The organism is Ruminiclostridium papyrosolvens C7 (genome assembly GCF_000421965.1).
Lineage (GTDB): Bacteria > Bacillota > Clostridia > Acetivibrionales > DSM-1351 > Ruminiclostridium > Ruminiclostridium papyrosolvens_A.
The window spans coordinates 115,343-173,013 of sequence record NZ_ATAY01000020.1; the positions used below are offsets into that span (position 1 = coordinate 115,343).

Sequence of the window (57,671 nt, forward strand, 5' to 3'; positions counted from 1 at the left end):
TGTGAATTGGTAGAATGGGATGAAAATAAACCTCAGGCATTAGTTATTACACCCACAAGAGAACTTGCTATTCAGGTGAAGGAAGATATATTTAATATAGGTAGATTTAAAAGGCTTAAAGTATCAGCGATTTACGGCAAGTCCCCCTTCTATAATCAGGAAAAGGAGCTCAAACAAAAAACACATGTGGTGGTTGGTACACCGGGACGTATCATAGACCATATCGAAAGAAATACATTTGACACATCAAAAATAAAGTATCTTGTAATAGATGAAGCTGATGAAATGCTCCATATGGGATTTATTGAACAAATAGAGACTATAGTATCAAGTCTGTCAAAGGAACGTGTGACGGTGCTATTATCAGCGACAATGCCAAGAGATATAGAGACTCTATGCAACAAATACATGAAAGAGCCTATACGTGTTGAAATAGAGGAGCAAAATACAACGGCAGAAAGGGTGCATCAGGAGAGATATGACATAGACCAAGTAAATAAGATAAACCTTTTAAGGGATATAACAATAGTTGAAAACCCGGATAGCTGTATAATATTTTGTAATACAAAGCAAAAGGTGGATGAGGTATATAATAAACTTTCACTCCTTAAGTATTCTTGTGAAAAGATTCATGGCGGAATGGAGCAGCGTGACAGATTAAGGGTAATGAATAACTTCAAGCGGGGATATTTCAGATATCTGATAGCTACAGATGTTGCAGCCAGAGGGATAGATATAGACAACATTTCACTGGTAATTAATTATGATATTCCACAAGATGGTGAAACTTATGTACACAGAATAGGAAGAACCGGGCGAATAGGCAGGGATGGCAAAGCTATTACTTTTGTAGCAAAAGATGAAAGTAAGTATCTAAGCGATATAAATCAATACATTGGCAAAGTAATTTTATTAAAAGAAACACCGGATAAAGAAACTGTGAATAATTTAAAGCAGGAATTTTCTGAGAAAATAGTTACTGCGCCTGAAATTAAAGAAACAAAAGGCGTACACCTTAATAAAGAGATTATGAAATTACATATCAATGCAGGCAAGAAGACTAAGATGAGGCCGGTGGATATAGTAGGGACACTCTGCAATATAAAAGGTATGACAGCGGCAGATATAGGTATCATCAATATACTTGATGTTTCAACGTTTGTAGAAATACTAAACAATAAAGGTGAGCTGGTCTATAGGGAACTGCAGAAAACACCTATAAAAGGAAGACTTCGTAAGGTAAGCAAAAAGGTGGATGAATGATAATTAAGTAGAATCAATTAGAAAAATAATAAAAAAAAGTAACCAAAATATTATGTTGGTTACTTTTTTTGTGCGGACGGTAGGACTTGAACCCATATGTTTTTGGCAGTAATGATTGTATTGTCAAATAAACAGAGTAATATGACTATTTGAAAAATTAAGGAATGCTACAATCTTGCTTTCCTCAAACGCCTTCGTTCCCCAACCCAGTATAACACCACAGTTAACGCCAAAATAACCGCAGCGCCCCATATGGCTCTGACTCCGAATTCAAAAGTCAGCAGTCCTCCTAAAAAAGCACCTGAGACAAACGAAATAATAATTACGAAATAACGGATAGCACGAATGCCTGATTCAAGGTCTTTCTGAGCAACAGCAATATATGCTGCCCTGAAAGCTGAACGTAGATTTCCTGTAGACATGGTTGTACAGTACGGGGAATCAACCAGTTTTCTGAATGAGGATATTTGAACTGAAGAAACAAATGAAACTATAACAGTTGCAAAGCTATTGTGAGCTGTATTAGTAATAAACCCTATAAAAATAAGCACAGTCATTTCAAAAAGGAGAATTGCGGGTGTCCAATGCAGTAAAAATAATCTGGGTGAATTATTCTTTATAGCTTCAGCAACAATTACACCAAGAACAAAGGCTACAATAGGGGGGAGATGTGCAAGCGCTTGATTCCATTCTCCTTTTGATGCATAAATACCAAGAAAAACAATGTTTCCGGTTTGTGCATTTGCAAAAACGCCACCTCTGCCTATATAAGTGTATGCATCCAAAAAACCTCCTACAATTGCTAGAAGTATCCCAAATGGAACGGATTCATATGTGGGGTGCTGTGAGTTTAACTTTTCATTATTTCTATTAATTAAGGTAAAGCTCTTATTATTCATATAAAAAATCCTTATATAGCATAGATAAGACTATGGAGTGTTATTAACGATGATTGATAAATAAAGCTTCCTGTAATTGAATAAAATTACATTATCGCATAAAAACAAGAAAGAGAAGATTAAATAATCTTCTCTTTCTTTGGTGCGGACGGTGGGACTTGAACCCACACGGTCTCCCATACGCCCCTCAAACGTACGCGTCTGCCAGTTCCGCCACGACCGCATCTATTAATTTTCTGTGTTCTCGCTGCTGCATTCCGCATCAGCAAGTATGATTATACTAGCTACTATTAAGGTTGTCAATACAATATTCTAAAAAAAATTATTAAAATATATTACCATAACATAATGTAAATAAATTATTTATTTTACGCAAAATGTGTTGAAGTGAAATGCTACGACTGGTACAATACTATTTAATGACACAAATAAAAAGGAGAGTTATACGTGGGTTTATTTAGTGCAAATTACAATAAGCCGGGACCTGGGGTTGATAAAGATGCACCTCCCAAACCGCGATTTTTTATATTTTTTGAGGTATTAAAAAGGAAATTTTGGCATCTTATAAAGATTAATTTTTTGTACGTACTTTGCAATATACCAGCTTTGCTGTTGGCATTGCTTGTTTCCACCGTTTATCTACAGAAAATCAATATAGATAATGTATTAAGCGATTTTTATATCAGGGTGTTTCTTGCAGTCATTATGATTTTTTTGTCAGTGGTAACGATTGGACCCGTACAAGCAGGTTTCACTTATATTATGAGGAATTATTCCAGAGAAGAACATGCATTTATATGGTGGGATTTTAAGGATAATTTCATCAAGAACTTTAAACAAGGTATGATAATAACTGGTATTGATTTTGTTGTCATGTATATTTTGGGTATAGCATTGAATTTCTATCTTAGTCACCAAGGAATACTTTCAACAGCAGCATCAGCCTTTGTATTTCTATCAATAATTGTGTATTGCATTATGCATTTATATTTATACCCAATGTTGGTAACAGTAAAATTAAGTATAAAAAATCTTTACAAGAATGCATTTATATTTTCACTTTTAAAGCTATTGCCAAACATACTGTTTTTAATTTTAAACATTTTGATAGCGTATGCAACTTTCTATAACCCTATCATTGGAATAGTTTTATATTTACTCATTACTCCTAGCTTCATTGGGCTTATGAATAATTTCTTTGTTAATCCTACTATAAAGAAATATGTCGTAGAACCTATGCAACCTACATTAGAAGATGATGAAGACGAAGAGGATTCCGATAATGATAGCGATGAAGGTTTTTATAAAAAAGAACTGCCTGAAGGAAAAGAATAAAATAATAAAATAATTGAAAAAGAACATGATGCGAAATTTTGCATCATGTTCTTTTTTATTTAATTAAAATAAAAACCGATAAAAAGGTAAACATAAATAAATGAAAATGCAATCTTTTTGAAAATAAATAGTTAAAAGAGAGAATATATGTTTAAGGAAATAGTGATATTAGTTGCTGCTTTTATATTAATGATTATAACGTTAATAGTCTTTGTCCCCAAAGACAAAATAAGGCATGCTCAGGTTATATTCTTTTTTAAACAGTTTATTACTTGGATTTTTGGACTAATAACGGTTGAAATGAGACTTATAGAGTATCCTGTAAGATTATTTTCCTATGCAACCAGAACAAGTTTTTCATTTGAATATTTAATATACCCGTCAATCTGTGTTATTTTCAATTTACATTACCCAAAAGACAGCAGTAAGAAAAAGCAGTTTTTATACTTTTCTTATTACTGTACAGGAATGACAATTTTTGAGGCATTATGTGAGACATACACTGACCTGATTGAATATATCCACTGGACTTGGTACTGTTCATGGATTACATTATATTTAACACTTTATCTTTCCAGAAAGTACTACCTTTGGTTTTTTAAAAGCAAAACACCTTGACTTTTTGAAGGAAATATTGCATAATAGCTAAGTCAATTAAATATTTTTTGAAATGAAAACGACACATGTGGTGCTTTGCACGTAAATCTGATTACGGTACAAAGTGTTGCAATGTGTTTTTTTATTGTCAAAATTTATAATAATCAGGAAAGGGAGTTTTTATGCCAACAACAAAGTTTCAAAGAGTAGTTTTTGCATTTTTAACCGTTATAATCACGGTTCACTTATTCGTATTTTATAATCTTGCCATCGAGATGGGGGGAATGTCTAATCAGGTATTTATAGCATCTCGAAAAGTAGTTGGAATTGAGTTTTTGTTTGCTTTTTTACTCGAAATATTTATTGTCGGACCACTTGCGGAAAAAATGGCTTTTCGGATTATAAATCCGAGAGATGAAAAACCATATATTATAACAACTGCTATAATATGTTCAACGGTAGTACTTATGTGTCCAATGATGAGTTTTATAGCTACAATCTTATATAACGGAATAAGTACAGAGTTTCTTGCTCAGTGGATGCAGAAAATTGTATTTAATTTCCCGTTTGCACTGTTAACTCAGTTGTTTTTCATACAGCCTTTTGTTAGATTCCTTTTTGGTGCAATATTTAGAGGAAAGGCAAAGAATGAAATAGAGGCTGATGTAGAATCTTCCGAATTAAATTTGGAATCAAATTAACAAGAAATTAACGATTTCAAAATACTAAATTAATACGATGGATGTAAAATAATTACAAACCTTATTCATAGGGTACATCCTTTTAACAGCTCCGTGCATAACGGAGCTTAATTATTATTAATTTAGAAAGACAACAGGAGGGTTGCTGTATGGCTTGGAGTACATGTCCTAAATGTAATAATCATAATTTTGAGGTCGTTGAAAAATCTTTGGCAGGAACCAAATTAAATTTGTCATTTGTTCAGTGCCTGGTATGTGGTACTGTTGTTGGAGTAACAGATAGTAATAATTTTGATAACCGGCTTAATGAGTTGGAAAACAAGTTGAGTAGCTTATCCGCTAAAATGAGTAGTTTAAGAAGCTAAAGTACGGTCAAGAGGGGTCTTGTCAGTCCTACATATGGATGACAGACCCCTTTAATACTATATTTTCCGTATTTCCCCTGCATTGATTTTAAATGTAAGTAATGGTAAAATAAAGACAAGTTAATTTATCTATAATCTAACCTATAACATTTCCGTAATACACGTCAAAGAGCGCTTAAAAAATCACTGTTAACATTTACAAAGATTTATGGATTACAAAATTAGTAATATATTTTAGATTGATAGTACTAAAATATCAAAAATAATTTTTGGGAGGATTTTGTATGAAAAGGAAAATCTACTTATTATTAGTATTAATGCTAATTCTCAGTGCATTTAGCTTTAGTACTATTCAAGCAGCTACGGTTTACGGGGACGTTGACTCCAGTGGTACTGTGGACTCTCTGGACTTTGCAGCAATGAAATCGCATTTGCTTGGGATTAAAAGCATTACAAACATTACGGCTGCGGATGTAGACGGTGATGGCAGTATTACAGCTCTTGACATTGCTTTATTCAAAAAATATCTGTTGGGACAGATATCCAAATTTCCGGTTGATTCAGTAGCTCAGCCGAAATTCCACTGCTTCTTATTGTTAGGTCAGTCAAATATGGAGGGATATCCCAAGGCACTGGATTCTGATAAAGTAGAAGATCCACGGGTACTTGTATTAGGATATGATAATAACCCTGCTCTCGGAAGAGTTACAGATCAATGGGACATAGCATGTCCGCCGCTGCATTCTACTTATCAAGGTGCAATTGGACCTGGTGACTGGTTTGCAAAAACTATTGTACAAAAAATACCTGCCGGTGATACGATAGGCTTGATACCTTGTGCTATTAACGGCGAGAGGATCGAGACTTTTCTAAAGTCAGGCGGAAGTAAATATAATTGGATTGTTAACCGTGCAAAACTCGCCCAGCAAAAGGGAGGAGTAATTGAAGGTATTCTTTTCCATCAGGGTGAATCGAACAATGGGGACACTACTTGGCCAGGTAAAGTAAATACATTGGTAGAAGACCTCAAAAAAGATCTTAATCTGGGCGATATTCCTTTTATTGCTGGAGAATTGCTTTACAGCGGCAGCTGTGCAGGACATAATACATTGGTAAATAAACTGCCTTCTATTGTAAAGAATTGTTCTGTAGTATCTGCAAGCGGATTGGTGGTTGATCCTTCGGATACACAGTGGAAGCTTCATTTTGGTCATGATTCACAAGTAACACTGGGTAAGAGATATGCTGAAAAGATGATTCAAGCCCTCGGCTGGTAATTTTTTTATAGTGGTAAATTTGTAAAGGTTTATTTAGTACTATCAATCTGAATAAAATATTTTTATTATCAAGTGGTTGGTTGACTGTAAATATTGGTAATTGATATAATGAATTGGCTTGTAGACTTGGATTATATTTATAATATAAAAGGAGATGGTACATAGTTGTTAAAGGTAATAAACAGAATTATTTCGTTTATTATATCTTTCACATTAATGCTTATGTTGATACCTAATAATTACACTACCTCAGCCGCACCAATGGACAGACAACTGGCAGTCGATGCACTGGCATACGGGGACTGCAATAATGACCGAAATATAGATGCTCTGGATTTAGCATTGTTAAAGCAAAATATAATGAATCAGGGTGACAAATATTATAACAATATGGACTTAAACCAGGATAATGCAATAGATGCAATTGATTATTCAATAATGAAACAGTACTTATTAGGAAAGGTTAGCAATTTACCTTACGACCCATCACAACCGGCAACTAAATGGGTTGGTACATGGACAGCAGCACAGCAATTGACTGAACCTGCCAATATGCCTCCAAGTCCGGGATTAACTAATAATACACTTCGTCAGATAGTACATGTATCAATCGGTGGGAATCAATTGAGAATGAAATTTTCCAATCAATACGGGAGTACACCTGTTACCATGAACTCTGTTCATTTAGCCGTTTCAACAGGTGGAAGCTCAATTCAGGACGGTACTGACAAGGCAGTGACTTTCGAAGGAAAGGAAACAGTAACAATTCCAGCCGGAAAAACCGTTACTTCAGATATTGTTAATTTTATTTTACCTAAGCTTGAAAACATTGCCGTTACCATATACTTCGGCAGTATACCTTCAGAATTAACAGGCCATCCGGGCTCCAGGACAATATCTTATATTCAGACCGGAAATAGTGTTAATAGTTTGAGTATGCCTCGGGCAGTTACTACCGAACACTGGTATATTATAGCCGGAATAGATGTACTTACCGATGACTCATGTAAAGGAATAGTTGCTTTGGGCGATTCTATTACTGACGGCAGGGGCTCCACCACAAACGCAAACAACAGGTGGACAGATAACCTTTCACGTCGTTTACGAGACAATCCTTCTACGTCAAATATTTCGGTACTTAACCAGGGAATAGGTGGAAATACTGTGCTTTCAGGAGGTTTGGGGCCAACTGCACTTTCCAGATTCCAGCGTGATGTACTGGAACAAAGCGGCGTGCGATATCTCATAGTATTTGAAGGGGTTAACGATATAGGGCCAAGTTCTTCTATATCAGTAGCAACAAACCTAATAAATGCATACAAAGAATTCATAAGCAAGGCGCATTCTAAAAATATTCTTGTATATGGAGCTACAATTACACCCTTTGGTGGCTCACAATATGATAGCAATACACATGAACAGGCAAGACAGACAGTAAATAGCTGGATAAGAACAAGCGGTCAATTTGATGCAGTAATAGATTTGGATGCTGCAGTTAAAAATCCAAACGATCCAACCAAGCTGCTAAGCCCATATGACAGCGGAGACCATTTGCATCTTAGTCCGGCTGGATATGAAAAAATAGCAGAGGCTATAGACATTAACCTTTTTACAAAATAACTTCTTTGTATTTCAGAAATGAAAAATACTCCTCTGTGGTTAAATGCTAATTATTTACAATAATAACAAACATATGTATATTATTAGTATATAGACTTATTATTAAGGAGGGGGAAAATGATTAGAAAAATAACGGTTTTATTTATGATTATGCTTACGGTTCTTATATTAAGCACCTCTGTGGCTTTCGCTGATATTAGCATAATCAATAACGGAACAAATTTTGGAGGAGTACAGGCACATGGCGGGAGTATCATCAAGGTTGGTGATACATATTATTGGTATGGGGAAAACCGTGACACAAATAACCTGTTTGTATCAGTCAAGGTTTACTCATCTACCGATCTGGTGAACTGGGTAGACAGAGGAAATGCCTTATCCAGGACATCTGCCACAGAGCTTAACTCCTGCAATATTGAAAGACCGAAAGTTATGTACAATGCATCGACCAATCAATATGTAATGTGGATGCATTACGAAAACGGCAGGGACTATTCATTAGCAAGGGCAGCTGTAGCATACAGTACAAGCCCTATAGGGCCGTTTACTTATCTCGGAAGCTTCAGACCCAATAATAATATGTCAAGAGATTGTACTACCTTTGTGGACACGGACGGTACAGGCTATTTTATCTCTGCAGCAAACGAAAATGCTGATTTAATAGTATACAGGCTTACTTCTGATTATAAATCAATAGCCTCACAAGTGGTAACTCTTTGGCCGGGACAAAAAAGAGAAGCTCCATGCATGTTTAAACGTGACAATACATATTATCTGATAACATCCGGATGTACGGGGTGGAGCCCAAACCAGCAGAAATACGCTACTTCCACATCAATATCCTCAGGATGGACGGGCTTAACAAATATTGGAGATGCAACCTGCTATGACTCTCAGGGGGCGTGTGTTTTTCCGGTAGGACAGAATTTTGTTTACCTCACCGACAGATGGGCCGGTGCGTGGGGAGGAAAAGTCAGTGATTCGTCATACCTCATGATGCCATTACTATTTAATGGAACATCAGTATCTTTGAACTACACCGATACGGTAAAGGTTGCAGCAGAATTTGGTGCAATTGCTAATGATTATCGAAAGTATACTTTTGAAGGAGTGCTGACAAACGCTGACCCTTATCAGTGGAATGTAAGTCAACCTACGTCAACTGATATACAGGTACTTTCGGTAGACGGAGATAAGGCTCTTCAAATGTCAGATAGCACAACATCAGGCTATTGTTACGCCTACAAAGATTTTCCTGCCAAAAATGGTGTAGTTACGTTTAATGTGAGCTTTAAATATGCCAATACCGGAAGATGGGATAGAATCAGATTTTACAATGGAACCAACATAGGAATAGATATTATAAATTTTGAAGAAGGACTTGGTTGGATTACCGGAACTTCTACAAGAAATGTAATACAAATGATTTCTGCAAACACGTGGTATAATTTAAAAATTGTTGCCGATACCTCTACGCAGAAATTTGATGCATACATTAATGATATTCTCATAAAATCAGGTTGCACATTTACAGGTTCCGTTCCCCAGTTTGACAGAATTGCGTTGGACACCGGAAACAGTTTTACAAATACCGCCGTATATGATGATATAATCATTAATTAAAATAACCTTAAAACGAACTGATTGTTGTACTATTAAAAATACAGCAGTCAGTTCTTTTAATTTAAACTAATATTTGTTTTTTCACACAATATCTCTACTATAATGTTTGCATACAAATCACCCTCGCTTTTCTTGAGCCTTGTAAGCAAATCTTTTATAAACATGTCATCTTTGGAAAGTCTTGCTTTCATATTGTTTTTAATCGTTTCTAGCCCCTCAGCAGCAGAGCCGTAATCTTTAAAGACTCTTTCTTCTACTAAGTCAGAATAGACATAGGTGTTAAGGGAATCTCCCTTTAACCTGATCCAGATTCCGTTGCCGTTACTTTCTATAAATTTTCCCTCACAAATAAGCCCGTCTTTTATATCAATATAGAAAAGCTTCTCGTTTTGAGTAAATATATTATTCATAAAAACCGTCCTTTGAATATTATTTGTATAAATATATATTATTCTAATTTATATAAAAACTTTCTCATATTTTGAGTATATTTGCAAAAATTACTTCGGATACCTTTTTTGAAATATTCTTATACTAACTACAACTAAAAAGAGATTAAGGTGAAGAATATGAGTAAAAAGAAAGGTTTTATAAAGACTCTGTTTTCTTATATAACCTATAAAGAAAAAAAACCTGTAAAACAATTTTATATTCCTGAGACAGATAATGAAGATACTAAAACCGAGCAAGAAAAAAATAATACCGTGAAAAGTCAAAAAAACAGAAGAATAAAGAGGCCTGTTCCTGTTTCAGAATCAAGTAAGGAAAATAAACCTGAATATGAAAAGGCTGACGATGAGAAAATATCTATAAGCATTGAAGAAAATATAAAGTATATAAAGCATAAATTCAATTCCCCTGCTAATAAGGATATTGTTATAAGGGAGTTGACGGTTGCAAAAAAGTACAAAGCATTTATTGCATATATTGACGGAATGGTTGACAGGATAACCATAAACAACTTTATTTTAAGGGCGCTAATGGTAAACGACGTCAAAATCGATGAAGATTCCGATGATAAATGTATGCTGGACTTTATATTGTCCAACATATTGCAGACCAATCAGGCAAAAAAGGTAGATAATCCTGATGAATTTATGTACGAAATTCTCTCGGGAAATACACTTTTATATGTTGATGGGTGTGACTTTTACATTTCCAATGAAACAAAGGGCTTTGACAAAAGGGGAGTAGAAAAACCTCTTATTGAGGGAGTAGTTCTTGGATCCCAGGAAGCATTCAATGAAAATCTGAGAACAAATGTAACACTTATCAGAAAATTGATAAAAAATAATAACCTTACAACTGAATTTATAAAGGTTGGAAATGTAAACAAACAGTTATGTGCTGTAATGTCAATAAAAGGGTTAACCAACCCTGCAATAGTTGAAGAAGTAAAACGAAGATTAAAGAATATTAAAAGCGATATGGTACTTGGTGACGGAATTTTAGAACAGTTTATAGAGGATAATCCGTATTCAATTGTCCCAACCATATTAAGTACAGAAAGGCCTGACAGAGCCGCATCACACATACTGGAAGGAAAGGTTGCAATACTTGTTGAAGGGGCGCCCTTTGCAAAAATTGTTCCTGTAACTCTTCCAGCTTTAATGCATAGCCCCGAAGATTCATATATGCGTTGGCCATATGGCACTTTAATAAGGATAATCAGGTTTATAGCAGCGTTTATTGCTACACTGCTGCCGGGTCTTTATGTTGCCATTACTAATTTCCATCAGGAAATGATACCTACAGAGCTTCTTATTGCCATAGCAAAGGCAAAAGAGAACGTACCGTTTCCAACAATAGTTGAAGTAGTATTAATGGAATTGTCCTTTGAACTCATAAGGGAGGCCGGAATAAGAATTCCGGGTATAATCGGTAACACACTGGGTATTATCGGTGCGTTGATTCTGGGACAGGCAGCTGTTCAAGCAAATATTGTAAGTCCTGTTTTGATAATTGTTGTTTCCGTAACGGGACTAGGCAACTTTGCAATACCCAATTACAGTCTGGCTTTAGCAGCAAGAGTATCCCGTTTCTGCTTTATTATTTTGGGAGCGTTACTTGGATTTTATGGAATAAGCATTGGAATTGCTTTGTTTGCTATACTGATTACCAATATCAAATCATTTGGAGTGCCGTTTTTTGCCCCTATTGCCCCCAAAACAAAAGAAAGTAGTGACTTATTCTTTAAAAAACCTACCTGGCAGCAAATGTACAGACCAGATTATGTAAATGCTTTAAAACAGAAAAGACAAGCCAAAATATCCAGACAATGGACAGAGGAAGAACCAAAATACAGCTATGAAAGGGATGAAGAGGATGATTAAGGAAGGAAAATTCGGGACAGCAGAAGCGACTTACCTGATTACACTTGTTATTGCATCAAAAACCTTTTATACCAGTATACGTGTTATGATAAAGAACACAGGAACAGCTGCATGGTATATGACCCTTGTATCATGTCTGGTAAGTATAATATTTTTTCTTCTGATATCATTGGTTATGAAGAGATTTCCAGGTAAAAACCTGGTTGATATATTCCAACTTGTTACAGGTAGATTTTTTGGAAAGATATTAACTCTTGTATTCTCAGCATATTATGTATACTATGCAGGCTCTAGTCTCAGAGAATTTCTGGAAATGATAAAGGCATATAATCTGCCATATACGCCGCCAAGCTTAATAATATTTGCTTTCATGGCTGTTGTTATAATTTTGGCGTATATTGGGTTGGAAAGTATAGCCAGGTTGGCATCAGTTAGTTTTTATCCCATATTTATAGGAATAGCCTTAATTCTCTTTCTTGCTTATCCATATTATAATGTAAGAGCTATATTTCCAATCGGTGGCTATGGTATTGAAGAAACAATAAAATCAGGTTTTTTCAGAAGCTCGGCATATGATGAAGTAATCATATTGGCATTTATAATAAACTCCATTGACGGGGTTAAGACATTTAAGAAAGTCGGAATTTATAGTATTCTTATCTCCGGTGTTGCGGTCGTATTTACATGTTTATGCAATATTATGGCGTTTGACTATACGATGGCTAGCGAAAATGTATCAGATCTTTTCCAGTTGGCCAGAGTTATATATTTCAGCAGATTCTTCCAAAGAATTGAATCAATATTTCTTTTTATCTGGATTATTGCATCCCTGATAACTGTTGGACTGGCATTCTACATCGCTATTAGTATTTTTTGCAAAGCATTTAAGATCAGTAATCACAGACCTTTGATATTACAATTTGCTTTCTTAACATTTATGGTGACCCTGTTACCAGAAGGTCTTATAGAACTTGCAAAAATAAATATTGTAGTTATGCGTGAATATAGCATGATAATAATATATGGAATACCTATACTGGTTTTAATAATCTCCGTAATATTTGGCAAGAGGGGGGATAGGCAATGCTTAAAGTCAGTAAAATAATTGTTTTATTAATTACATTTGTATATATCTTAACAGGTTGTACAACAGACAGTAAAAATATTGATGATCAGGCATATGCAATAATGGTCGGAATTGACAAGGGAGTAGAGAATAAAATAAGGCTTACTGTTCAGTTTCCCACATATAAAGGAGGGGGAAATGGTAGTTCTTCAGGTGCCGGAGGCGGGGGCGGAGGAAGTGAAGAAAAAGAATCCGGTCAGATAGGCGGTACGGTCGTTACATCTATAGAATGCTCAACAGTGCTGGAAGGTATAAATTTACTCAGTACTTCAACTACCAGACATATATCCCTTTTCCATTGTAAGGCTATTATTTTCTCGGAGCAATTAGCATATGAGGGAATAAACTTTTATTTGTCCGATTTTGCGAGATTCAGAGAAACCAGACGTATTGCAACCATAGGTGTATGCAGGGGAAAAGCGGAAGATTATATCATGGAGAATAAAACCCTGATAGGTGAAAACATTTCTAAATCAATAGAACTTTCATTTGCACAGTCAAAAAATTCAGGACTATTCCCCTTGGTGGGTTTTACAAATTTTTACAAAAGTACTATATCGCCATACTCCCAGGCATATTCAGTTTATATGGGAATAAACAATTTTAAGAAATTAGAAAATGAAAATAAAGGTCAAAATCCTCCTCTTAAGACCGATGAGCAATATTATCCAGGCGAGGTTCCGAAGAAAGGAAACAAAAAACAGGAAATGATTGGGACGGCTGTATTTAACGGTGACAAGCTAACCGGCACTCTAAATGCAGATGAAACCCGTTATTTTCTGATGATAGTGAACGAGTTTAAACATGGAATTTTAACTGTGGAGGATAAAAAGCATCCCGGAATGGCTATCCCCTTTGATTTACGTCCGGGAAGAAAGTCTGACATAAAGGTACGGTTTGACAAAAGCACACCTGTAATTGATATAAATCTTAATATTGAAGCTGACATTGTTGGCATACAAAGCGGGATGCACTATGAAAGCCTAGATAAAATTAAGGAATTAAATGGATTATTAAAGGGCTGTATAGAAGACGAAGTAAGAAAAACCGTAGAAAAGGTTCAGAAGCAAATGGGAACTGATATTTTCGGCTTTGGTTATTATGCTGCGAGCAAATTCTTAACAATAGACGATTTTGAAAAATATAACTGGGTATCACATTTTATAGATGCAAAGATAAATGTAAGTGTTTATACCAATGTGAGAAGAACCGGGCTTATGGCTGAAAGTATGCCCGTAAGATACCGTACTAAAACTGCAAAATAGGAGAAAGAGATATGATATATATACTGATGTTTTTAATGCTTTTAAGCGGATATTATACATTTACTTTCGGAATCAGCCAGATAAAACGAAAAAACAGGCTGGGCGGCTTCACTACTATCGTAGTTGCCGTACTTGGTACAATAGTCCCGATGGTTATTTTGTATATGAAGAATAAATAAAGATATACAGCTGTACAATGGAGGTAATATGAGAAATAACAGAAAATGGATGAGCTCAAAAGTTGCCATTACAAGGAATGCCAGTGAGCCAATTGCTATAAAAGAAGCAATTGAACTTCTTGAATTCTTACCAGCAATTGGTAAAGAGGACGTTGTTGTTATAACGCCGAACTGGGTAAATAATAAAAAAAGTCCTGATTCGGGGGTAGTTGTAGGTCCTGACAGTTTAAGACAAATTATATCCATGGTAAAGCAGAGACAACCAAAAAGAATTGTAGTTGCAACCGGTACGGCAGACGGGGAGACGGCTGATGTAATGAATAATGTGGGGTTTGGAAAGGTAATAAGAGATGAAGGAGTAGAATTTATTGACCTTAACCACGGACCTTTTATATGGATAAACCTCAACCATTCAGTTGTGCCGTCCACTAATATAAACAAGCTTTTGGAAGAGGTTACTGTACTCATCTCTTTTACACAGCTAAAACAACATGAAGAAGCAACAATATCAGCTGCAATTAAAAACATAGCATTGGGTTGGCCTCCGGCAGACGAGCATGGTCATCCAAAGAAAAACTGTGGAATCCATAATGAGCTTCATGGCTTCATATCGGCAATGTCGGAGAAAATACCTATTGATTTGTCAATAGTAAGTGCAAGTCCGGCAATGATTGGAACAGGTCCTACAAAAGGTATTGCCAGACATACAGGACTGGTGGTTGCAGGGTGCGACCCGGTAGCAACAGATACTGTGGCAGCACGGCTTATGGGTTTTAAGCCTCAGGCAATACGATATTTATTCGAATGCAGCAATAAAAAAATAGGCGAAAGTGATATTGAGAAAATTACTATCCAGGGAATACCGTTGGTAGAGGCAGAAAACATATTCAGTCAGGCCGCATACGGAGATGGCCTCTCGGTAGACAAAGCATAGGAGATTAAAGGAGATAACGTATGAAAAGTATAATACCCAATATATCAGTAGATAATTGCCAAGAAGCTATGGAATTCTACAAAAATGCTTTTGACGCTGAACTTAAAAATGTTAAGATTGCGGATAAAGAGGAAATGTTCAAAGGACATGAAGGTAAGGTAATGCATTCAGAGCTTCATATTGGAGAAAATTGTATTATATATCTTACAGATATTTTCGGTGACAAATCACAAGGTACTCATATTCAGATGATACTTGGAATGGATTCAAAGGAGGAAATAGAGAGGGTATATGCAGACCTGGTTAAGGAAGGAAAAGCAGAATATGAACTTCAGAAGACCTTTTGGGGAGCGTACCACGCTGTAGTAAGGGATAAGTACGGAATAACATGGGGATTGGATTATAATGAAAATAACTAACTAATTAAATTAACAAATAAAAATACCCGAAAAATCTACGGAAAGCGAATTTTTCGGGTATTTTTTATAATAGACAGTTCAAAATTATTTAAATTCTTTTGCAAGAGCTTCAAACGCCGGCAGAGAGTTTTTAATTGTTTCAAGACTTACGCAGTATGCAAGTCGGAAGTAGCCCGGTGCTCCAAACCCTGAACCCGGTACTATAAGCAGGTTGTATTCTACAGCACGGTTTTTAAACTCAATATCGTCAGGAATTAATGCTTTCGGGAACAGATAAAAGGCTCCGTCAGGCTTAACACATTCATAACCGAATTCAGTAAGACTGTTATACAATAAATCTCTTCTCTCTTTGTAAACATTTATGTCAACTGATGAATTGATTGATTTTGCAATAACCTTCTGAAACAGAGCGGGGGCGTTAACAAAGCCTAGTACTCTGTTACAGTAAATAAACCCGTTCATAAGGGTAGCTACGTCGTCCGCTTCAGGATTTGTAGCGATATATCCCATACGTTCACCGGGAAGTGATAATGATTTACTGAAACAGTCAATCATTATCGCATTTTTATAAATTGTTAAAATATTAGGAATCTCCACATCATAAGCAAGTTTCCTATATGGTTCGTCGGATATAAGATAAATAGTATTTCCGTACTCCTTGCTCTTATCCTCTAAAACTTTAGCAATACTGTCTAAAGTATCCCTTCCATAAACAACACCTGTAGGATTGTTAGGTGTATTTATAATAATTGCCTTGGTATTTGGAGTTATTTTTGCTCTCAAAAGCTCCGGGTCAGGAAGGAATGTTTTGAAATCAGTATTAATGATTACCGTTTTTCCTCCGTGGTTATCGATATAAGAGGTATACTCTACGAAAAACGGTGCAAATACTATTACCTCTTCATCTGGGTTAAGCAGTGTTTTAAGAACGACATTTAAAGCACCCCCTGCACCAACAGTCATAACAATATTGTTAAAACTTAAATTCAGTCCGGTTTCGCTGTTTATTTTCTTAGCAATAGTTTCCCTTACCTCAGGATATCCTGCATTGTTCATGTAGGCATGTATTTTAAGCTCACCGGAGCCTGCAAGTTCTTTAAGGGCAGCTTTAACCTCAGCAGGGGGCTCCGGATCAGGATTACCCAGCGAAAAGTCATAAACTTTGTCAGCTCCATATATTTTTCTTAATTTTTCACCTTCCTCAAACATCGCTCTTATCATTGATGAATTTGCCAGATTATGGCTTATTTTTTTTGATATCATTTAAAATGAGTCCCCCAATCCTACTTACTAAGAATATTTTTATTAATTATTTTCATTACCATTTCTTCTTCAGGTGTAACATTAATAGTTTTAAAATTCTCATATATAACCATTCCCGGTTTTGCACCGGAAGGTTTTTTTACGTTTCTAACAGTGGTATAGTCTACAGGAACATTGTAAGACATTTTTGCACTGCTGTGATATGCTGCAAGGGTTGCTGCTTCCAACAATGTAGAATCCGGGACAGTGTTGCGTTCAGTTCTGATAATAACGTGTGAACCGGGTATGTTCTTGGTATGAAGCCATAAATCATTGGAAGCTGCTGTCTTTAACGTAAGCAAGTCGTTCTGCTTATTATTTTTACCCACTAAAATTTGAAATCCGTCGCTTGATACAAATTCCAGAGGGGAAGACGGCTTATCCTGCTTTTTTTTGGTATTCTTCAATGACTTTCTAATGTATCCCTGATCAATTAACTCCTGCCTTACTTCATCAATTTCCTGTCTTGAACTGCAGTTTTCAAGCATAGCAAGAACGCTTTGAAGGTAATTAAGCTCTGACAAGGTTTCTTCAAGCTGTTTGGTTACATTCAAATGAGTACTCTTTGCCTTTGAATATTGCTTGAAATATTTTTGAGCGTTATCCTGAGCAGATTTATACTCATTTAGAGGAATATCAACATATTCTTCATTTTCGCTGTAATAATTCAGTACTCTCACTGATTTTGCACCTTCAGGGATGCAGTAAATATTTGCAGTAATCAACTCGCCGTATAGTTGAAGTTTATCTCTGTCTGATACTTCTCTAAGCTTTTCATTAAACATTGAGGCCTTTTTCTGGCATCGTTCAATACCGTTTTTGAGAACCTTTAAAACATCCCCCATTTTCTGGCCAAGACGCTCATTGGTATCACGCAGCATGTAGTATTGGTCGAGAGCTGTCGACAAAAGGTCGTAGCTTTTGTAGAAAACCTCCTTTGAAGGCTCAAAACAATAAAAGTCAATGGGCCTCGACAAGCTTTTATCTTCATAAACAATACAGGGCGAGAAATTATTGCTTTTAATTTTGTCAATATAATTTGTAAGTGCAACCTTAATTTTTTCTTTATCAGAGTCATTCAACTCATTTAAAGGAGTTTTTGGTAGAACTCCTGCAGCAGCACATATGTCGCGACAGGTATAAGGACTAAATCCCTTAATAGTATTTAAAATCAAACCTTCAGGATGCTTGGAACCTTCAATGTTTTCTTCATTGAATATTTTATCAACTTCCAAATTCTCAGGAAGCTCCTTGTTCTGAGCAGGAGGCAGGATGTAAATTCTGGCAGGCATGACTTCTCTGACACTGCTTATATCGCTGTCAACATGCTTAACGGAATCTATTATTTTATTTTCGCTATTAAGTAGGATAATATTACTATACTTGCCCATGATTTCTACAACAAGCTTCTTTACTGTAAGGTCTCCAAGCTCATTGACAGATTCTATATTTAATGTAATGACACGCTCATAATCATGGAAGCTTATGTCCAAAAGCCTTCCGCCTGCAACATGTTTTCTCATAAGCATACAAAAAACAGGTGGAGCAGCAGGATTTTCCTTTTGTAATGTTGTCAAATGAAGTCTTGGATTACTTGCATTTGCACTTGCAACAAGTCTGTAATTCTGACCTTTTGAACGTACCAACAAAACTATCTCATCATTCTCAGGCTGGAATACCTTGTCTATCCGACCTCCTGAAAGTAAATCATTTAGTTCACTGACTATACATTTTGTTACTATTCCATCAAATGGCATTTTTAAAGCTCCTGACATGCATATTTTAAACAAACGCAATTTGTAAAAAATAAAGCTGCAATAATTGCAACTTATTTTCCAAATTATATTTAGTATACCATTTTAGAAGCTAACAGACTAGCTCTGTTTTTGATCAGCCGAATCCACCGGCAGGCAGAAACTCTGCTTGTCAGTGCTTAGAACCATACTGGTTTCAATTTTGTTTACCCCCGGAAATGAAAGAAGAGTATCTATAAGAAAGTCCCGGCAATCAGCTAGGTTGTGGGCAGCAATTTTAATAAGGTAATCCCAGCTGCCTGTAATATTATAGCACTCAAGTATCTGAGGTGTTTCATTGATTTTTGACAGGAAAGCATTAGTTATATCTCTGGTATGAGGTGAAAGGGTTACAAAGGTAAATGCTATTACTTCATATCCCAACTTTTTTTCATCCATAACTGCTGCAAACTTTTTAATAACACCTATTTCCTTTAGTCTCTTGGTACGGCTGAGACATGCAGAAGGAGAGAGTCCAACCTTTTCGGCAAGGTCTTTGTTTGAAATTACGGGGTCTGCCTGTATTATTTCAAGTATTTGTTTATCTAATTCGTCAAAAGTAAATTGCATAATAACACCTCATTTAAATATTGGCTGGTACAAAATAATATGGATAATACTGCAATTAAAATACTAAGCAGTATTATCCATGCTAAATATATATAATTAGTAATCTTCCAGGGCTTGTTTTATGTCCTCTATTATATCTTCGACATTTTCAATACCTACGGAAAAACGGATAAGACCCGGATCGATTCCAGCCTGCACAAGCTGTTCATCACTCAATTGCCTGTGTGTGGAACTGGCTGGGTGCAGTACCGCTGTTCTGCAATCAGCCACGTGAACTACTATAGCGGCAAGCTTTAACTTATCCATAAACTTAACTGCACCCTCTCTGCCGCCTTTAATTCTGAAGGACACGACTCCGCTGCAACCCTTTGGAAGATATTTTTCTGCAAGTGAGTGATATGGGTCGCTCGCCAGAGTAGGATAGCTTACAGATATTATTTTATCGCTTGTTGAAAGATATTCTGCAACTTTTTCAGCGTTCTCACAGTGACGCTCTATTCTCAAGTGAAGGGTTTCAAGTCCAAGATTCAGTAAAAATGCATTATTAGCAGACATGTAGCAGCCATAATCCCTGATAAGCTGTACTCTTGCTTTGGTTATGTATGCAGCTTTACCGCAGTCCCTTGTATAAACCATACCATGGTAGGTATCATCAGGTTCGGTTAAACCGGGGAACTTGCCATTATCCCAGTTAAAGTTGCCTGAATCAACTATAACTCCGCCAACGCTTACGGCATGTCCATCCATGTATTTGGTAGTAGAATGGATTACTATATCCGCACCATATTCTATAGGCCTTAACAGGATTGGTGTTGCAAAGGTATTGTCGATTATAAGTGGAACATTGTTTTTGTGTGCTATTTTAGCAAACTTTTCAATATCTAGTACACTGATTTTAGGATTAGCAATTGATTCACCGAACAGAGCTTTTGTATTAGACTGAAAAGCCTTTTGAATTTCCTCTTCCGAGCTGTCCTGATCAATAAAAGTTACACTAATACCGTGCTTTTTCAAGCTGGCACCGAAAAGATTTATTGTGCCTCCGTAAATTGTGCTTGAGCATACAAAATGATCTCCCGCTTCGCATATGTTAAGAATTGATATCAGGGAGGCTGCTTGCCCTGATGAGGTACAGAGAGCTCCGATACCGCCTTCCAATGCGGCAATCTTGTTTTCAACGCATTCAACGGTAGGATTGCTGATTCTGGAATACATGTGCCCGGGAACAGATAAGTCAAAAAGCTTGGCAACATGTTCAGTTGAGTCATATTTGTAGGTTGTACTCTGGTAAATAGGAAGTACACGGGGTTGGCCGTTTTCGGGTTTATAGCCTTCCTGAAGGCATTTGGTTTCAATTTTCCATGACATATAATCACCTCATATAAAATTAGACGAATTATCTCTAAAACGAATATTATTTTCTTATAACAAAAGAATATAAAATAGAATACATATTTGTCAAGATAGGTGTGAATATAATTTAATAAAAAAGAAAAAAGGGCTGTTGCAAAACAGAAAGTTTTTGTTTTAGCAAGAGTTTCTAGCGGCTAATCTTAGGATATTTTACCGTCGCTCACATTCATCATCCATGATGCAATTTTCCGGTAAAATATCCTTATCGTCGATAAACAACTGCAAATATCTTTAACCAAGCTTCCCTTGATACAAGTTATACTCTTACAGGATAAAAATTAATTTTGCGACAACCCCTTAAAAATAACAGACTATCTGAATTTTTCAATATCATCCTCAGACATTTTACTATCATCATAAGAATTCTCTCTGGTGTTACTTTGAAATCTTATTGGAATACTATTTATAATTCGCTCAAAAACGGTTAAAAGAGAGTCATCGTCTATTTTTCTGTTTCTCATTGTTTATACCTCCGTCTGCCAGATTCTGGCTATATAATGATGTGAATACCTTTAATATTATTTTGCTAGAAAAACAGCAAAGATATGCTTCCAATAAAAAACTGACACAGTTCAAAAACTATGTCAGTCTACAGATTTTGTAAATTATAAAAAATTTGTTTTATTTAAGCTGAAACTTCTTCGGATATTTTAACAAAATCATCAGAATCAGAAGAAATACTTCCAAATTTCAGCTTTGATACTACAAGATTCAATATAAGGAATCCTGTCATTATAGCAACCAAAACAATAAGGTTCTGTGCCAGGAATCCATCATTAATACCTGAAATTACTTCTCTCAATGCATTAACTGAATATGTCATTGGCATAAACGGATTAAGCACATTGAAGAATCGTGGAACAAGTTCCATAGGGAAGGTTCCTCCGCAGGAAGTAAGCTGTAATATCAAAAGCAGAATTGCAATGAACTTGCCCACGTCCCTTAATTGTACCAGTAAAAATCTCATTATAGATGTAAATGACAATGAAATTATGATACTTGTCAGTACAAAAAGTCCCATATTAGCAACTTCCAAGTGCAAACCTTTTAAAATAACAATGTCTAAAACAAGAGCCTGCGCAATGCCTATGAAAGTATATGCAAAAAATCTCATATAGCCTTTAGATTCGGAAGAGAACCTGCGGAACCTTACTTCCTCATCCAGATAAATTGCAAAGAACATGAGCAATGCACCAACCCAAAGGGACAGTGATACAAAATAAGGTGTAAAGGCTGTACCATAGTCAGGTATACCATAAACCTTCTTTTCCGTAATTTTAACAGGATCTGCTGCATATTCCTTCAAACCGTCTGTACCGTTTAATTTACCGTCAGCTTTTAGAAGTGAAGAGGACACGCCGCTGCTTGCTTCTGTTACTCCATCCTTCAACTTGCCTAAACCGTCCTGAATCTTTGTTTCACCGTCAAGTAATACTCCGGAATTCTTGGATAATTCCTCGCTACCGGCTGCCAGTGCTGAAATACCGCTTGAAAGTTTTGCAACTCCTTCATTGACTGATGAAGCACCGGAAGCAAGTTCCTTGGATTTATCAGATACAGTTTTGATACCTTTGTTTATCAAAGGATATGATTTATTCAATTCATTTGAGCCTGCAGCAAGTTTGTCTACAGCTTGAGTTATAGAACCTAATTGTGTAGCTAGCTGGGAAACTCCACCTGCAACTTTACCTGATCCCTCAGCAAGTTGTTTTCCAGAAGAAGATAATTGTTCTCCGCCGGCTTTGAGCTGTTCAGGAACAGACTTTGAGGCTTCCAGGGTTGCGATTACAGCCTTGAAATTCGGGTCTGTCATGGCTTCCGGATGGCTTGCCACATACTTCTGAATAGAGGTTGCCAATACAGATTGAGCCTGAGAAACCTTGTTTACAGATTCGATATATTTATCAACACCTGATGTATAGGACTGTACTCCGCTGTTTAAGTCTGAGCTTCCTTTAGCCAGTTGAGATATCTGGGGAGTAGCACTGGTAATGCCTGAATTCAACTGATTTAATCCTGAATTCAGATTTGACAGGCCTGACATAAAAGCGTTGGAACCGCTTACCAAACCGGTTATTTTATCGGAACCGCCTGATAGACTCTTGTAGAACAGTTCCGCACCGTCACTAAGCTGTTTTGAACCTTTTGCCAGAGTAGTAGAACCAGTATTGGCTTCTGCGAGTCCGTTATTCAGCTTATTAACACCGTCATTAAATTTTTTCTGACCATCTACAATTTTGCCATTGCTATCGTAGAGTAGTTCAGCACCGTCTTTTATCTCATTTAAGCCATTATCAAGTTCTTTTAGACTATTAGGAAGGTCCTTTATCTGATCTAAAAGGGTTCCGACGATTTCTTCAGAAACGGACTTAGATACTTTATCCTTAAACTCTAATGTAACCCTGCTCAGGACCTGACTTGCAAGATAATTTCTTTTTTCATTAACGGTATATGTTAAATTACCTTGAGCCTTGTCACTATCGGCTGCTGAAGAAATATTTTTGGAGAAATCACCAGGTATATTAATCATTGCGTAATACCTTCTGTTCTCTACACCGTCCTTTGCATCAGATTCCGACGTAACAACCCATTTAAGATTTTTATCGGTTTTTAGATTGTCTGTAATTTCTTTTCCCAGATTTCTGTTTTCGCCGCCGATAGTTGCTCCGTTATCTTGATTTACCACGGCTACAGGGAGTTTGTCAAGTTTGCTGTATGGATCCCAAAAAGCATCAAGATAGAAGAAACTGTAGACCAATGGAATTAATATAACTGCAACGACCACGGCAAATTTCTTGTACTTTTTCAATGTTTGCATTATTTTTACCTCCTTTTTTCTCTGGATAGAAGTTTGTTTTATTTTACTTCACCACCTCGAATATTGTAAATTTAAATAATTTGAAATTCAAAGTATTTCGACAAAAAAAACTACTTACTTTTTAAAGCAAAAAATATCATCAAAGTGTGAATTAAGTGATGAAAGTATATTAATCAGGGCTTTTCTGTCGTCCTCACTAAGGATACCGTATATTTTTTCAGCAAGTATATTCCTAATAATAATAATAGATTCAAAAACGTCTTTCCCAGTTTCAGAAAGAGAAATAAAAACCTGCCTTCGGTCCTCTTTGTCACGCCTTCTTATGACATAACCCTTTTTAATAAGTCTGTCAACAGTTACAGTAGGAGTGCCAAAAGTGACGCCCAAAGTATTTGCAATCTCTGACATCTTCTTATCTTCCTCACCGTGACCTATAACAACTATTGTATTGATTTCGATAACAGTAAGATCATCAAGTGTTTTACTAAAAAATTTCTTACTCTCAAGTTTATTGTACTTATCAAAAAGCTTTCTAAATAGTTCATCCACAATAAGTAAACTATTTTCTGTTTCTGAGTTCATGGTTCGTAATCCTCACTTAATTTGAATTTCAAACTATTTTATTTTAATATACTACTGGACGATTAAAAAGTAAACTATTTTTAGCAAAAAAATCAATGATAACTTACAAAATCTAGGATATGTATTTACTTGAGTACAAAATAATGGTAAAATAAGTATATATTTTACCAAAGAAAAGAAGTGGGGTACATAATGCAAACAAATATTTATACACTTAACAAAGAAGTCGAGTGTCTTAAGCAGCAGCTTTATGATTTGTTGGATAATGAACCATGGGCGAAACACGACATTCTTAGAATCAGTAAAAGATTAGACGACTTAATTTTGCAATTTTACAGTTTAAATTAGCAACTGCGATTAATTTCAATACATTCATGAATTACACATTCAATTAATGACCTTCTTTCAATTTGATTTATATGCTTAAGGTTACTTTGGATATAGCTGATTTTAAGTTCGGTATTGCTCTTAAAATCAGCTATATCTATAAGATTTTTTTTAAACACTTCCAGTAACAGTTTAAGAGTTAAAAAAGAACATTCAAATAATTGCTCGTTAAATACCTTACACATTTTTTGTTCCTCTCTGTCTTTTGTAAAATGTTAATATTGCTTATATAATAAAAATAAAGCTATTTATATTATGTGTCAAATATTTCCTAATATATGCTGTTCTTTATACTGAATTATTTGGTATAATTCATTGTATCAATACCTTTTGTTTAGTAAGGATACGGTAATATGTTAAAGATAGATATATTGTTGGATGATTTGCATTTGAAAAATATTAGTTACGGAAGTATTAAAAATATATATTCAATCTACGAAAATACAGATGGCTTTAAATATGCAACCGGTGTTTATAGTTTTATAAGCTATGATGTATTTTCCAGTCAGCTTTTTAAGTTTATATCTCAGAATAATGTATTCTTTTTGGATATTTTTCTTGAAAAAAAGGATTCTTTTATTATCGACAAATCTATAGGTCTGGTCAAAGGCTCTTTGTCTGTTGAGGAAAATATACTCTGGATAAATTCAATTGCTATTGATTTGCCATACCAATCCAAAGGCTATGGTAAAAAAGTCATTAATATTCTCGAGAATTATTTTAAAAATTTATACAATGTGAATACTGTTTGTCTTTCGGTAAGCAAAAATAATACATCTGGTATAAAATTCTGGGAAAAATGCGGTTATACCGAATATGAATTTGATACGTTTTATGATTTACACAGAATAACTGAACATGCTCTGATCATGTGGAAAAAAGTGTAAAAATCATTAATATTACAAAAATATTACCAAAAAATTGCTGTTTTATTACTAAAAGTTTGACAAACTGTAATAAATTAAATATAATAATAACGAAATTAATAAGCTGAATCCTCGAAAGAGGTACGGAGGAACCAAGATTTGGGGTTAATCCATTCTTTATTATTTAATGAATGGTAGGGAGGTCCTATTGCCCGAGCCCGTCAGCTAACTTCGGAAGCGCTACTATAGGAGGGGCCAATGACAGGTAAGATTACCAAGGTACTTGTCGGTTGTATTTTCGCCTTTTCACTTGTGTTAGTATGCTCTGCTGCTATGGCTGCTTCGCAGTCAGCCCAGATTCAGGGTACTGGCGTCAATGTAAGAAAAGACCCTAATACTTCAGCAAGTGTCATCACTAAACTTTCCAATAAGAGAGTTTCAGTGCTTGATAAGTCTAGCGGTTGGTACAAGATTTCTTTTGATGGAAAGACCGGTTGGGTAAGCGATGACTACATAAAGGTTATAACCACAAAAGGAAGTATTAATGCTAATGGTGTCAATTTCAGAGAAAGTGCCAGTACAAGCAGCAAGGTAATTAGTTCGCTTAAAAAAGGAACAGATGTACAAATACTGGATACACTTACTGAATGGCACAAGATTAAAGTAGGTTCAAAGGTTGGATACGTTTCAAAGAAGTTTGTTTCTTCAGCGGCGAATTCAACAAAAACTTCCCGTTCTACGGAAGCTGCAACATTTGTCAGCGATGAGGATGATTCTCTGGTTGGCAGGGTAATTGCATATGCAAAGAAGTTTATTGGTGTAAGGTATGTTTATGGTGGGAAAAGTCCAAGCGGCTTTGATTGCTCTGGCTATGTCGGCTACGTATATAAGAACTTTGGCGTTAGCCTCAACAGCTCAGCATCAAGCATGTACTCAAATGGCACAAGGGTTTCTAAGACAGCTTTAAGGGCTGGCGACTTGTTGTTCTTTGATGCATCTTCAAGAAAATCAGCTGGTGCTATAGACCATGTAGGTATTTACTTAGGTAACAACCAGTTTATTCATGCATCAACTTCCAATGGAAAAGTGCTTATTCAGAGTTTATCTGAATATCGGGGAACTTACATTGGTGCAAAAAGAGTAATTTAAATCTTATCATAGACCACGAAACGTCTTTTATAAGACGTTTTTGTGGTCTATGTCAACTTTTAATTCTTAACTTTCTTTTTTATCTTTGAAAATTAATAATTTCTAATTTACTATAATTTAATATGGAGGTTGTTTTGAATATCAAAAGACCGCTCTGTCTTTTTGCTGTGTCCTTTATTTTAGGGATACTACTTATAAACAGTATTGGATTGAATCCTTTTCTTATAATCTCTTCAATGATACTGTTAGCTATAATCTGTCTTCTTAAAAAACTCGGCAATTTAAAGACTATAATTTTTATCTCGCTTTCTTTTTTTATAGCAGGCGGAATGCTTTTCTATAATGCAGAATATCGCTATACCGGAAGCTTTAATCAATATTACGGTAATCCTGTAGAAGTAAAGGGTTTTATTGATAGTGAAGTACAGAATTCAGAAGACGGCAAGTCAAATTTTGTTCTGAAAACGGAATCTGTAATTTATAAAAATAAGACCTTCAAGGTTACAAACAAGATACTGGTTTATGTAAACAACATTAACACAAAAATAGGCTACAGAACAAAAATAAGTTTTACAGGTATTGTTGAAAAGCCAAAGCCTGCAACCAACCCGGGAGGATTTGATTATAGAAGATATCTGGCATCTATAGGCATTTCCGGACGAATATATTTAAATGGTGCATCAGATATTCAGGTTTCAGGTCAAAAGGGCGGAGGCTACTTATATAGAACAGGATATGCAATAAAAAATAGAGTTATTGACATAATCAGTTATTCTCTGGATAAGAATCAGGCAGGACTTCTGGAAGGTATGCTCATCGGATATAAGGACGGCTTGGATGAAAATGCCTTTACAGCATTCAGCAAAGCCGGACTTACCCACATCATGGTAGCCTCAGGAATGAATGTCGCATTTATAATTCTGCCATTTACTTTTATTTTCAAAAAGTTGAGATTGAGCAGTTTTAAAGCAAATATAATTACTATTTTTATACTTGTATTATTTGTATTTGTTACAGGCTTTTCAGCTTCGGTAGTCAGGGCGGTTATTATGGGAATAATAATACTGGCAGGCAGAATCATAATGCGGGAACCCGAAATATATACAAGTATTTCAGCCTCGGCACTTATTTTATTAATAATTAATCCCTATACACTTTTTGACATAGGATTCCAGCTTTCATTCGGTGCAACACTGTCACTTGTCATGTTTTATACGCAAATTAAATCCTTTACAGAGTGCAAATATATCCCCGATTTAATTTCAGATACACTTGCAGCAACACTTGCAGCCCAGTTAGGGGTTATACCTGTCACATTATATTATTTTAATAATTTTGCAACATTTTCTATTATTTCTAATATCCTCGTTGTACCGTTGGTTGAATTTGTAACAATAATAGGTTTTATTATGGTTTTTACAGGTTTACTTAATATATACCTAACGGTTATTATCGGATATATCAACAACACATTTCTGTCCTTCATATTATTTGTTACAGAAGTAACTTCCAAAATACCATTTTCGTTGTTAAAATTACCTACCCCAACACTTGGAATGGTTTTTGTTTACTACTTATTTATAATTTATATATTTAAAGGCAGAAATTATTTTAAGGCTAAAAAATACACAAAACACCTGAAAAGAGCAATTACTATCTTGATATTTATTGTATTCGGGGTCAGGGCATTATTACCTAAGCCTATGGAAATAACATTTTTGGATGTGGGGCAAGGTGACAGCACATTTATAAGAACAGCTCAAGGTACAAAAATACTCATTGACGGAGGAGGACGGGAAGCAAACTCGAAATCAGAGTTTGATATAGGTGAGTCAGTTATGGTACCATATATTCTTGACAGGGGTACGAAAAAAGTTGATATTGTCATTGCATCCCACGGACACTCTGACCATACTGAGGGACTTGAAGCAGTGCTCAGTGAGTTGTCTGTTGGGACAGTAATAGTGCCTGAAACTGATGGACGGGGATTAGAGAAAATAAACAATATCTGCAAAGAAAAAAATATTTCAGTAATTAAGTGTAAGCAAGGGGATAGAATAAACCTTGATAAAGAAACGGTATTTGAAGTATTAAACCCGCTCCCTTATAAAACAGACAGTCTTGCCCAAGAGGACTTGAATGAAAGCTCATTAGTGTTAAAATTAGTTTATAAGAATGTAAAAGTTTTGTTTACAGGGGACAGCGGAATCCCGTCAGAGGAGAGAATATTAAAACAAGGTCTGGATTTAAATGCGGACATAATTAAAGTAGGGCATCACGGTTCTCCCGGTTCGTCAAGCAATGATTACATAAAGGCGGTTAAGCCGCAATATGGGGTTGTTTCGGTAGGAAGAAACAATTTTGGGCATCCAAGCCAATTTGTTATTGATACACTTGAAGAGAATGGAGCAAAACTTTTTAGGACAGACGAAAAAGGAGCAGTTATTGCAACCAGCTATGGAAACGAGTTTAACATTAGAACAATGATACCTTAAAAATATAATAAAAAGAGGAAGAATATGAGTTTTGATATATTAAAAAAAGAATTAAAGGAAAGTAAACTGCAAAATATATACCTCTTTTATGGTCAGGAAGATTATCTTATAAAGTATTATATGAATGCTATAGCCAACCTGATTGTTGACGAAGAAACAAAGGATTTAAATTATGTATATCTGGAAGGTAAAAAAGATACCGAAACTCTTATAGCAAACTGTGAGACTATGCCTGTTTTCAGTGAAAAAAAGCTTGTTGTTGCAAGAAATTCAGGCTTTTTCAAGTCAAAAAAAGGTGGGAGTGAGGGTTTCGACAAGAAATCAGAAAACAATAAACTTACAGACTACATTGAAAATATGCCTCCCTATACATGCCTTGTTTTTGTGGAACAGGAAGTAGACAAGAGAATTAAGCTGGTAAATACTATAAAGAAAAAGGGTCTTGTTGTAGAGTTTGATTATCAAAAGCCTGCTGACCTTGTAAAATGGGTCGTAAAGGTCTTTAAAAGCCATAAAAAAACCATAGATACTATTGCAGCATCGTATATAGTTGAGAACAGCGAATATTCCATGGTGGAACTGTTGAACGAAATAGACAAAATAGTAAATTTTACAGGCGAAAAACAGCATATTTCCATTGAAGATGTTCAGTCGGTATGTACAAAAACCATAAAAAGCAGAATCTTTGATCTTACTGATGCAGTTGCTGAAGGTAATATTTCCAAAGCATTAATGCTATTGAATGATATGGCTTCGTTAAAGGAGCCAATGCAAAAAATAATGTACATGATTGTAAGACAAATAAGAATGGTTTACAGAATGAAATTACTCAAACAACAGGGCATGAGAGAGGATGCGGCAGCAAAGCAAATGGGATTAACACCTTTTGTTGCCTCAAAAGTTCTCGGATTAAGCAGGAATATGGAAATAGGTATTTTGGAAAAGGCCATGTATTATAGCCTTGAACTGGATGAGTCCATAAAAACGGGGAAAATGGCTGATAGAACGGCGATTGAGCTTCTCATAGCTTCAATGAAGTAATACTAAAATATGGGGGTCAGGTGGATTTGCAAAAGTGGATACTAAGGAATCCTAAGTTTGATTTTAAGAAAATGTCAAAGGAATTGGGAATCAGCGAACTTCTTTGCAGGATAATAGTAAACAGAGGTATAAAGGATTTAGATAATGCCAGAAAATTTATAAAGGCTGATTTGCAAGGTTTAAACGATCCCAGACTAATGAAGGATATGGTAAAGGGCGTTTCAATTGTTAAAGAAAAAATAAAGCTCAATAAGAAAATACGCATAATCGGCGACTACGATGTTGATGGGGTTGTAAGTACTTATATATTGTATAAAGCTTTGGCAAGGTGCGGGGCAGCTGTGGACTATGCCATTCCTCACAGGATACTGGACGGATACGGTATAAGTAACAGCTTGGTTGAAAATGCTTTAAATGACGGAATTGACACGATTATTACTTGTGATAACGGTATTGCTGCAAAAGAGCAGATACAATTTGCAAAAGAATCCGGGATGACAGTAATAGTTACAGACCATCATGATGTACCTGACATTATTCCTGAAGCCGATGCCATTATAGATATGAAGCAGGCAGATTGCCAGTATCCCTTTAAACTGCTTTGCGGGGCAGGAGTGGCGTTTAAATTTACACAGGTGCTATATGGGGAATTGTATATCCCCCGAGAGGAGGAATCCGAGTTTTATGAGTTTGTTGCAATTGCAACCGTTTGTGATGTAGTTGATTTGACAGAAGAAAACAGAATCCTTGTAAGACAGGGTCTTAGTGCAATATCCGATACAAAAAATATAGGACTTAATGCACTTCTGCAAAAGACCGGAATATTAGGAAAGAGTATCGGTGTATATCATCTTGGTTTTATAATAGGTCCATGTATTAATGCATCAGGAAGATTGGATTGGGCTATGAAGGGACTGAAATTACTCCTTACTGACGGCCAGCAGGAAGCAGAGGACTTGGCAACTGAATTATACGAACTGAATAATGAACGAAAATCCATGACTGTAAAAGGTGTGGAGGAGACTATAGAGACAATAGAAAACAGTGATTTGAAAGGCGACAGGGTTTTGGTAGTATATAAGCCGGACATTCATGAAAGTATTGCTGGTATTATTGCGGGAAAGGTAAGAGAAAGATATAATGTTCCCACATTTATACTTACAAGGGGTGAGAATTGTGTAAAAGGCTCGGGCCGTTCTATAGAAGAATATAATATGTTTGAGGAACTTTTAAAATGCAAGGAATTGTTTACCAAATTTGGAGGCCATCCAATGGCGGCCGGATTCAGTCTGGAAGCTGACAAAGTTGATATTTTAAGAGAAAGGGTAAACAGGATTACTACACTTACAGATGATGACCTTATCCCCAAAATATATATTGACGCACATATACCGCTTTCTGCAATAAATTTAAGGACGGCAGAAGAATTAAACTATTTGGAGCCATATGGAAAGGGAAACACTAAACCTCTGTTTGCTGAAAAAAATATATCAATAAAGCGAGCCGGAGTATTCGGAAATGAAAGAAAAGTTCTGAAGCTTAGATTACAGGGAGGAAACAGTTTTTCCGACTGCATTTACTTCGGGAATATTGATGAGTTTGATGCATATGTTGCTGAAAGGTTTGGTAATGCAGAGCTGCAAAATATGTATGCAGGACGCGCCAATAAAATAAAGTTGGATATGATTTTCAACATTGATATCAATGAGTATAATGGATATAGAAATGTACAAATTGTTTTACAATATTACAGGTAACAGCTTATATAACAATAATTAATAAATGATTTTGAGAAAAAATACAAAATTGTTGTATTTTTTTTTGCCCAAATATATATAGTTACAAAATTATTATACCAAAGTCAAAAGAATTTATATTGAGATGGAAACAGTTTACATTTTATAATGAGTTAAAATGAGATTTACTAATCGATCTTTTTATCTTGCTCCTATTCTTTACACCTGCCTATTAAAAAAATTCCTTGTTCGGGTCGTGGTATTAGTTATATTAAGGTAAAGTGCCTTTTTGGTTCGAAAAAGTTAATTTATGAATTTAAGAAGGGAGGTTAAAAATTAGAAATCGAATCATTTAAACACTTCTCCAAATTTTCGATAATTTGATGTCAAATAAATCCTGTAATAATTCATCTTTATGTTAGACAGGCGATATAGGAGTTTATTTTATTGCTTCAATTTTTAAATCCTAATTTAAAAATTTTTAAGGAGGCTTATTTTATGTTTAAGAGTGTTAAGAAACTGTCAATTCTTCTTGTGGTTTGTATACTTGTATCAATTTCAGGTATTAATACCGTATTTGCCGACTATCCGATTTTTTACCAGCGCTACACGGCTGATCCGACTGGTATAGAAGCCAACGGCAGGCTTTATCTTTACTGTTCACACGATGTATACAATCCCAATAATCCGGGCTACATCATGAATGATATAACCTGTATATCTACAGACGATTTAAAGAACTGGACTGACCACGGAGAGGTTTTTAAAGCATCCGGCTGGGCTTCATTGTCGTGGGCTCCGACAGTTGTAGCTAGAAATAACAAATTCTATATGTACTACGGAAATGGTGGCGGCGGCGGAATAGGAGTTGCAGTAAGCGACAGTCCTGCCGGACCTTTTAAGGATGCACTGGGAAAAGCAATTGTAAACGGAAGCACTCCCGGTGTAAATCCTCCTAATGGATTCTGGTGCTTTGATCCGGCCGCTTTTGTGGATGATGACGGACAGGCTTATTTATATTTCGGCGGAAACGGCGAGGGGAATACAAGGGTAATCAAGCTTAACAGCGATATGATAAGTGTAAACGGTTCTGCATCAAAGATTGTGGCACCGATTTTCTTTGAGGCGTCATTGCTTCACAAGTACAATGGAAAGTATTACTTCTCATATTCTACCGATTTTTCAAAGGGAGCCGCTACTATAGATTATATGATGAGTGACAACCCGATGACAGGGTTCCAATACAAAGGAACTGTACTGCCGAATCCTCCTTCCAATGAAGGAAATAATAACCACCATTCGATATTCTCATTTAAAAATAATTGGTACATAGCTTATCACAACAGAGCGGTTGCTATAGCTAATGGTGCTTCCAGCGGTGATGCAAGAACATACCAGAGAAGTGTGTGTATTGATAAATTAACCTACAACGCAGACGGAACTATGCAGAAGGTTAACATTACAACTGACGGTCTTACCCAACTGAAGTATGTAAATCCTTATGTTACTAATGAAGCTGAAACCATAGCGCAGGAGAGCGGTATAAATACTGAGGATTGCAGCGCGGGTGGCCGTGATGTCTGCAATATTGAGAATGGAGACTGGGTAAAGGTGAGAGGCGTTGATTTTGGTTCCACCGGTGCAACGTCATTCGATGCCAGTGTAGCATCAGCAACCAGTGGAGGTAATATAGAAATTCGTCTTGACAGTGCTGATGGAAAACTTGTTGGGACTTGTAACATCTCAGGAACCGGAGGCTGGCAGACTTGGGCAACAAAATCCTGTACAGTCAGCGGTGCAACAGGGGTACATGACCTATATCTGAAATTTACCGGAGGAAGTGGGTATTTATTTAATGTAAATACTTGGAAGTTTAATACTCAGGCAAATAAAATTGTATATGGAGATTTGGACGGAAGCGGAGACATAAATGCAATTGACTTTTCACTTATGAAGCAGTTCATTCTTGGAACAATAACAAAATTTCCTTCTTCCGATGGACTCACTGCTGCGGACTTGGACGGTAATGGAGCAATAGATGCACTTGATTATGTACTTCTTAAAGAGTATCTGTTAGGAAAGAGAACGCAATTCCCGGTTGGAGCCTAAAAGGCTACATTGTGTTTATGTGGAAAGGAGAAAAAGATGAAAAGTAAAAAGTTATTAGCCTTGATTCTATGTGTGGTAATGGTATGTACCTCCTTTATTTCTACCGTTGTTGTTAACGCAAATGCTCCTCAGGGCTGGAGGAACCTTCAGGATTTTTATGTATTTAAGGATAAGATAAGCGGATGGTCAGGGAGCGGTGCCGGAGAATTGGAAACAGTAAACGGGAACTTGCCGATTGATACCCAAGTCACCTATCAAGATTTACCTTCTTTACGATTGAATCTTCAAACACAGCTTTCCTCGTATTGGATGTCAGTCATACTTACATTGGCAGAATGGAACTGTCATGATGTATCACAATATGTTCCGAATGGGTATCTGGAATTTAATGTAAAGGGTAAAAAAGGAGGAGAGCAGTTCGTAATTGGAGCAGTTGACCATGTAAGCGAGCGTGCATCGGGTGTTGAGCAGAAAATAACAAAACCTATAACGGATTACTGCACTGTCACAACTGAGTGGCAACACGTAAAAATACCCTTGAAAGATATATTGAATCCGTCACTCGGTATGGACCCATACAATGCAAAGGCTATAGTTCTGGACAAAGTAAACCTTGATCCATTCTGTGTTTGGATCAACCAACTGATGTTGACTTCTCCAGATAAAGAAAAAGCGTATCCGTCTATTAAATTGAATCAGGTGGGATTTCGTGAATCTGCCGAGAAATATGCCTATGTTTCAGGGTTCGAAGATGAGTTTACGGCTACAGTAGGAACTCCATTCCAAGTGAAAAGAGTTTCTGACGATACTGTTGCATATAATGGTCAACTGGTTCTTTTGAAGGATTATGACCAGGATTCCGGTGAAAGGGTGTTTAAAGCTGTGTTTACCGACCTTAAACTACCGGGCGAATATTACATTACAGTTAATACACCAGGTATAGAAAAATCACTTAAGTTTAAGATTGGAAATGATGTTTACAAATCTCTATTGACGGATGTAGCAAGATATTTTTATTATCAGCGTTCAGGAATAGACCTTACGGATAAATACTGTCCCGATTATCCCAGAAAAGACAGAACACCGCAGGATACGACTGCTGTCTTTGACTCCGACTCAGGAAAGACAAGAGATGTATCTAAAGGATGGTTTGATGCGGGTGATCTTGGAAAGTATGTAAGTACGGGATCAGCGACATTAATAAACCTTTTTTGGGCTTACGATATGTTCCCGGAGCTATATCAGGATAATCAGTTTAATATTCCTGAAAGCGGAAATGGTGTACCGGATATACTTGATGAGTCAAGATGGGAATTGGAATGGATTCTAAAAATGCAAGATACTTCAAGCGGAGGTTTCTATGCAAGAGTCCAATCCGACGATGATGGCAATATAACAAAAAGGATAATAAAGGATAAAGAGGGTGACACCACTAATATAAGGCCGACAGAAGATACTGCATGTGCAGCTGCTGCCTTAGCTCACGCTTCCATTGTATATGCAAAATATGATCCGACGTTTGCCCTTACCTGTCTGAATGCAGCAAAGAGTGCGTGGACGTATCTTGAGCAAAACCCCAATAATATTAAATCTCCAAACGGACCTTATAATACTGACAACGATATAAGCAGCAGGCTTTTAGCAGCAGCATCCTTGTATCGGGCTACAGGTGAAGCAAGATATGACAATTACTTTGTGGCAAACTATTCAAAAGGAAAGGATACATATGAGAATACGTCGGGAGATTGGGTAGGTAACTGGAATTTTGCATTTTTTTCTTATATGAAAGCGGCAAGCCGAAACAGTGATGCGGAAAAGTGGTTCAATACCGAGTTTGGGATTTGGGTAAACAACAAAATAGAACGGTACAAAAACAGTGCCTGGGGTAACGCAATAACAAACGCAAACTATTACTGGGGCAGTAACAATCAGATAATGGGTATGTGTATGGAAGCTGTTATTGGCTCAAAACTTCTCGGGACTAATAATGATACCATTAATAATATGGCACTTTCTTCATTTAACTGGATTCTTGGTGCGAATCCTATGAGAAAGAGCTTCGTATCAGGTTATGGGGACGATTGTATTAAAACCATATTCTCTACATTCAATAGTGATGGAAGACCGGGGATAGCCAAGGGCTTTATGCCGTTAGGCCCCAACAGGTATCAAGGGGTCGGTCTTTCAAACTTCCCTGCAAAATGCTATTTGGACAGTGCCGATGAATGGACTACAAATGAGCACTCTGTTGGTTCAACTTCCACGCTGGAGTTTATCACCGCATTTGCAAACAGTAATTTCTCAGGAGGAAATCCAGTGAAAATTGGTGATGTTAACGGTGATGACAGCATAGATGCTATTGATTTCTCACTGATGAAATCCTATATAATAGGCAAAATCAGCGATTTTCCTGTAGAAAATGATTTGAAGGTTGCTGATGTAAATGGCGACGGTGACATTAATGCGTTAGATTTAGCTGTTATGAAGCAATATTTATTAGGGAAAATAACTAAATTCCCGGTTGAATAGAGAAAAATGTATGCAGCAAAAGCGAAAAACATGAGATAAAATCAAAAAGGACTGAAACATGGTTAAAATAATACACGTGTTTTAGTCCTTTTTGGCTTACAGAAAAAATAATATTTTCCTACAGTAAATTTATACGACCTTGTAACCTTGGATTTATTTATTTATAATATATTTATGTATGATATAATATTTATTTATGAGAGGAGTTTACTATGAATTTTAAAGATAAACTCAGACATGTTATGGATTTTCCTAAGGAAGGAATCGATTTTATCGATATTACGACAGTTCTTCAGGATCCTGAATCATTCAGAGCATGTATGGATACATTCAGGACACTGGCGGATAAGATGGGAGATTTTGATATTATTGTAGGTTCAGAGTCAAGAGGATTTATTTTTGGTGCACCCCTAGCATACCACATGAATAAAGGCTTTGTCCCTGTCAGGAAGAAAGGAAAACTCCCATATAAAACCGTACGTGAAGAATATGATTTGGAATACGGAAAAGATGTCCTTGAAATGCATTCAGATGCAATCAGGCCGGGACAGAGAGTGCTAATAGTTGACGATCTTCTTGCAACCGGCGGAACAACTCAGGCTAACATTAGGCTTGTTGAGAAGCTGGGAGGAGAGGTTGCAGGTATAGTGTACTTTATTGAGCTTATATCCCTGAATGGAAGAGATAAGCTCAAAGGCTATAAAGTCGATTCTATAGTAAAATTCTAACCAAGATTAATTATGTAAATTCATTCGGGAGTCGTTTGACAGGTGGAGGGACACATTGATAGACAGCTTTTCAGTACTTGTTGAGAAAGTAAAAAAATACGACCCTGGCTGCAACTTTGAAATGCTTGAAAAAGCATACGCTGTTTCAAAAGCAGCACATATGGGTCAACAGAGAATATCAGGAGAGCCATACATTATTCATCCGGTTGAGGTTGCTATAATACTTGCCGAGATGGAACTGGATTGTACGGCTCTTGTTGCTGCCCTTTTACATGATACCATTGAAGATACAACATGTACTTACGATCAGCTGAAAGCTCAGTTTGGACAAGAAGTAGCAGAATTGGTGGACGGTGTTACCAAACTGGGAAAGATCCCATTCACTACAAAAGAAGAGCAGCAGGTTGAGAATCTTCGTAAAATGTTTTTGGCCATGGCCAAGGATATCAGGGTTATTATGATTAAACTTGCCGACAGGCTTCATAATATGAGAACCCTTAAGTACATGACTCAGGACAAACAACTTGAAAAAGCAAGAGAAACCCTAGAGATATACGCCCCCCTTGCGCATAGACTTGGTATTTCCAAAATTAAGTGGGAGCTTGAAGATATTTGTCTCAGATATCTTGATCCAAAGGGTTACTACGATCTTGTTGAAAAAATTAATACGAAGCGAAAACAAAGAGAAGCATATATAACAATAATCATTGATACTCTACGGGAAAAAACAAATGAACTTGGAATAGAAAATGCACAGATAGACGGAAGGCCAAAGCACTTCTACAGTATTTACAGGAAGATGGTAAAGCAGAACAAGACACTGGAACAAATATATGATTTATTTGCTTTTAGAATAATTGTAAATTCTGTAAAAGACTGTTACGCAGTGCTGGGGCTTGTCCATGAACTATATAAGCCAATGCCGGGCAGGTTCAAGGATTACATTGCCATGCCCAAACCAAACATGTACCAATCTTTACATACAACATTGATTGGACCTGAGGGACAACCTTTTGAGGTTCAGATAAGAACATGGGATATGCACAGGGTTGCAGAGGTTGGTATTGCGGCGCATTGGAAGTATAAGGAAGGAATCAACAACGCAAAGGATTCCGACAATAAATTTGCATGGCTCAGGCAGCTTCTGGAATGGCAAAAGGATACCAGAGACGAAAGCGAATTTATGGAAACACTTAAGATTGACCTGTTTACTGACGAGGTATTTGTATTTACTCCGAAAGGTGATGTAATAAACCTTCCGGTGGGCTCCACTCCTGTAGATTTTGCCTATGCAATACACAGTGCTATCGGTAACAAAATGATAGGTGCCAAGATAAATGGTAAAATGGAGCCTATAGATTACAAGCTGAAAAACGGCGATATAATAGACATTCTTACGTCATCAACAATTCACGGTCCCAGCAGGGACTGGCTGAAAATTGTTAAGAGCAGTCAGGCGAAAAGTAAGATTAATCAGTGGTTTAAAAAGGAAAAGCGTGAAGAGAATATTATCAGGGGCAAGGAAATGCTTGAGCGTGAGCTTAAAAAGCAGGGTTTGTCCTATACACAGCTATTTCGAACCGAGTGGGTTGAAATTGTATTAAAAAAATACAATTTTGCATCTCAGGAAGATTTATATGCCGGAGTAGGGTATGGAGCAATTACGGCAAACAAGGTTATAACCAGGCTCAAAGAAGAATTCAAGAAGACACTTAAGCCTGAAGAATTGGAAGAAATACTTGAAACAATAGCACAGACCAAAAATGATAGAAAGAAAAAGCACACACTTGAAAGCGGTGTAGTAGTAAAGGGAATTGACAATTGTCTTGTACGTTTATCAAGATGCTGCAACCCTGTTCCCGGTGATGAGATAATAGGTTATATAACCAGAGGTAGAGGTGTTTCGGTCCACAGAAGCGACTGTATAAATATTTCTGCCGATCAGGAGGAAGAAGAAAGGCTTATAGACGTTAAGTGGCGTACTACCAATGACGTTGCCTATAAGGCAGATATAACACTTATGGCTAATGACAGGACTTCTCTTCTGTTGGATGTTACCAACTGTATCACAGAAGCAAAAATACCTATAAAGGCTGTCAATGCAAGGACTACCAAGGAACAGATTACGGTTATAAATCTTACACTTGAGATAACTAACACCGAGCAGCTTGAAAAAATAATTAAAAGACTGAAAAAAATAGACAGTGTATTTGATGTAACCAGAAATAAACAATAATCGGGGGTTTATATGTAAATGAGAGCAGTTGTTCAAAGAGTAAAAAAATCAACTGTTACTGTAAGTGAAAAGATTGCAGGAAGCATTGGTCAAGGCCTTATGGTTCTTCTCGGAGTTGGTAAGGAAGATGACGACCGTGATATAGAATATCTATCAGATAAAATACTGAATTTACGTATTTTCGAGGATGAAAACGGTAAGATGAATAAGTCTCTGGTAGATATAGGAGGGCAGTTGCTGGTTGTATCACAGTTTACACTTTTCGGGGATTGCAGGAAAGGCAGAAGACCCGGTTTTGACAAAGCTGCCAAGCCTGAGATTGCAAAAGAACTGTACGAACGTTTTGTAATCAAGTGCAGAGAAGCAGGTGTAGTTACCGAAACAGGTATTTTTCAGGCTGATATGCTGGTAGATATAAGCAATGACGGTCCGGTTACACTTATATTGGACAGTAAAAAGGAATTTTAGATTACGGAGGTTCGACATAATGTTTGTAAAGCCAATAAATGGAGGTTTATTTGACTCGGTTTCCTATCTGGTTGGAAATGGAAGAGAAGCAGTTCTGATAGATGCAGGTGTTCCCGCTGACAAGGTACTTACTGCACAAAAAGAACTTAACACCAATATTAAAAAAATAATCCTTACCCACGGGCACATTGACCATATATTACATGTTGATGATATAGTACAGAAAACAAATGCCATGGTTTATATCCATATTGATGATGAGCAGGCAATGACAGATGCAAGATTCAATGTTTCTGCATTTACCGGCACTCCATCAACCTTTCAGAGCAAATATGAAATCCTTAGGGACGGAAACAGTATAAAAGTCGGAGAACTTGATTTTAAAATAATTCATACTCCGGGCCATTCTGCCGGCTCTATCTGTATTCAGGTTGAAAACTTACTTTTCTCAGGGGATACATTGTTTAAATTCGGATATGGTAGAGTTGATTTACCCAACGGTAATTTTTCTGACATATATAATTCAATTGTAGAGAAACTTTTTGTACTGCATGGTGAAACCGTAGTTTATCCTGGCCATGGTGGGAGTACAACTATTATAGATGAAATAAGAAGCAATCCTATAAAAAATGCGATTCAATGGTAAAAAGAGGATGAAATGTTAATTTACAATAACGAGACTAAGTATTTTGATTATGAACTTGAAGATGTAATAAAATTATTTTTTACTCAAAACGAAATAAAGAAATCCGATGAGCCTTGGGATGAGTGTTCCGGGGCATTTCTTTTCTGTTTTATGTCTTATGAGGATGGAAATGACTTCTTTAATATCAGTCTGAAGGACAAGGAATTTAGCGAGATTGTAAGCCTTCCCTGCACAGGTATTATTGATTCCTCTGATAAGCTTAAAGTAAAAGAGTTTAAAAGAATATTAAAGAGAAAGTTATTTTTATTATTGACCCAATATACCGGCAAGGTAATTCCGTGGGGTATCCTGACAGGTATAAGGCCTGTTAAACTGGTAAATGAGTTAATTGACCAGAAGATGACAGTGAGCGATATTCTATCTGTTTTACAAAAGGATTATTTTGTAACGGAGAATAAAGCCAGCCTTCTATATGAAGTAGCACTTAATCAAAGGGAATTGTTTACAGAATCAAAGGGAAACAGCATATCACTATACATTGGTATTCCTTTTTGTCCTACCCGCTGTTTATATTGTTCCTTTAGTTCAAGTACGATAGCGCAATATAAAAAAATGGTTGATGTTTATGTAGATATGCTTTTGAAAGAAATAAGGCATACAGCGCAGCTTATGAGAGAAAAAGGACTTGTTGCTGAAAATATATATATTGGAGGGGGTACACCTACATCCCTGAATGAACAGCAGTTGAGCCGTCTGCTTAGTGGAATAGAAGAGTGTATTGATATGAAATACCTTAGAGAATACACTCTTGAGGCCGGTCGTCCCGATACCATAACTAGTGAAAAGCTAAAGGTTATTAAGAATAGCCGGGTATCCAGAATCAGCATAAATCCTCAAACAATGAATGAAAAAACCCTTTTGAGAATAGGCAGATTACATAAACCGGAAGATGTGGTCAAGGCTTTTTACGCTGCAAGGGATATGGGTTTTGACAATATAAATATGGATTTAATCTGCGGACTGCCCGGAGAGGATGTTCAAATGTTTGATGAAACTCTAAGGCAAATAAAAGAGTTGAACCCGGACAGTTTAACAGTTCACACAATGGCTGTAAAAAGAGCTTCGCAGCTTACAAAGGAATTGGAAAATTACAGTCTGGAAACTCAGTATGTTGATTCTGCCGTAATGGTTGATATGGCCCGGGTCTGTGCAAAAGAAATGGGTCTAAACCCGTATTACCTTTACAGACAGAAAAATATTCTTGGCAATCTGGAAAACGTAGGATACAGTCGGCCTAGTATGGAATGTTTATATAATATACAAATTATGGAAGAACGTCAGACAATTCTGGCCTGCGGAGCAGGAGCGGTTACAAAGGTTATTTTCCCAATGAACAGAATAGAAAGGTCATTTAATGTAAAAAGTGTTGAGGAATATATCGGCAGAATTGACGAAATGCTGGAACGGAAAGCCAACATTCTCATAGAAGAAAATAATAAATATTGACAAGCTTAAATGTAAATTCTAAAATATATGTATGTGTAAATAGGGAAGTAGCCTTAAAAGGGAAGAGTAATTAGTACTGCTATTGAGGGAAAAGCTGTCATGGACTGAGAGCAGCTTATAGTAAGACTACTGAAAGACACCCTTTAGAGCATAGCTCCGGGCTGATGAGAATGACTCGTCCGTTTTCCGCGTTAAGGATCTAAGTGGGTTCTGTATTGGAATCATTAGGGTGGCACCACGGGAAGTTCCTCTCGTCCCTTGTTGGGATACGGGAGGTTTTTTACTGTTCGTGGGTATGCTTTCATTAGAAATTACATATTTCTTTTTAATAATTAATTAATGTGTTAATAATTGGTAGTGTATTATACTTTTATGATAGGAGTTGTTTAAATGGCAAAAGAAGTAATTACGCCTTCAATATTACCGGGTTTTATGGAATTGTTACCGGCTGATCAGATTGTTTTTAACAATATGCTGGATACCATTAAAAAAACATATGAAAAGTATGGTTTTATACCTCTTGATACACCGATGATTGAGAAGTCGGAAGTTTTACTGGCAAAAAGCGGCGGCGAAACAGAAAAGCAGGTATACAGGTTTAACAAGGGAGATAACGATTTATCCTTGAGATTTGACCTTACGGTTCCTCTTGCCAGATACGTGTCACAGCATTTTGGTGATTTGACATTTCCGTTCAAAAGGTATCATATCGGCAAGGTTTTCAGGGGTGAGAAACCACAAAAGGGCAGGTTCAGAGAGTTTTATCAATGTGATATAGATATTATAGGAAATGAAAGTCTCAGCGTAATTAATGATGCTGAAATCTTAAGTGTCATCTATTCAACTTTTAAAGCACTTGGATTTGATGATTTTACTATCAGGATAAATAACAGAAAGGTACTTAACGGTTTTTTTGAAGCCCTTCAGGTATCAGACAAAACTGAAGTTCTACGAACTATAGATAAGCTTGAAAAAATAGGCAATGAAGCGGTTCTAAAGGAGCTTGAAGCCATAGGACTATCTAAGGAAAATTCCCAAAGAGTTTTGGATTTTGTAGGCACTAAGGGCAGCTGCAGGGACATAATAAAACATCTCAGGGAAATGAATGTTCAGAATGAAATGTTTAATGAAGGTATAGATGAACTGGAATTGGTGGTTAATTACATAGATTCCTTCAAGGTTCCATCAGCAAATTATACAATAGACCTTACTATTGCAAGGGGATTAGATTATTACACAGGTACGATTTACGAAACTGTTCTTAACCAGTATCCGTCTATTGGCAGTGTATGTTCAGGCGGCAGGTATGACAATCTTGCCCAAAAGTATACAACAAAGAAATTGCCGGGTGTAGGTATTTCTATAGGTCTTTCAAGACTGTTTTATCAGTTGAGGGAAGCAGGAATCCTTGGGGAAATGAAAAGAGCAACACCTTCAAAGATACTTGTAATACCAATGAACGGAACAATGGGAAATGCTTTGGAAATAGCAACTAAAATAAGGGATGAAGGCGTGTCTGCTGAAATATACTTTAACGAAGGAAAAATAGGAAAGAAGTTTTCGTATGCCGATAAACTGGGTATACCTTATGTAATAGTTGTTGGTGAAGATGAGGTTAAATCAGGTATTTATAAGTTAAAGGACATGGCTACAGGGGAACAGGCTGATATGACTGTTGAACAGATAATTGAAAAATTAAAAGCACAGGATAACATATAATCAGAAAAATCTGATGGGAGGATATAAACATGGGAGAATCAATACATGGCTTGAAAAGAAGTCATAAATGTACAGAACTGAGCAGTTCAAATATTGGAGATAAAGTAACGGTTATGGGCTGGGTTCAGAAACAAAGAAATTTGGGAAGTTTGGTTTTTATTGATTTAAGAGACAGAACCGGAATTGTCCAGCTTGTTTTTACTGATAAAGACGGAGAAATGTTTGACAAGGCTAAATCAATAAGAAGCGAGTTTGTAATAGCAACCGTGGGAACTGTTGCGGCTCGTTCTCCAGAGGCAGTAAACAAAAAAATGGCCACAGGAGAAATTGAGATTATCGCCAGTGAATTGAGAATACTCAGCAGTTCTGAAACACCGCCTATGTATATAGAGGAGAATTCAGAGGTTAACGAACAAACACGTCTTAAGTACAGATTTTTGGACTTAAGAAGACCTGATATGCAAAGAAATCTCATACTTAGACACAGAGTTGCAAAAGTGGCAAGAGACTATTATGATGAAAACGGATTTCTGGAAATTGAAACTCCCATATTGATAAAGAGTACACCGGAGGGTGCAAGAGATTACCTTGTTCCCAGCAGAGTTCATCCCGGAAAGTTCTTTGCATTACCTCAGTCCCCACAGTTATACAAACAGTTATTGATGGTATCAGGTTATGACAGATATTTTCAGATTGCTAAATGTTTCAGAGATGAAGATTTGAGAGCTGACAGACAGCCTGAATTCACTCAGATAGACATTGAAATGTCATTCGTGAATGTTGATGATGTTCTTGAGGTTAATGAAGGATTTGTTAAGAAAGTGTTTAAGGAAGCTTTAAATATAGATGTTGAAACTCCGTTTATAAGAATGCCTTATGCGGAAGCTATGGAGAGGTTTGGTTCGGATAAGCCGGATATTCGTTTTGGTATGGAACTGATAAATATGTCAGACATGGTTGCAAATTGCGGCTTTAAGGTGTTTACAGATGCAGTTTCCATGGGTGGCAGTGTTAGGGCAATAAATGCAAAGGGCTGTGCTAAATTCAGCAGAAAAGAAATAGATGCATTGGTAGAAGTAGTTAAGACTTACAAGGCAAAAGGAATGGCGTGGATTTCCATTAGTCAGGAGAACGAGATAAAATCCTCATTTGCCAAGTTTATGTCAGAGGACGAAATGAAGGCTATCCTGGACAGGGCTCAGGCTGAGGCTGGAGATTTGATATGTTTTGTAGCTGATAAGAACAACGTGGTTTTTGATGCATTGGGTCAATTGAGACTTGAAATTGCCAGAAAACTGGATATTTTGAATCCGGATGAATTCAAGTTCCTGTGGGTTACTGAATTCCCGCTTTTCGAGTATGATGAGGAAGAACAGAGGTGGGCTGCAAAACACCATCCTTTTACCAGTCCAATGGATGAAGACCTTGAATATTTGGATACAGACCCGGGGAGAGTACGTGCAAAGGCTTATGACATGGTTCTAAACGGTGTTGAGCTTGGTGGGGGAAGTATCAGAATTCATATACAGGAATTGCAGTCCAAGATGTTCAAAATGCTTGGTTTTTCAGAAGAGGATGCTAACAGGAAGTTTGGTTTCCTTCTGGAGGCATTTAAGTACGGAACTCCACCTCACGGTGGAATGGCATTTGGTCTTGACAGGCTAGTAATGCTTATGGCAAAGAGGAACAGCATCAGAGACGTAATAGCTTTTCCGAAGGTACAGAATGCATCATGTCCTATGTCAAATGCACCTGATGTTGTTGATGAAAAACAGATGGAAGAATTGCATATAAATATAACAAAAGAATAATCAGCTGATAAATAATTGTTTATTCGTAATAACCAGTAAAGAAGATTTTAAAAATCTAGTTTGGAGAGATTAGGTCGTTAATTATGAAGAAAAAATATCATGTGGGATTAGATGTTGGTTCGACCACGGTAAAAATGGCTGTGCTGGATAAAGATAATATAATGGTATATTCAAAATATCAAAGACATTATTCAGATATACGTAAAACTATATTTGAATTAATGAATGAAATGTGTAATTATTTTTATCAAGAAGAATGTACGATGATGATAACCGGGTCCGGTGGATTGCTGGTTTCCCAGTGGTTGGGACTTGAATTTATTCAAGAGGTAATTGCAGGTTCGGAAGCAATTCAAACCGTCATCCCTCAAACAGATGTAGCTATAGAATTAGGTGGAGAAGATGCTAAAATCACATATTTCCGAGGAGGACTCGAACAGAGGATGAATGGTACCTGTGCTGGAGGTACAGGTGCATTCATTGACCAGATGGCCTCCTTGCTGCAGACGGACGCAGCAGGGCTTAATGAATTTGCCAAAAAAAGCAGAGTCATATATCCAATTGCAGCAAGGTGTGGTGTTTTTGCTAAGACAGATATACAACCACTTCTTAATGAAGGCGCTGCAAAGGAGGACATAGCTGCCTCAATATTCCAGTCTGTAGTAACCCAGACAATAAGTGGGCTTGCATGTGGTAAACCCATAAACGGAAATATTGCGTTTCTGGGAGGTCCTCTTTATTTTCTCTCCGAGCTTAGAAAAAGGTTTGAGATTACACTTAATTTGAAACCGGAACAAGTTATTTTTCCCGAAAACTCACAGCTTTTTGTTGCAGTGGGTGCAGCTCTATCTTCAAAGGAATGTAAAATAACATCCTTTAAGGAGATAAAGAATAAATTACCGGTTTTAAATACTATATCTGTACATGAGGTTGAGCGTTTAAAGCCCCTGTTCAGTTCACAAGAAGAATTGGATGAATTCAGAAACAGACATGGGCAGCAGTCAGTTTCGGTTAAACCCCTTGAAAATTACAAGGGAGATTGTTTCCTCGGGATTGATGCCGGATCCACAACAACAAAGGCTGTTTTAATTAATAATGAGGGTGAACTTCTTTATTCCTTCTACGGTAGCAATCATGGAAGCCCTTTGAGTTCATCTATTAAAATATTAAACGATATCTATTCCAAATTGCCTGCAGACGCAAAGATTGTTAACTCCACCGTAACAGGCTACGGTGAAGGATTGATAAAGTCAGGGTTAGGGGTAGACATCGGAGAAATTGAGACAATCGCACACTATAAGGCTGCGGATTTCTTTCTTCCGGGAGTGGATTTTATTCTTGATATCGGCGGTCAGGATATGAAATGCCTTAAAATAAAAGATGGTGTAATTGACAGCATTATGCTAAACGAAGCATGTTCTTCGGGGTGTGGGTCCTTCATTGAGACTTTTGCCAAGTCACTGAATTTTTCAGTCGAAGATTTTGCCCAACAGGCACTATTGGCTGAAAAGCCTGTTGACCTTGGTTCAAGGTGTACCGTATTTATGAATTCAAGAGTTAAACAGGCTCAAAAAGAAGGGGCTCAGGTTGGAGATATATCAGCAGGTTTATCGTATTCGGTAATTAAAAATGCACTTTTGAAGGTTATCAAAATAAGAGACCCTAAGGAAATGGGCGAAAAAATAATCGTACAGGGAGGAACCTTCCTCAATGATGCTGTACTAAGAAGCTTTGAGCTCATATCAGAGAGAGAGGCTGTAAGGCCTAATATAGCAGGATTAATGGGCGCTTTCGGAGCTGCTCTTATAGCAAAAGAACGGTATACCGGAGGAAAGTCTACCATTTTATCAAGAGAGAATATAGGGAACTTTGTTTTTGAAACGGAGCTTCAAAGATGTAAACTATGCAGCAATAACTGTCTTCTTACTATCAATCAATTCAGTGATGGGAGCAGATTTGTATCCGGGAACAGATGCGAAAGAGGTGCGGGCATTGAAAGCACAACACAGAATGTACCGAATTTGTATGACTATAAGTATAAAAGAATTTTCGGATACAGGCAAAATAGCGATGTTGAGCATAGTAGGGGAACAGTAGGTATACCGCGTGTTCTGAACATGTATGAGAACTATCCGTTCTGGTTTACTTTCTTTGATGAATTGAAATTCAAGGTGGTATTATCGCCCCGTTCATCAAAGAAAATATATGAACTGGGTATTGAGACCATGCCTTCAGAATCGGTTTGTTACCCGGCTAAACTTGTACATGGTCATATTATGAGCCTTATAAACCAAAAGGTTAACTATATATTTTACCCTTCTTTACCATATGAGAAGGTTGAGGATGAGGAAGCCGACAATCATTATAACTGTCCGATTGTTACTTCATATCCGGAAGTAATTAAAAATAACATGGACATACTTCACACAAGCGGAGTTAAATTCTTTAATCCATTTTTACCGTATGACGACAAGGAGAAACTCAAGGTACGACTATTCCAAGTACTGGGCAAGGAGTTAGGTATCTCAAAAGCCGAAGTTGAACAGGCCGTAGAAAATGCATGGGCAGAAGAAGAAAAGGCCAGGGAAGATGTAAGGAAGAAAGGTGAAGAAACCCTTAAATATTTACAGGATACCGGCAAAAAGGGTATAGTGCTTGCCGGAAGACCGTATCACGTGGACCCTGAAATACACCACGGAATTCCTCAGATAATAACTTCTTTTGGCTTTGCGGTACTTACAGAGGACTCTGTAGCTCACCTTGGAAAGACTGAGAGGCCACTTAGGGTTGTTGACCAGTGGAAATATCATTCACGTTTGTATGCGGCGGCAACAGTAGTAAAGGAGCATCCGGAACTTGAAATGATTCAGCTGAATTCCTTTGGATGCGGACTTGATGCTGTTACAACAGATCAGGTTCAGGATATACTACACTCAAATGACCAAATTTATACAACATTGAAAATTGACGAGGGCAACAATCTTGGAGCAGCTAAAATCAGAATCAGATCATTGGTTGCTGCTATAGAGGAAAGAGACAAGAAAACAGTCAAGCACCGGAATAAATCCGGCAGCTTTGAAAGAAAAGTATTTACAGAAGAAATGAGGAAGACGCATACTATTCTCGCACCACAGATGTCGCCGGTACATTTTCAGTTTGTAGAGGCTGCTTTCAAAAAAGCAGGATATAATATTGTCGTGCTTCAGGATGTTGATAATAATGCAATTGAAGATGGATTGAAATACGTAAATAATGATGCGTGCTACCCTTCTATTATCGTTGTTGGACAGATTATACACGCACTAAAATCAGGACAGTATGATCTTGATAATACTTCTGTTTTGATTACTCAGACAGGAGGAGGTTGCCGTGCTACAAATTATATAGGCTTCCTTAAGAAGGCCCTTGCAGAAGCAGGAATGAAACAGATACCTGTTATATCTTTAAATGCACTGGGTATGGAAAACCAGCCGGGATTTAAGATTTCATTGAAGCTTCTGGATCTTGCTCTAAAAGGACTTGTTTATGGGGATTTGCTAATGAGGGTATTATACAGGGTTCGACCTTATGAAAAGATACCGGGTTCTGCAAACGAACTGTATAGAAAATGGGCAGATATCTGTATGAAGTCTATCTACGAAGATAAAAAAGGTAGTTTTAAGAGGAATATAAAGGCTATTATTAAGGATTTTGACGAACTGGAAATTAGTGATGAGGTAAAACCAAAGGTTGGGCTGGTTGGTGAGATATTGGTAAAATTCCACCCTGATGCAAACAATAATGTAGTTGATGTTGTGGAAAAAGAGGGTGCAGAAGCGGTAATGCCTGACCTCATTGACTTTTTCCTCTACTGTGCTTATGGTCCTAACTTCAAACGTAAGCATCTGGCAGGTTCCTTAAAGAGTAAAGTTGTGAACAACGCTGCGATAAGGGGAATAGAGTGGTATAGACGCCATTTGAAGAAATACCTTCGCAAAAGTAAGAGATTTGATGCACCTCACTCAATATTTCATCTTGCAGACAGTGCTTCAGAGATACTTTCTCTTGGAAATCAGACAGGGGAGGGATGGTTCCTGACGGCGGAGATGATTGAACTGATTAAGAGCGGAGCCGGAAATATCATATGTATGCAGCCATTTGCCTGTCTTCCTAACCACGTTACGGGAAAAGGTATGATTAAGGAACTCAGAAGAAGATATCCTGAATCAAACATTGTTGCAGTTGACTATGACCCGGGTGCCAGTGAAGTTAACCAGCTTAACAGAATAAAGCTTATGATGTCGGTTGCATTTAAAAACATGAGAGGTGAGACTGATTTGCAGGGAAGCTATCAGGAGCCTCAACAGGAGAAAAAGCAAGCGTAGCTTTTAGTATAAACGAAATGTAAAAAACAAAAAAGCTTCAGGGTTGATACCCTGAAGCTTTTTCAATATTTTATTTTGCTTTAGGTATTACAACTGTTGCTTTAAAAAGGTCTCCGTCAATATTGATTGAAAAGCTTCCACCCTGGATTTCGGTCAGGCTTCTGGCGATTGAAAGACCGAGGCCGGACCCCTCACTGTTACGGGAGAAGTCTCCCCGCTTGAAGCGTTCCATCAGCTCATCTGCGGGAATATTCAATTCATATGCAGAAATATTTTTTATTGAAACAACTATGTTGTCATTTACATCTGCAGTTTCAATATAAACTCTGGAATTTGGCATTGCATACTTGAAAACATTTGAAATCAAGTTTTCTATAACTCTCCAAAGGAGCTTGCCATCAGCTATGACAAATAGTTTATCAGATGAAAAAATAGTCCTGAAATTCAGTCCGGAAGCCTGAATTTTGTCTGACAATTCTCCAAGGCCTTGATTTATTAAGGATACAATATTTATTTCTTCCGGGTTAACAGTTATACTTCCACTGGATGCTTTTGCGGCCTCAAATAAGTCTTCCGTTAATGTTTTGAGCCTTTGAGACTTTTTATCAATTATATCAAGATATTTTTGAGAGTTTTCGGATGAAAGTCCCTCACTTTTTAACAAATCAACATAGGTTATTATTGAGGTCAAAGGAGTTTTAAGGTCATGAGAGACATTGGTAATCAACTCGGCCTTCATCCTCTCAGCCTTTACCTGACTGCTTACTGCATGTTTCAAGCCGTCTGCAATACTGTCAATTGTTTCAGAGAGTTCTTTGAACTCAGTGATTCTTTGAGGGGGAATATTAGTTGACTGATCTCCTGAACGGATTCTTCTTGCACCTTCCGTTATAACCTTCAAACTCTTAAAGGTCTTTAGCAGAAAATAGACTGCTACAACATTAATACCAACTATCAGAACCAGTCCAAGCAGAATACCAAATGAGTCTGTAAACAATAGTGCTACTCCAACTAATGTAGCCACAGCATATACTCCAAAAATGAGGATTAGCCTTAATGCTGCAGGACTGTTATCATATACAGAGAGAACTTTTTCAAATAATTTCTTGAAAAAGTTATTTTTTATCCATAGAAAAGTTTTGTAGATAAGAGTGCTCTTTATAACTTCATGCCTCTTAAATCTTCTTACAAACATAGTAACAAAAACGATTCCGGCAAGGGTTCCAATGGATATTGCAGTACCTAACAGAACAGTCAAAATATTTACGTTGTAGTAGGAGCTATTTTTGTATATTATATACCTCCCATACTCAAAAACAGTTGCTAAACATATAACTACAATTCCTGCTAAAACTGCTAAGGCAACGTCAAGATATATATAATCTATGGGCATAAGAAGGATCCCGTCTTTACGTCTGCTCCTTCCTGCGGCATAAATAATATAGGAAAGGGCAAATAGAAAGGTCAGTATTCCGATTAATAAATATTTGATTCCTGTTAGGCCTTCCCGGACATGTTGGTTATAGACTGACAGTTCTGCATCATATCGTTTCTGAGATAACCCCAAAAAGATAACAGTATCTGAGGGGATATTGCCAGCATAAAGAAATTCATCAAGCTCCTTATTGGTACCTGCTTGCTTAAACTGGAAACTTACAGGGAGTGAATTGAAGAAATCTGCAACGATATAGTTACTGTTATTTGTTAACGTTACTACGCCGTTTGTTCTAACAGCATAATAGATTCCTTTAGTTGCCTTCAAGGTATCAAGTTTTATACGGTAATCTTCCAACTGTTCCTTGATATAACCGGTTTCTAAATCATATATCTTTGTTTTATACTCATTTTCTAAATTATCAACTTCACTTTTTCTCTCATCCAGCAATTTTTGTATTTCAGGTTTTTTTTCATCCTGAGAGTCAAGGATATCGTTAAAATCTTGTTTTTCGCTTGTATAATTGACCAGCAATGAACGATAATAATCGTTTATCCGGTTAATCTCTATCTGTTTATCACTTATCAGCCGGTTTTTTCTGTGGTTTAAAACGTCCTTATCCAGACAGGCTCCTGATTTTATATTTTCTTCATTTTTATATTTAATGGAAATGTCATAAACCAGAGTATAAGTTTCAGATAGGATGCCTTGGAGGTACATACTTTTCTTAAAATCCTTACTCTGAATTCCGGTATCAAAATAAGGAGCTTTTTCCAAGCCGTATGCCGCTGTAAGCATTCCAGCAACACATATTATAACTGCCAAAGTTTTCAGCCAGGCAGAATATCTATATTTTTTCAATTTTATATCCAATTCCCCACACCACCTTTAAATATTTAGGCTCTTTCGGATTGATTTCAATTTTTTCGCGAATTCTTCTTATATGGACAGCAACTGTATTTTCTGGTGAAAAGGAGGGTTCGTTCCATACCTGCTCATATATTTGGTCAATTGAGAACACTTTTCCGGCATTTTCGCATAAAAATTTTAGAATTTTATATTCTACAGGTGTTAACTTTACCGGTTTATCGTCAATTTTTACTTCCTTTGCGTCATCATCAATAACAAGGCCTCCTGTTTTGAATACACCTGATTGTGCAACAAAGCTACCCAAGGATACATACCTTCTAAGCAGTGACTTTACTCTGGCAACAAGTTCAAGGGGGTTAAACGGTTTGGTTACATAATCATCCGCACCCATGTTTAAACCGATGATTTTGTCTGTGTCTTCTGATTTTGCACTTAACATTAAGACTGGAATATTGTAATTTTCACGTATTTTCATAGTGGCACGGATTCCATCCATTACAGGCATCATTATATCAATAATAACCAGATGTATTTCAGAATTATCAAAGACCGAAAGAGCTTCTGCACCGTTAGATGCCTTATAAACACAATAACCTTCATTTTTCAGATATATCTCGATGGCATCCACAATTTCCTTATCATCATCACAAACAAGAATATTCACAAAAACTACCTCCCCAAGTATGCTGCTTAGTTGCTTAATAAGCTGTTATTCAACGCAAACATTATATCACATCCTTTTATTAGGTTTTTAGGACATGTAAAATATAGCTATAATCTACATTACATAATAATAGCAGCACAATCTTACGGAACTATTGATAAAATTCTTAAGATTTTCTTAACATGAAGGAGGGTGAGAGGCTTATATAAAAAGGAGTGCCGTTACTGTACTTTAACAGATGAAGGCACTCCCGCTTGGTTAGATATTCAAGTCGTATTTATACAAATTATAAGTTGTGTCGGCACTCATATCTTTTGATACATTTGTTCCGTCAAGTAAAAGCTTATGCCCGCAGCTTTCACATCTGAAAGTAAGTCCATTCAGTCTGCTTATTTCTTCTTCCGGAAGGTTTAATAACACACTTTCACAAATGCAGCATCTAATTGTGCAAAAATTCAAAATAACTTCCCCCATTTCAATTATATTCTATAAGGTATATTTAGAATTGACTATTTTTAGAACTTCATTCATATAAATAGTACTAAATTATATTACAATATTTCCCATAAATACGTTACAAATTTTGAAAATATGTACAAGCCAGTAATATTTTTATTTTATATGAATATAGTTTTTATAACCCGAAATTTATAAGGATTTTGCCGTTAGATATGGAGGTCAACGCTATGAGAGATACTATTTACGATAATACCTATCTGGAAGGAAATAAGGGTAATCTAACAAAACTACCTATTATCTTGTGTGCCGTTGGTGGTATTGTACTGGGTGGGTTAGCCTTTAGATTGGCAAACGGAAAGGTTAATATACCCATTGATTTTAAACAAATTAACCCAAAAGCTTCTGCAACAATAGAATCATCAGAAAACATAAAAGAGTATGTTTTTAAGCTTTTTGGAATTGACCTGTACAATCCCATAACAATATTAAATACAAACTATCCATATTTTAAAATGTTCTATGATAAAAAATATCAGCCGCCTGCTTCAGAAAAAGTACAGCAGGAGATTAACAAAATCCAAAATGCTCAGACAAAATCTGCACAGCCGCAGGAAAATGTAACTCAAAAGCCTTCAGGTAACCCCGCAGGACAGTTAAAAGAGGCATCAAGCAGTATAACATTTGAGGGGGATGTTGAAGAAACGGATCAAAAAAATAATCCTATTGTTTCAAGTGGAAAAATCAACATTAAAAACGAAACAAATTTAAAAATAGATATAAAGAAGTTGCTTAATGAGCCTTTAAAACTTGCTCCTGATAAAAATGGCCCTAAGATATTTATATATCATACCCACACAACGGAGTGCTTTTTAAAGAGTGCCGACGAAATAGGCAAGAGCAATACCCCTTCAAGGACAACCAATAATAAGTACAATGTTGTCAGAGTGGGAGACGCTTTGATAAATAATCTTAAAAAATATAACATAGATGTTCTGCATAATACAACCATACACGATGCCGACTACAACAGTTCCTATGTAAAGTCTCTTAATACGCTGACAGGCTATGTTGACAAGTATTCCTCCCTTAAAATGGCCATAGACCTTCACCGTGATGCCGCAGGCGAAGGAAAACTGCGAGCAGTGAAGAAAATTAACGGCAAAAATGTAGCGGAAATAATGTTTGTTATTGGTACAGATGCCAAGCTAAGCAATCTTCGGTGGAAGGAGAACCTGAAACTTGCAATTAAAGTTCAGGCCAGACTGAACGAAATATGCCCAGGAATTGCAAAGCCAATCTACGTAAGTAAAAACAGGTACAACCAACATTTAATGAACGGTTCGGTTATAGTCGAAATAGGAGGGGACGGAAATGTAATAGATGAATGTGTCCGTAGTACATCATATCTTGCAGAGGCTATAAATGATGTGATATTCAAAAAGAAATAGGGTTAAAATAACTTCGTATTGTTAAAAATAGTACATAAGGGTTTAGTTTTTAATACAGATTTGAACCCGAAATAATAAAAATGCGGGGTTATATATGCCAAGAAAAACAAGATTCAAGCAAAGGAGATTGTACCAATTTAAAATTGCACTTGTATCAGTAGTATTTGTGCTGATTCTTGTATTTGGACTTTTAGCAGTTGATTATAGTAAAAGTTATATTTACTATGGTGAACCCAAAATGGAAATACTGCAAATATCGCCTGTTGACCCTGATATTTACCGGATAACCTTTTTAGGTAATTATTTTGACCTCAATTTGAAGTATTTAAAGGGTAATGTATTAAAAGTAAGAGCTTTTTTTATTACTGACCGGTAGTGTAACCATATTGTTACCATTATATCGGTAGGATGTGTTAAGCTACATTTAGATATTAATTTAAAAGCAGAAAGGGTCTGACACAATGAAAAAAGCACTATTATTTGTTATGATTATTGCAATTGTATTAACTTTATTTCCAACTGTTACAGGTGTTTCATCCGTCTCCGCGGACTCAGAAAAGTCTGTAAAAGTTGAGACTGCAAAGATAGAAAAAATTGATGGCATCTGTTCCATTAAGATAATATATCCTGTTTTAAGCGGGTTTACTTCAGCTGGAAAAATTAATGAATTACTCAACAATACAAACCTTGATTCTATCGGATTTATCAGGAGAGAACAGGCGTATTTGGATGAATACATAAAAGATATGCCCCCAAGAGAACAAAATCTTCCTTTGGCATCCATAGATTCATTATTTGATTACAATACAAGCGGTGACATTCTATCCTTTGTCACAAATACATATGTGTACACCGGTGGTGCACATGGTATGACTACACTGGAATCTTATACCGTAAATACAAAAACGGGCGAATTGTATTCTTTTAATTCGATGTTTAATCCTAATTCAAACTACAAGAAAGTTATTCTTGATAAAATTAATAAGTCAATAGATAAAGAAAAGGATATGTATTTTGATAATGCAAAGACTACTGTAGATGAAGCAAAGAGTAATTACAAATTTTATATTGACGGAAACAGACTTGTAATATACTTCGGAGTATATGAATTAAGGCCATATGCTGGGGGGATAGCGAGATTCAGTATACCTGCCAAAGAGCTTAAAGGATTGCTTAAGGATGACGTCTATAATCAGATGATAAATGCAAAACCCCTTGATAAAATTAGACTAAACGGTACAAGTATGAAAAACCAGTTCAAAACTTACGAAAAAGACTATGTATTAATGATACCCCTCAAAGCTACAGCTGAAATCCTTGGCTACAAGGTAGGCTGGGATTCAAAAAATGGAGCAAGCATAGCGGGTGGCTATGTTAAGAATAATGTTGACACATATTACACTGCGGGTTCTAAAAAAATAAAGCTTACTCCTGCAAAAATAATTGGAAATGTTATGTATGTACCGGTAATGTACTTTTCAGAGGTTTTAAAAGAGGATGTAAGTTATGATGGGGAAGCATTACGGTTTTTCACCAAATCAACCGTAACACCAAGTCAGTTTGACATACAGAGTACTGAGTTTATGAGAGCTGACAGTGCTAAAGAATGTGCTGATTTGTATGCAAAAGCAGTAAAAGAACGTAAAGGAGTAATTCAATACGGCCTTATGTCACCAAAATTAAGGGCTGCCAACAAAACGGGTTTTGAAGAAATGAATTGGGTAACAGGGGTATCCAGCCCATGGGTTACAACATACAATGTTAAGGATAACGGCGATGGTACTTTTAAAATAACATTCCATTGGGCTACTTCTACTGGAAAATCCGCTGACACAATAGTAACCCTGTCCGTCAGCAAGGTGAAGGATCAGGAATACTTTGAGATTTCCGGTATTAAAGAGTAATCTTTATTCGCCACTTAAGTCAAAAGCTATAGTCACCTGCAAAAGTGGTGACTATAGCTTTGTCTTTTAGGACAATAAGTATCAAATCACTATATTGCACCTTTAAAAGTATATGGTATAATTAAATGCGCATAATTGTGTTTATGTGGAATCAAAGCTTTGGAGGTAATAAATGCCTAGCGAACGACAGAAATATATTAGAAATTTTTGTATAATAGCACATATAGATCATGGTAAGTCAACCTTGGCAGACAGATTATTGGAGAAGACCGGGGTTCTGACATCCAGAGAAATGCAGGAACAGGTTCTGGACAATATGGAGCTTGAGAGAGAACGTGGGATAACTATAAAGGCCCAAGCGGTCAGAATGGTATATAAAGCCCCTGACGGTCATGAATACATTTATAATTTAATAGATACTCCCGGACATGTTGACTTTAATTATGAGGTGTCAAGAAGCCTTGCGGCTTGCGAAGGTGCCATTCTGGTTGTTGATGCGGCACAGGGCATAGAAGCCCAAACCTTGGCAAACGTTTATCTCGCACTGGAGCATAATCTGGAAATAATGCCGGTTATAAATAAAATAGATCTCCCAAGTGCACAACCTGACGTTGTAAAGAAGGAAATAGAAGACGTTATAGGTCTTGACGCTTCGCAGGCACCAATGGTTTCTGCCAAGAACGGGAT

47 protein-coding genes, 1 tRNA gene and 1 riboswitch (2 of these 49 running past the window's edge) are annotated in these 57,671 nt (G+C 36.6%); of the genes, 34 read left to right on the plus strand and 14 right to left on the minus strand.

Translation table 11 applies throughout. From position 1 onward, the window contains the following. Positions 1-1,263 carry the 3' portion of a DEAD/DEAH box helicase gene (locus L323_RS25560; protein WP_020814485.1) on the plus strand. It extends 183 nt beyond the left edge of the window, so 1,263 of the gene's 1,446 nt are visible here — the last part of the coding sequence; its start codon lies off the left edge, out of view; the stop codon is at positions 1,261-1,263. A 167-nt stretch (positions 1,264-1,430) separates the two neighbouring features. Here L323_RS25560 and L323_RS25565 read toward each other — a convergent pair whose 3' ends face one another. Both L323_RS25565 and L323_RS25570 read right to left on the minus strand, forming a co-directional pair. Continuing rightward, positions 1,431-2,162 carry a YoaK family protein gene (locus tag L323_RS25565; protein WP_020814486.1) on the minus strand — a complete coding sequence of 244 codons (732 nt, stop codon included), beginning with the start codon at positions 2,160-2,162 and terminating at the stop codon, positions 1,431-1,433. A 140-nt stretch (positions 2,163-2,302) separates the two neighbouring features. Continuing rightward, positions 2,303-2,385 (minus strand) — tRNA-Leu (locus L323_RS25570). A gap of 224 nt (positions 2,386-2,609) precedes the next feature. On the opposite strand from L323_RS25570, the gene L323_RS25575 reads away from it, so the two are divergent. The 7 genes from L323_RS25575 to L323_RS25605 all read left to right on the plus strand — a co-directional run bounded on the left by L323_RS25575 (position 2,610) and on the right by L323_RS25605 (position 9,680). After that, complete coding sequence (locus L323_RS25575) at positions 2,610-3,497, plus strand: YesL family protein (protein ID WP_020814487.1); 888 nt, start codon at positions 2,610-2,612, stop codon at positions 3,495-3,497. 147 nt (positions 3,498-3,644) lie between these two features. Next, positions 3,645-4,115, plus strand: a complete 471-nt coding sequence (locus tag L323_RS25580; protein WP_020814488.1) for a CBO0543 family protein — start codon at positions 3,645-3,647, stop codon at positions 4,113-4,115. Positions 4,116-4,276: 161 nt separating this feature from the next. Further along, positions 4,277-4,795, plus strand: a complete 519-nt coding sequence (locus tag L323_RS25585; protein WP_020814489.1) for a DUF2798 domain-containing protein — start codon at positions 4,277-4,279, stop codon at positions 4,793-4,795. 149 nt (positions 4,796-4,944) lie between these two features. Then, complete coding sequence (locus L323_RS25590; RefSeq protein WP_020814490.1) at positions 4,945-5,160, plus strand: hypothetical protein; 216 nt, start codon at positions 4,945-4,947, stop codon at positions 5,158-5,160. A gap of 284 nt (positions 5,161-5,444) precedes the next feature. Then, on the plus strand, positions 5,445-6,437 hold the full coding sequence (locus L323_RS25595) for a sialate O-acetylesterase (protein WP_020814491.1): 993 nt from the start codon (positions 5,445-5,447) through the stop codon (positions 6,435-6,437). A 165-nt stretch (positions 6,438-6,602) separates the two neighbouring features. Then, positions 6,603-8,057, plus strand: coding sequence for a GDSL-type esterase/lipase family protein (locus L323_RS25600; protein ID WP_020814492.1), 1,455 nt, complete (start codon positions 6,603-6,605; stop codon positions 8,055-8,057). Positions 8,058-8,174: 117 nt separating this feature from the next. After that, on the plus strand, positions 8,175-9,680 hold the full coding sequence (locus L323_RS25605; protein ID WP_020814493.1) for a family 43 glycosylhydrolase: 1,506 nt from the start codon (positions 8,175-8,177) through the stop codon (positions 9,678-9,680). Between the two features lie 56 nt (positions 9,681-9,736). On the opposite strand, the gene L323_RS25610 is transcribed toward L323_RS25605, so the two are convergent. After that, positions 9,737-10,090 carry a hypothetical protein gene (locus L323_RS25610; protein WP_020814494.1) on the minus strand — a complete coding sequence of 118 codons (354 nt, stop codon included), beginning with the start codon at positions 10,088-10,090 and terminating at the stop codon, positions 9,737-9,739. Positions 10,091-10,249: 159 nt separating this feature from the next. Between L323_RS25610 and L323_RS25615 the strand changes: the two genes are divergently transcribed. Genes L323_RS25615 through L323_RS25635 form a run of 6 tightly spaced genes read left to right on the plus strand, consistent with a single transcriptional unit; the run spans position 10,250 to position 15,936 of the window. Continuing rightward, positions 10,250-12,013: a spore germination protein gene (locus L323_RS25615; protein WP_020814495.1), complete on the plus strand. Its 1,764-nt coding sequence runs from the start codon at positions 10,250-10,252 to the stop codon at positions 12,011-12,013. After that, on the plus strand, positions 12,006-13,118 hold the full coding sequence (locus L323_RS25620) for a GerAB/ArcD/ProY family transporter (RefSeq protein WP_020814496.1): 1,113 nt from the start codon (positions 12,006-12,008) through the stop codon (positions 13,116-13,118). Before L323_RS25615 ends, L323_RS25620 begins: the two co-directional genes overlap by 8 nt. Beyond that, positions 13,097-14,404: a Ger(x)C family spore germination protein gene (locus tag L323_RS25625; protein ID WP_020814497.1), complete on the plus strand. Its 1,308-nt coding sequence runs from the start codon at positions 13,097-13,099 to the stop codon at positions 14,402-14,404. Before L323_RS25620 ends, L323_RS25625 begins: the two co-directional genes overlap by 22 nt. A gap of 11 nt (positions 14,405-14,415) precedes the next feature. After that, positions 14,416-14,583, plus strand: coding sequence for a YczI family protein (locus tag L323_RS40750; RefSeq protein ID WP_020814498.1), 168 nt, complete (start codon positions 14,416-14,418; stop codon positions 14,581-14,583). A gap of 28 nt (positions 14,584-14,611) precedes the next feature. Continuing rightward, positions 14,612-15,517 carry a DUF362 domain-containing protein gene (locus L323_RS25630; protein ID WP_020814499.1) on the plus strand — a complete coding sequence of 302 codons (906 nt, stop codon included), beginning with the start codon at positions 14,612-14,614 and terminating at the stop codon, positions 15,515-15,517. Positions 15,518-15,537: 20 nt separating this feature from the next. Beyond that, positions 15,538-15,936: a VOC family protein gene (locus L323_RS25635; protein ID WP_020814500.1), complete on the plus strand. Its 399-nt coding sequence runs from the start codon at positions 15,538-15,540 to the stop codon at positions 15,934-15,936. A gap of 84 nt (positions 15,937-16,020) precedes the next feature. Here the strand turns inward: L323_RS25635 and L323_RS25640 are convergent, their stop codons facing one another. The 7 genes from L323_RS25640 to L323_RS25665 form a co-directional block, all read right to left on the minus strand. Further along, positions 16,021-17,199, minus strand: a complete 1,179-nt coding sequence (locus L323_RS25640) for a pyridoxal phosphate-dependent aminotransferase (RefSeq protein ID WP_020814501.1) — start codon at positions 17,197-17,199, stop codon at positions 16,021-16,023. 20 nt (positions 17,200-17,219) lie between these two features. After that, entirely contained in the window at positions 17,220-18,995 is a 1,776-nt protein-coding gene (locus tag L323_RS25645; RefSeq protein ID WP_020814502.1) for an Rqc2 family fibronectin-binding protein, read from the minus strand. A 117-nt stretch (positions 18,996-19,112) separates the two neighbouring features. After that, positions 19,113-19,601, minus strand: coding sequence for an Lrp/AsnC family transcriptional regulator (locus L323_RS25650; protein ID WP_020814503.1), 489 nt, complete (start codon positions 19,599-19,601; stop codon positions 19,113-19,115). A gap of 96 nt (positions 19,602-19,697) precedes the next feature. Continuing rightward, positions 19,698-20,969, minus strand: coding sequence for an O-acetylhomoserine aminocarboxypropyltransferase/cysteine synthase family protein (locus L323_RS25655; protein WP_020814504.1), 1,272 nt, complete (start codon positions 20,967-20,969; stop codon positions 19,698-19,700). Positions 20,970-21,325: 356 nt separating this feature from the next. Beyond that, positions 21,326-21,475 carry a hypothetical protein gene (locus L323_RS41260; RefSeq protein WP_014313848.1) on the minus strand — a complete coding sequence of 50 codons (150 nt, stop codon included), beginning with the start codon at positions 21,473-21,475 and terminating at the stop codon, positions 21,326-21,328. 164 nt (positions 21,476-21,639) lie between these two features. Further along, on the minus strand, positions 21,640-23,832 hold the full coding sequence (locus L323_RS25660; protein ID WP_020814505.1) for a YhgE/Pip domain-containing protein: 2,193 nt from the start codon (positions 23,830-23,832) through the stop codon (positions 21,640-21,642). 114 nt (positions 23,833-23,946) lie between these two features. Then, a complete protein-coding gene (locus L323_RS25665) occupies positions 23,947-24,414 on the minus strand; it encodes a MarR family winged helix-turn-helix transcriptional regulator (protein ID WP_020814506.1) in 468 nt (155 codons plus the stop codon). A gap of 192 nt (positions 24,415-24,606) precedes the next feature. Between L323_RS25665 and L323_RS25670 the strand changes: the two genes are divergently transcribed. After that, positions 24,607-24,762 (plus strand): aspartyl-phosphate phosphatase Spo0E family protein, encoded by a 156-nt coding sequence (locus L323_RS25670; protein WP_020814507.1) that lies wholly within the window; start codon positions 24,607-24,609, stop codon positions 24,760-24,762. Here the strand turns inward: L323_RS25670 and L323_RS25675 are convergent. Beyond that, positions 24,759-24,986 carry a hypothetical protein gene (locus tag L323_RS25675; RefSeq protein WP_020814508.1) on the minus strand — a complete coding sequence of 76 codons (228 nt, stop codon included), beginning with the start codon at positions 24,984-24,986 and terminating at the stop codon, positions 24,759-24,761. The genes L323_RS25670 and L323_RS25675 overlap by 4 nt on opposite strands. A gap of 168 nt (positions 24,987-25,154) precedes the next feature. Between L323_RS25675 and L323_RS25680 the strand changes: the two genes are divergently transcribed. The 15 genes from L323_RS25680 to L323_RS25750 all read left to right on the plus strand — a co-directional run bounded on the left by L323_RS25680 (position 25,155) and on the right by L323_RS25750 (position 50,204). Continuing rightward, the gene (locus tag L323_RS25680; protein WP_020814509.1) at positions 25,155-25,688 is read left to right on the plus strand and encodes a GNAT family N-acetyltransferase; all 534 of its coding nucleotides are present in this window, start codon (positions 25,155-25,157) and stop codon (positions 25,686-25,688) included. Positions 25,689-25,779: 91 nt separating this feature from the next. Then, positions 25,780-25,921, plus strand: a riboswitch (cyclic di-AMP (ydaO/yuaA leader). A 4-nt stretch (positions 25,922-25,925) separates the two neighbouring features. Beyond that, entirely contained in the window at positions 25,926-26,816 is an 891-nt protein-coding gene (locus tag L323_RS25685; RefSeq protein ID WP_020814510.1) for an NlpC/P60 family protein, read from the plus strand. A 134-nt stretch (positions 26,817-26,950) separates the two neighbouring features. Continuing rightward, positions 26,951-29,311, plus strand: coding sequence for a DNA internalization-related competence protein ComEC/Rec2 (locus L323_RS25690; RefSeq protein WP_020814511.1), 2,361 nt, complete (start codon positions 26,951-26,953; stop codon positions 29,309-29,311). A 24-nt stretch (positions 29,312-29,335) separates the two neighbouring features. After that, positions 29,336-30,352: a DNA polymerase III subunit delta gene (holA, locus tag L323_RS25695; protein WP_020814512.1), complete on the plus strand. Its 1,017-nt coding sequence runs from the start codon at positions 29,336-29,338 to the stop codon at positions 30,350-30,352. Between the two features lie 26 nt (positions 30,353-30,378). Further along, positions 30,379-32,109, plus strand: coding sequence for a single-stranded-DNA-specific exonuclease RecJ (gene recJ, locus L323_RS25700; protein WP_031341807.1), 1,731 nt, complete (start codon positions 30,379-30,381; stop codon positions 32,107-32,109). Positions 32,110-32,586: 477 nt separating this feature from the next. Then, complete coding sequence (locus tag L323_RS25705) at positions 32,587-34,197, plus strand: carbohydrate-binding protein (protein WP_020814514.1); 1,611 nt, start codon at positions 32,587-32,589, stop codon at positions 34,195-34,197. A gap of 36 nt (positions 34,198-34,233) precedes the next feature. Further along, on the plus strand, positions 34,234-36,726 hold the full coding sequence (locus L323_RS25710) for a glycoside hydrolase family 9 protein (protein WP_020814515.1): 2,493 nt from the start codon (positions 34,234-34,236) through the stop codon (positions 36,724-36,726). Between the two features lie 212 nt (positions 36,727-36,938). Continuing rightward, positions 36,939-37,454: an adenine phosphoribosyltransferase gene (locus L323_RS25715; RefSeq protein ID WP_020814516.1), complete on the plus strand. Its 516-nt coding sequence runs from the start codon at positions 36,939-36,941 to the stop codon at positions 37,452-37,454. 55 nt (positions 37,455-37,509) lie between these two features. Beyond that, positions 37,510-39,690: a RelA/SpoT family protein gene (locus tag L323_RS25720; protein WP_020814517.1), complete on the plus strand. Its 2,181-nt coding sequence runs from the start codon at positions 37,510-37,512 to the stop codon at positions 39,688-39,690. Between the two features lie 18 nt (positions 39,691-39,708). Then, complete coding sequence (gene dtd, locus L323_RS25725) at positions 39,709-40,158, plus strand: D-aminoacyl-tRNA deacylase (RefSeq protein ID WP_020814518.1); 450 nt, start codon at positions 39,709-39,711, stop codon at positions 40,156-40,158. Between the two features lie 19 nt (positions 40,159-40,177). After that, a complete protein-coding gene (locus L323_RS25730) occupies positions 40,178-40,804 on the plus strand; it encodes an MBL fold metallo-hydrolase (protein ID WP_020814519.1) in 627 nt (208 codons plus the stop codon). Positions 40,805-40,816: 12 nt separating this feature from the next. Further along, the gene (gene hemZ / locus L323_RS25735) at positions 40,817-42,310 is read left to right on the plus strand and encodes a coproporphyrinogen dehydrogenase HemZ (protein WP_020814520.1); all 1,494 of its coding nucleotides are present in this window, start codon (positions 40,817-40,819) and stop codon (positions 42,308-42,310) included. Positions 42,311-42,700: 390 nt separating this feature from the next. Further along, positions 42,701-44,029 (plus strand): histidine--tRNA ligase, encoded by a 1,329-nt coding sequence (gene hisS, locus L323_RS25740; protein ID WP_020814521.1) that lies wholly within the window; start codon positions 42,701-42,703, stop codon positions 44,027-44,029. 29 nt (positions 44,030-44,058) lie between these two features. Continuing rightward, a complete protein-coding gene (gene aspS / locus L323_RS25745) occupies positions 44,059-45,840 on the plus strand; it encodes an aspartate--tRNA ligase (protein ID WP_020814522.1) in 1,782 nt (593 codons plus the stop codon). Positions 45,841-45,923: 83 nt separating this feature from the next. Further along, positions 45,924-50,204: a 2-hydroxyacyl-CoA dehydratase gene (locus L323_RS25750; protein WP_020814523.1), complete on the plus strand. Its 4,281-nt coding sequence runs from the start codon at positions 45,924-45,926 to the stop codon at positions 50,202-50,204. Positions 50,205-50,274: 70 nt separating this feature from the next. On the opposite strand, the gene L323_RS25755 is transcribed toward L323_RS25750, so the two are convergent. From L323_RS25755 to L323_RS25765, 3 genes are all read right to left on the minus strand, one after another. Continuing rightward, positions 50,275-52,512 carry a sensor histidine kinase gene (locus L323_RS25755; RefSeq protein WP_020814524.1) on the minus strand — a complete coding sequence of 746 codons (2,238 nt, stop codon included), beginning with the start codon at positions 52,510-52,512 and terminating at the stop codon, positions 50,275-50,277. Beyond that, positions 52,487-53,173 carry a response regulator transcription factor gene (locus L323_RS25760; protein WP_020814525.1) on the minus strand — a complete coding sequence of 229 codons (687 nt, stop codon included), beginning with the start codon at positions 53,171-53,173 and terminating at the stop codon, positions 52,487-52,489. The genes L323_RS25755 and L323_RS25760 overlap by 26 nt, the downstream gene beginning before the upstream one ends. A 258-nt stretch (positions 53,174-53,431) precedes the next feature. Continuing rightward, the gene (locus tag L323_RS25765) at positions 53,432-53,632 is read right to left on the minus strand and encodes a hypothetical protein (RefSeq protein WP_020814526.1); all 201 of its coding nucleotides are present in this window, start codon (positions 53,630-53,632) and stop codon (positions 53,432-53,434) included. A gap of 227 nt (positions 53,633-53,859) precedes the next feature. Between L323_RS25765 and spoIIP the strand changes: the two genes are divergently transcribed. From spoIIP to lepA, 4 genes are all read left to right on the plus strand, one after another. Further along, positions 53,860-55,080 (plus strand): stage II sporulation protein P, encoded by a 1,221-nt coding sequence (spoIIP, locus tag L323_RS25770; protein ID WP_020814527.1) that lies wholly within the window; start codon positions 53,860-53,862, stop codon positions 55,078-55,080. A gap of 94 nt (positions 55,081-55,174) precedes the next feature. Continuing rightward, on the plus strand, positions 55,175-55,456 hold the full coding sequence (locus tag L323_RS25775) for a hypothetical protein (RefSeq protein ID WP_020814528.1): 282 nt from the start codon (positions 55,175-55,177) through the stop codon (positions 55,454-55,456). A gap of 85 nt (positions 55,457-55,541) precedes the next feature. After that, positions 55,542-56,984 carry a stalk domain-containing protein gene (locus tag L323_RS25780; RefSeq protein WP_020814529.1) on the plus strand — a complete coding sequence of 481 codons (1,443 nt, stop codon included), beginning with the start codon at positions 55,542-55,544 and terminating at the stop codon, positions 56,982-56,984. A 172-nt stretch (positions 56,985-57,156) separates the two neighbouring features. Next, positions 57,157-57,671 carry the beginning of a translation elongation factor 4 gene (gene lepA / locus L323_RS25785; protein WP_020814530.1) on the plus strand. The gene runs 1,294 nt beyond the window's last position, so 515 of the gene's 1,809 nt are visible here — the first part of the coding sequence; it begins with the start codon at positions 57,157-57,159; the stop codon falls past the right edge of the window.

Excerpts from the sequence above, each read along its gene's own strand:
- L323_RS25565 (WP_020814486.1), bottom strand. The coding sequence starts at position 2,162 with ATGAATAATAAGAGCTTTACCTTAATTAATAGAAATAATGAAAAGTTA.
- L323_RS25580 (WP_020814488.1), top strand. The coding sequence starts at position 3,645 with ATGTTTAAGGAAATAGTGATATTAGTTGCTGCTTTTATATTAATGATT.
- L323_RS25585 (WP_020814489.1), top strand. The coding sequence starts at position 4,277 with ATGCCAACAACAAAGTTTCAAAGAGTAGTTTTTGCATTTTTAACCGTT.
- L323_RS25590 (WP_020814490.1), top strand. The coding sequence starts at position 4,945 with ATGGCTTGGAGTACATGTCCTAAATGTAATAATCATAATTTTGAGGTC.
- L323_RS25595 (WP_020814491.1), top strand. The coding sequence starts at position 5,445 with ATGAAAAGGAAAATCTACTTATTATTAGTATTAATGCTAATTCTCAGT.
- L323_RS25605 (WP_020814493.1), top strand. The coding sequence starts at position 8,175 with ATGATTAGAAAAATAACGGTTTTATTTATGATTATGCTTACGGTTCTT.
- L323_RS25610 (WP_020814494.1), bottom strand. The coding sequence starts at position 10,090 with ATGAATAATATATTTACTCAAAACGAGAAGCTTTTCTATATTGATATA.
- L323_RS25615 (WP_020814495.1), top strand. The coding sequence starts at position 10,250 with ATGAGTAAAAAGAAAGGTTTTATAAAGACTCTGTTTTCTTATATAACC.
- L323_RS25620 (WP_020814496.1), top strand. The coding sequence starts at position 12,006 with ATGATTAAGGAAGGAAAATTCGGGACAGCAGAAGCGACTTACCTGATT.
- L323_RS25625 (WP_020814497.1), top strand. The coding sequence starts at position 13,097 with ATGCTTAAAGTCAGTAAAATAATTGTTTTATTAATTACATTTGTATAT.
- L323_RS40750 (WP_020814498.1), top strand. The coding sequence starts at position 14,416 with ATGATATATATACTGATGTTTTTAATGCTTTTAAGCGGATATTATACA.
- L323_RS25630 (WP_020814499.1), top strand. The coding sequence starts at position 14,612 with ATGAGAAATAACAGAAAATGGATGAGCTCAAAAGTTGCCATTACAAGG.
- L323_RS25635 (WP_020814500.1), top strand. The coding sequence starts at position 15,538 with ATGAAAAGTATAATACCCAATATATCAGTAGATAATTGCCAAGAAGCT.
- L323_RS25640 (WP_020814501.1), bottom strand. The coding sequence starts at position 17,199 with ATGATATCAAAAAAAATAAGCCATAATCTGGCAAATTCATCAATGATA.
- L323_RS25645 (WP_020814502.1), bottom strand. The coding sequence starts at position 18,995 with ATGCCATTTGATGGAATAGTAACAAAATGTATAGTCAGTGAACTAAAT.
- L323_RS25650 (WP_020814503.1), bottom strand. The coding sequence starts at position 19,601 with ATGCAATTTACTTTTGACGAATTAGATAAACAAATACTTGAAATAATA.
- L323_RS25655 (WP_020814504.1), bottom strand. The coding sequence starts at position 20,969 with ATGTCATGGAAAATTGAAACCAAATGCCTTCAGGAAGGCTATAAACCC.
- L323_RS41260 (WP_014313848.1), bottom strand. The coding sequence starts at position 21,475 with ATGAGAAACAGAAAAATAGACGATGACTCTCTTTTAACCGTTTTTGAG.
- L323_RS25660 (WP_020814505.1), bottom strand. The coding sequence starts at position 23,832 with ATGCAAACATTGAAAAAGTACAAGAAATTTGCCGTGGTCGTTGCAGTT.
- L323_RS25665 (WP_020814506.1), bottom strand. The coding sequence starts at position 24,414 with ATGAACTCAGAAACAGAAAATAGTTTACTTATTGTGGATGAACTATTT.
- L323_RS25670 (WP_020814507.1), top strand. The coding sequence starts at position 24,607 with ATGCAAACAAATATTTATACACTTAACAAAGAAGTCGAGTGTCTTAAG.
- L323_RS25675 (WP_020814508.1), bottom strand. The coding sequence starts at position 24,986 with ATGTGTAAGGTATTTAACGAGCAATTATTTGAATGTTCTTTTTTAACT.
- L323_RS25680 (WP_020814509.1), top strand. The coding sequence starts at position 25,155 with ATGTTAAAGATAGATATATTGTTGGATGATTTGCATTTGAAAAATATT.
- L323_RS25685 (WP_020814510.1), top strand. The coding sequence starts at position 25,926 with ATGACAGGTAAGATTACCAAGGTACTTGTCGGTTGTATTTTCGCCTTT.
- holA (WP_020814512.1), top strand. The coding sequence starts at position 29,336 with ATGAGTTTTGATATATTAAAAAAAGAATTAAAGGAAAGTAAACTGCAA.
- L323_RS25705 (WP_020814514.1), top strand. The coding sequence starts at position 32,587 with ATGTTTAAGAGTGTTAAGAAACTGTCAATTCTTCTTGTGGTTTGTATA.
- L323_RS25710 (WP_020814515.1), top strand. The coding sequence starts at position 34,234 with ATGAAAAGTAAAAAGTTATTAGCCTTGATTCTATGTGTGGTAATGGTA.
- L323_RS25715 (WP_020814516.1), top strand. The coding sequence starts at position 36,939 with ATGAATTTTAAAGATAAACTCAGACATGTTATGGATTTTCCTAAGGAA.
- dtd (WP_020814518.1), top strand. The coding sequence starts at position 39,709 with ATGAGAGCAGTTGTTCAAAGAGTAAAAAAATCAACTGTTACTGTAAGT.
- L323_RS25730 (WP_020814519.1), top strand. The coding sequence starts at position 40,178 with ATGTTTGTAAAGCCAATAAATGGAGGTTTATTTGACTCGGTTTCCTAT.
- hemZ (WP_020814520.1), top strand. The coding sequence starts at position 40,817 with ATGTTAATTTACAATAACGAGACTAAGTATTTTGATTATGAACTTGAA.
- hisS (WP_020814521.1), top strand. The coding sequence starts at position 42,701 with ATGGCAAAAGAAGTAATTACGCCTTCAATATTACCGGGTTTTATGGAA.
- aspS (WP_020814522.1), top strand. The coding sequence starts at position 44,059 with ATGGGAGAATCAATACATGGCTTGAAAAGAAGTCATAAATGTACAGAA.
- L323_RS25750 (WP_020814523.1), top strand. The coding sequence starts at position 45,924 with ATGAAGAAAAAATATCATGTGGGATTAGATGTTGGTTCGACCACGGTA.
- spoIIP (WP_020814527.1), top strand. The coding sequence starts at position 53,860 with ATGAGAGATACTATTTACGATAATACCTATCTGGAAGGAAATAAGGGT.
- L323_RS25775 (WP_020814528.1), top strand. The coding sequence starts at position 55,175 with ATGCCAAGAAAAACAAGATTCAAGCAAAGGAGATTGTACCAATTTAAA.
- L323_RS25780 (WP_020814529.1), top strand. The coding sequence starts at position 55,542 with ATGAAAAAAGCACTATTATTTGTTATGATTATTGCAATTGTATTAACT.